Source organism: Kineococcus lubricus (assembly GCF_050871965.1).
Classification (GTDB): Bacteria; Actinomycetota; Actinomycetes; order Actinomycetales; family Kineococcaceae; genus Kineococcus.
On record NZ_JBJLSK010000019.1, the window covers coordinates 1 to 55334 of the forward strand.

At 74.9% G+C, this 55334-nt stretch carries 56 protein-coding genes and 2 tRNA genes (1 of these 58 running past the window's edge); 34 read left to right on the forward strand and 24 right to left on the reverse strand.

Translation table 11 applies throughout. From position 1 onward, the window contains the following. Positions 1–259 precede the first annotated feature (259 nt). The 4 genes from ACRYRX_RS15250 to ACRYRX_RS15265 are packed head-to-tail and all read left to right on the forward strand — an operon-like array spanning position 260 to position 3497. Positions 260–1000: an aspartate/glutamate racemase family protein gene (locus tag ACRYRX_RS15250; protein WP_432513075.1), complete on the forward strand. Its 741-nt coding sequence runs from the start codon at positions 260–262 to the stop codon at positions 998–1000. Continuing rightward, positions 1000–2379: a 3-oxo-tetronate kinase gene (gene otnK / locus ACRYRX_RS15255; protein ID WP_432513077.1), complete on the forward strand. Its 1380-nt coding sequence runs from the start codon at positions 1000–1002 to the stop codon at positions 2377–2379. Before ACRYRX_RS15250 ends, otnK begins: the two co-directional genes overlap by 1 nt. Beyond that, positions 2376–3011, forward strand: a complete 636-nt coding sequence (otnC, locus tag ACRYRX_RS15260) for a 3-oxo-tetronate 4-phosphate decarboxylase (protein ID WP_432513078.1) — start codon at positions 2376–2378, stop codon at positions 3009–3011. The genes otnK and otnC overlap by 4 nt, the downstream gene beginning before the upstream one ends. Positions 3012–3056: 45 nt before the next feature. Continuing rightward, positions 3057–3497 (forward strand): universal stress protein, encoded by a 441-nt coding sequence (locus ACRYRX_RS15265; RefSeq protein ID WP_432513079.1) that lies wholly within the window; start codon positions 3057–3059, stop codon positions 3495–3497. A 42-nt stretch (positions 3498–3539) separates the two neighbouring features. On the opposite strand, the gene ACRYRX_RS15270 is transcribed toward ACRYRX_RS15265, so the two are convergent. From ACRYRX_RS15270 to ACRYRX_RS15280, 3 genes are all read right to left on the reverse strand, one after another. After that, positions 3540–3612 (reverse strand) — tRNA-Lys (locus ACRYRX_RS15270). 115 nt (positions 3613–3727) lie between these two features. Next, complete coding sequence (locus ACRYRX_RS15275) at positions 3728–3901, reverse strand: hypothetical protein (protein WP_432513081.1); 174 nt, start codon at positions 3899–3901, stop codon at positions 3728–3730. 130 nt (positions 3902–4031) lie between these two features. After that, a complete protein-coding gene (locus ACRYRX_RS15280) occupies positions 4032–4211 on the reverse strand; it encodes a hypothetical protein (protein ID WP_432513082.1) in 180 nt (59 codons plus the stop codon). 125 nt (positions 4212–4336) lie between these two features. Between ACRYRX_RS15280 and ACRYRX_RS15285 the strand changes: the two genes are divergently transcribed. Then, positions 4337–4969 carry a hypothetical protein gene (locus tag ACRYRX_RS15285; protein WP_432513083.1) on the forward strand — a complete coding sequence of 211 codons (633 nt, stop codon included), beginning with the start codon at positions 4337–4339 and terminating at the stop codon, positions 4967–4969. A 49-nt stretch (positions 4970–5018) separates the two neighbouring features. On the opposite strand, the gene ACRYRX_RS15290 is transcribed toward ACRYRX_RS15285, so the two are convergent. Together ACRYRX_RS15290 and orn are read right to left on the reverse strand one after the other, a co-directional pair. Further along, positions 5019–5094, reverse strand: a tRNA-His gene (locus ACRYRX_RS15290). 94 nt (positions 5095–5188) lie between these two features. Continuing rightward, entirely contained in the window at positions 5189–5818 is a 630-nt protein-coding gene (gene orn, locus ACRYRX_RS15295) for an oligoribonuclease (protein ID WP_432513084.1), read from the reverse strand. Positions 5819–5884: 66 nt separating this feature from the next. Here orn and ACRYRX_RS15300 point away from each other — a divergent pair, with 66 nt between their 5' ends. From ACRYRX_RS15300 to ACRYRX_RS15310, 3 genes are all read left to right on the forward strand, one after another. Beyond that, entirely contained in the window at positions 5885–7003 is a 1119-nt protein-coding gene (locus ACRYRX_RS15300; RefSeq protein WP_432513085.1) for a PrsW family intramembrane metalloprotease, read from the forward strand. A gap of 87 nt (positions 7004–7090) precedes the next feature. Next, positions 7091–9082, forward strand: a complete 1992-nt coding sequence (locus tag ACRYRX_RS15305; RefSeq protein WP_432513087.1) for an ArnT family glycosyltransferase — start codon at positions 7091–7093, stop codon at positions 9080–9082. A 115-nt stretch (positions 9083–9197) separates the two neighbouring features. After that, entirely contained in the window at positions 9198–10661 is a 1464-nt protein-coding gene (locus ACRYRX_RS15310) for a malate:quinone oxidoreductase (protein WP_432513088.1), read from the forward strand. 39 nt (positions 10662–10700) lie between these two features. Here the strand turns inward: ACRYRX_RS15310 and ACRYRX_RS15315 are convergent, their stop codons facing one another. After that, complete coding sequence (locus ACRYRX_RS15315) at positions 10701–11105, reverse strand: TIGR03618 family F420-dependent PPOX class oxidoreductase (RefSeq protein ID WP_432513089.1); 405 nt, start codon at positions 11103–11105, stop codon at positions 10701–10703. 51 nt (positions 11106–11156) lie between these two features. Between ACRYRX_RS15315 and ACRYRX_RS15320 the strand changes: the two genes are divergently transcribed. Next, positions 11157–11648: a methylated-DNA--[protein]-cysteine S-methyltransferase gene (locus tag ACRYRX_RS15320; RefSeq protein WP_432513090.1), complete on the forward strand. Its 492-nt coding sequence runs from the start codon at positions 11157–11159 to the stop codon at positions 11646–11648. A 20-nt stretch (positions 11649–11668) separates the two neighbouring features. Then, a complete protein-coding gene (locus ACRYRX_RS15325) occupies positions 11669–12664 on the forward strand; it encodes a GNAT family N-acetyltransferase (RefSeq protein ID WP_432513091.1) in 996 nt (331 codons plus the stop codon). 16 nt (positions 12665–12680) lie between these two features. On the opposite strand, the gene ACRYRX_RS15330 is transcribed toward ACRYRX_RS15325, so the two are convergent. Beyond that, a complete protein-coding gene (locus ACRYRX_RS15330) occupies positions 12681–13172 on the reverse strand; it encodes a low molecular weight protein-tyrosine-phosphatase (protein WP_432513191.1) in 492 nt (163 codons plus the stop codon). A gap of 128 nt (positions 13173–13300) precedes the next feature. On the opposite strand from ACRYRX_RS15330, the gene ACRYRX_RS15335 reads away from it, so the two are divergent. Then, positions 13301–15508, forward strand: a complete 2208-nt coding sequence (locus ACRYRX_RS15335) for a peptidase M6 (protein ID WP_432513092.1) — start codon at positions 13301–13303, stop codon at positions 15506–15508. A 78-nt stretch (positions 15509–15586) separates the two neighbouring features. Here ACRYRX_RS15335 and ACRYRX_RS15340 read toward each other — a convergent pair whose 3' ends face one another. Together ACRYRX_RS15340 and ACRYRX_RS15345 are read right to left on the reverse strand one after the other, a co-directional pair. Then, positions 15587–17116, reverse strand: a complete 1530-nt coding sequence (locus ACRYRX_RS15340; RefSeq protein ID WP_432513094.1) for a glucoamylase family protein — start codon at positions 17114–17116, stop codon at positions 15587–15589. 110 nt (positions 17117–17226) lie between these two features. Beyond that, positions 17227–19509 (reverse strand): hypothetical protein, encoded by a 2283-nt coding sequence (locus tag ACRYRX_RS15345; protein WP_432513096.1) that lies wholly within the window; start codon positions 19507–19509, stop codon positions 17227–17229. Positions 19510–19639: 130 nt separating this feature from the next. On the opposite strand from ACRYRX_RS15345, the gene ACRYRX_RS15350 reads away from it, so the two are divergent. From ACRYRX_RS15350 to ACRYRX_RS15360, 3 genes are all read left to right on the forward strand, one after another. Then, positions 19640–20137, forward strand: a complete 498-nt coding sequence (locus ACRYRX_RS15350; protein ID WP_432513098.1) for a DnaJ family domain-containing protein — start codon at positions 19640–19642, stop codon at positions 20135–20137. A 140-nt stretch (positions 20138–20277) separates the two neighbouring features. Continuing rightward, complete coding sequence (locus tag ACRYRX_RS15355; RefSeq protein ID WP_432513100.1) at positions 20278–20640, forward strand: hypothetical protein; 363 nt, start codon at positions 20278–20280, stop codon at positions 20638–20640. 10 nt (positions 20641–20650) lie between these two features. Further along, the gene (locus ACRYRX_RS15360; RefSeq protein ID WP_432513101.1) at positions 20651–21496 is read left to right on the forward strand and encodes an LLM class flavin-dependent oxidoreductase; all 846 of its coding nucleotides are present in this window, start codon (positions 20651–20653) and stop codon (positions 21494–21496) included. A gap of 3 nt (positions 21497–21499) precedes the next feature. Here ACRYRX_RS15360 and ACRYRX_RS15365 read toward each other — a convergent pair whose 3' ends face one another. The 4 genes from ACRYRX_RS15365 to ACRYRX_RS15380 are packed head-to-tail and all read right to left on the reverse strand — an operon-like array spanning position 21500 to position 26296. After that, the gene (locus tag ACRYRX_RS15365; RefSeq protein WP_432513103.1) at positions 21500–23035 is read right to left on the reverse strand and encodes an alpha-N-arabinofuranosidase; all 1536 of its coding nucleotides are present in this window, start codon (positions 23033–23035) and stop codon (positions 21500–21502) included. A gap of 7 nt (positions 23036–23042) precedes the next feature. Next, positions 23043–23948, reverse strand: coding sequence for a carbohydrate ABC transporter permease (locus ACRYRX_RS15370; protein ID WP_432513105.1), 906 nt, complete (start codon positions 23946–23948; stop codon positions 23043–23045). A 1-nt stretch (position 23949) separates the two neighbouring features. Then, positions 23950–24891 (reverse strand): carbohydrate ABC transporter permease, encoded by a 942-nt coding sequence (locus ACRYRX_RS15375; protein WP_432513107.1) that lies wholly within the window; start codon positions 24889–24891, stop codon positions 23950–23952. 37 nt (positions 24892–24928) lie between these two features. Further along, positions 24929–26296, reverse strand: a complete 1368-nt coding sequence (locus tag ACRYRX_RS15380; protein ID WP_432513109.1) for an extracellular solute-binding protein — start codon at positions 26294–26296, stop codon at positions 24929–24931. A gap of 245 nt (positions 26297–26541) precedes the next feature. Here ACRYRX_RS15380 and ACRYRX_RS15385 point away from each other — a divergent pair, with 245 nt between their 5' ends. From ACRYRX_RS15385 to ACRYRX_RS15395, 3 genes are all read left to right on the forward strand, one after another. After that, complete coding sequence (locus ACRYRX_RS15385) at positions 26542–28338, forward strand: glycoside hydrolase family 2 protein (RefSeq protein ID WP_432513192.1); 1797 nt, start codon at positions 26542–26544, stop codon at positions 28336–28338. A 437-nt stretch (positions 28339–28775) separates the two neighbouring features. Next, positions 28776–30191 (forward strand): CAP domain-containing protein, encoded by a 1416-nt coding sequence (locus ACRYRX_RS15390; RefSeq protein WP_432513110.1) that lies wholly within the window; start codon positions 28776–28778, stop codon positions 30189–30191. A gap of 84 nt (positions 30192–30275) precedes the next feature. Beyond that, positions 30276–31892: a methyl-accepting chemotaxis protein gene (locus ACRYRX_RS15395; protein WP_432513112.1), complete on the forward strand. Its 1617-nt coding sequence runs from the start codon at positions 30276–30278 to the stop codon at positions 31890–31892. A gap of 58 nt (positions 31893–31950) precedes the next feature. Here the strand turns inward: ACRYRX_RS15395 and ACRYRX_RS15400 are convergent, their stop codons facing one another. Continuing rightward, positions 31951–32619 carry a Type 1 glutamine amidotransferase-like domain-containing protein gene (locus ACRYRX_RS15400; protein WP_432513114.1) on the reverse strand — a complete coding sequence of 223 codons (669 nt, stop codon included), beginning with the start codon at positions 32617–32619 and terminating at the stop codon, positions 31951–31953. A 128-nt stretch (positions 32620–32747) separates the two neighbouring features. On the opposite strand from ACRYRX_RS15400, the gene ACRYRX_RS15405 reads away from it, so the two are divergent. Together ACRYRX_RS15405 and ACRYRX_RS15410 are read left to right on the forward strand one after the other, a co-directional pair. Further along, positions 32748–33803, forward strand: a complete 1056-nt coding sequence (locus ACRYRX_RS15405) for an aldo/keto reductase (RefSeq protein WP_432513116.1) — start codon at positions 32748–32750, stop codon at positions 33801–33803. 93 nt (positions 33804–33896) lie between these two features. Further along, on the forward strand, positions 33897–34226 hold the full coding sequence (locus tag ACRYRX_RS15410; protein ID WP_432513117.1) for an ANTAR domain-containing protein: 330 nt from the start codon (positions 33897–33899) through the stop codon (positions 34224–34226). Between the two features lie 36 nt (positions 34227–34262). Here the strand turns inward: ACRYRX_RS15410 and ACRYRX_RS15415 are convergent, their stop codons facing one another. Next, a complete protein-coding gene (locus tag ACRYRX_RS15415; protein ID WP_432513118.1) occupies positions 34263–34526 on the reverse strand; it encodes a hypothetical protein in 264 nt (87 codons plus the stop codon). A 181-nt stretch (positions 34527–34707) separates the two neighbouring features. Between ACRYRX_RS15415 and ACRYRX_RS15420 the strand changes: the two genes are divergently transcribed. The 4 genes from ACRYRX_RS15420 to ACRYRX_RS15435 are packed head-to-tail and all read left to right on the forward strand — an operon-like array spanning position 34708 to position 39039. Continuing rightward, on the forward strand, positions 34708–35361 hold the full coding sequence (locus ACRYRX_RS15420; protein WP_432513120.1) for a biliverdin-producing heme oxygenase: 654 nt from the start codon (positions 34708–34710) through the stop codon (positions 35359–35361). Continuing rightward, positions 35358–37610, forward strand: coding sequence for a SpoIIE family protein phosphatase (locus tag ACRYRX_RS15425; protein WP_432513121.1), 2253 nt, complete (start codon positions 35358–35360; stop codon positions 37608–37610). The genes ACRYRX_RS15420 and ACRYRX_RS15425 overlap by 4 nt, the downstream gene beginning before the upstream one ends. Then, positions 37607–38668, forward strand: coding sequence for a DUF4037 domain-containing protein (locus ACRYRX_RS15430; RefSeq protein ID WP_432513122.1), 1062 nt, complete (start codon positions 37607–37609; stop codon positions 38666–38668). Before ACRYRX_RS15425 ends, ACRYRX_RS15430 begins: the two co-directional genes overlap by 4 nt. Beyond that, positions 38665–39039, forward strand: coding sequence for a hypothetical protein (locus tag ACRYRX_RS15435; protein ID WP_432513124.1), 375 nt, complete (start codon positions 38665–38667; stop codon positions 39037–39039). Before ACRYRX_RS15430 ends, ACRYRX_RS15435 begins: the two co-directional genes overlap by 4 nt. Here ACRYRX_RS15435 and ACRYRX_RS15440 read toward each other — a convergent pair. After that, positions 39021–39584, reverse strand: a complete 564-nt coding sequence (locus ACRYRX_RS15440) for a dihydrofolate reductase family protein (RefSeq protein ID WP_432513193.1) — start codon at positions 39582–39584, stop codon at positions 39021–39023. The two genes, ACRYRX_RS15435 and ACRYRX_RS15440, sit on opposite strands and share 19 nt — an antisense overlap. A 69-nt stretch (positions 39585–39653) precedes the next feature. Next, positions 39654–40700 (reverse strand): LacI family DNA-binding transcriptional regulator, encoded by a 1047-nt coding sequence (locus tag ACRYRX_RS15445; protein WP_432513194.1) that lies wholly within the window; start codon positions 40698–40700, stop codon positions 39654–39656. A gap of 294 nt (positions 40701–40994) precedes the next feature. On the opposite strand from ACRYRX_RS15445, the gene ACRYRX_RS15450 reads away from it, so the two are divergent. The 5 genes from ACRYRX_RS15450 (at position 40995) to ACRYRX_RS15470 (ending at position 46018) form a co-directional block, all read left to right on the forward strand. Next, complete coding sequence (locus ACRYRX_RS15450) at positions 40995–42323, forward strand: extracellular solute-binding protein (RefSeq protein WP_432513125.1); 1329 nt, start codon at positions 40995–40997, stop codon at positions 42321–42323. Next, positions 42320–43261, forward strand: coding sequence for a carbohydrate ABC transporter permease (locus ACRYRX_RS15455; RefSeq protein WP_432513127.1), 942 nt, complete (start codon positions 42320–42322; stop codon positions 43259–43261). The genes ACRYRX_RS15450 and ACRYRX_RS15455 overlap by 4 nt, the downstream gene beginning before the upstream one ends. Positions 43262–43405: 144 nt before the next feature. Further along, positions 43406–44164 (forward strand): carbohydrate ABC transporter permease, encoded by a 759-nt coding sequence (locus ACRYRX_RS15460; RefSeq protein WP_432513195.1) that lies wholly within the window; start codon positions 43406–43408, stop codon positions 44162–44164. A 16-nt stretch (positions 44165–44180) separates the two neighbouring features. Beyond that, positions 44181–44906, forward strand: coding sequence for a ThuA domain-containing protein (locus ACRYRX_RS15465; protein ID WP_432513129.1), 726 nt, complete (start codon positions 44181–44183; stop codon positions 44904–44906). Then, positions 44891–46018 (forward strand): Gfo/Idh/MocA family protein, encoded by a 1128-nt coding sequence (locus ACRYRX_RS15470; protein WP_432513131.1) that lies wholly within the window; start codon positions 44891–44893, stop codon positions 46016–46018. The genes ACRYRX_RS15465 and ACRYRX_RS15470 overlap by 16 nt, the downstream gene beginning before the upstream one ends. Here ACRYRX_RS15470 and ACRYRX_RS15475 read toward each other — a convergent pair. Together ACRYRX_RS15475 and ACRYRX_RS15480 are read right to left on the reverse strand one after the other, a co-directional pair. Then, positions 46008–46937 carry an aminoglycoside phosphotransferase family protein gene (locus tag ACRYRX_RS15475; protein WP_432513132.1) on the reverse strand — a complete coding sequence of 310 codons (930 nt, stop codon included), beginning with the start codon at positions 46935–46937 and terminating at the stop codon, positions 46008–46010. The genes ACRYRX_RS15470 and ACRYRX_RS15475 overlap by 11 nt on opposite strands. Beyond that, a complete protein-coding gene (locus ACRYRX_RS15480; RefSeq protein ID WP_432513134.1) occupies positions 46919–47305 on the reverse strand; it encodes a VOC family protein in 387 nt (128 codons plus the stop codon). The genes ACRYRX_RS15475 and ACRYRX_RS15480 overlap by 19 nt, the downstream gene beginning before the upstream one ends. Positions 47306–47403: 98 nt before the next feature. Here ACRYRX_RS15480 and ACRYRX_RS15485 point away from each other — a divergent pair, with 98 nt between their 5' ends. The 5 genes from ACRYRX_RS15485 to ACRYRX_RS15505 are packed head-to-tail and all read left to right on the forward strand — an operon-like array spanning position 47404 to position 50026. Next, a complete protein-coding gene (locus ACRYRX_RS15485) occupies positions 47404–47871 on the forward strand; it encodes an RNA polymerase sigma factor (protein WP_432513136.1) in 468 nt (155 codons plus the stop codon). Positions 47872–47930: 59 nt separating this feature from the next. Beyond that, complete coding sequence (locus tag ACRYRX_RS15490) at positions 47931–48530, forward strand: methylated-DNA--[protein]-cysteine S-methyltransferase (RefSeq protein WP_432513196.1); 600 nt, start codon at positions 47931–47933, stop codon at positions 48528–48530. After that, on the forward strand, positions 48527–48964 hold the full coding sequence (locus tag ACRYRX_RS15495) for a VOC family protein (RefSeq protein ID WP_432513137.1): 438 nt from the start codon (positions 48527–48529) through the stop codon (positions 48962–48964). The genes ACRYRX_RS15490 and ACRYRX_RS15495 overlap by 4 nt, the downstream gene beginning before the upstream one ends. Continuing rightward, positions 48961–49497 carry a DUF1697 domain-containing protein gene (locus ACRYRX_RS15500; RefSeq protein WP_432513139.1) on the forward strand — a complete coding sequence of 179 codons (537 nt, stop codon included), beginning with the start codon at positions 48961–48963 and terminating at the stop codon, positions 49495–49497. Before ACRYRX_RS15495 ends, ACRYRX_RS15500 begins: the two co-directional genes overlap by 4 nt. Position 49498: 1 nt before the next feature. Further along, positions 49499–50026 carry a DUF6328 family protein gene (locus ACRYRX_RS15505; RefSeq protein WP_432513140.1) on the forward strand — a complete coding sequence of 176 codons (528 nt, stop codon included), beginning with the start codon at positions 49499–49501 and terminating at the stop codon, positions 50024–50026. 7 nt (positions 50027–50033) lie between these two features. On the opposite strand, the gene ACRYRX_RS15510 is transcribed toward ACRYRX_RS15505, so the two are convergent. The 5 genes from ACRYRX_RS15510 to ACRYRX_RS15530 all read right to left on the reverse strand — a co-directional run bounded on the left by ACRYRX_RS15510 (position 50034) and on the right by ACRYRX_RS15530 (position 54897). Continuing rightward, a complete protein-coding gene (locus ACRYRX_RS15510) occupies positions 50034–51182 on the reverse strand; it encodes a DUF418 domain-containing protein (protein ID WP_432513142.1) in 1149 nt (382 codons plus the stop codon). Between the two features lie 58 nt (positions 51183–51240). Beyond that, on the reverse strand, positions 51241–53067 hold the full coding sequence (locus ACRYRX_RS15515; RefSeq protein ID WP_432513144.1) for a thiamine pyrophosphate-requiring protein: 1827 nt from the start codon (positions 53065–53067) through the stop codon (positions 51241–51243). Between the two features lie 60 nt (positions 53068–53127). Further along, a complete protein-coding gene (locus ACRYRX_RS15520) occupies positions 53128–53442 on the reverse strand; it encodes a hypothetical protein (RefSeq protein WP_432513146.1) in 315 nt (104 codons plus the stop codon). Positions 53443–53510: 68 nt separating this feature from the next. Beyond that, positions 53511–54635 (reverse strand): aminotransferase class V-fold PLP-dependent enzyme, encoded by a 1125-nt coding sequence (locus tag ACRYRX_RS15525; protein ID WP_432513148.1) that lies wholly within the window; start codon positions 54633–54635, stop codon positions 53511–53513. Between the two features lie 34 nt (positions 54636–54669). Then, positions 54670–54897 (reverse strand): hypothetical protein, encoded by a 228-nt coding sequence (locus ACRYRX_RS15530; protein ID WP_432513150.1) that lies wholly within the window; start codon positions 54895–54897, stop codon positions 54670–54672. 95 nt (positions 54898–54992) lie between these two features. Between ACRYRX_RS15530 and ACRYRX_RS15535 the strand changes: the two genes are divergently transcribed. After that, positions 54993–55334, forward strand: the beginning of a protein-coding gene (locus ACRYRX_RS15535) for a metal-dependent transcriptional regulator (protein WP_432513152.1). The gene runs 354 nt beyond the window's last position; the window shows 342 of its 696 coding nt (coding positions 1–342); it begins with the start codon at positions 54993–54995; the stop codon falls past the right edge of the window.

The window sequence follows — 55334 nt, forward strand, 5'->3', positions numbered from 1 at the left end:
TGCTGCGCTGGCTGGCGGCGAAGTTCGACGACGCGAAGGTGTCCCGGGCCGCCGACGTCGTCGAGGCGGCCGTCGACCTCGTCGTCTCCGAGGGCACCACCACCCCCGACATGGGCGGCACGGCCTCCTGCAGCGGGTTCGCCGACGCCGTCGTGGCGGCGACCGCGCGCGCCTGACGACCCGCCCCCGGGGCCGGCCGCACCGGCCGGCCCCGGGGGCACCCTCGTCCCGAACCCCCTCGTCCCCGCCAGGAGCCCGCATGTCCACCACCGCACCCGAGACCGGTTCCCCCGCCGACGCGCAGGCAGCCGCGCCCCGTCCCCCGCGACCGCTCGTCGCCCTCATCAGCGCCACCCCGGCCTCCATCCCGCCGGTCACCGCGGCCTTCGCCGACGCCTTCCCCGACGCGGTGCTCTGGAACATCCTCGACGACCGCCTGCTGCCGGAGGCCGAAGCGCGCGGCGGCCTCACCGAGGACCTGCAGCGGCGGATGGGACGGCTGATCGAGCACGCCGTCGGGGAGGGCGCCGACGCGGTCCTGCTGACCTGCTCGCTCTACGGGCCGGTCACCGCCACCCTGCGCGACGGCGTGGACGTGCCGCTGCTGCCGCCGGACGGGGCCGTCTTCGACGCCGTCCTGCGCGCCGGGCACCGCCGGGTGCTGCTGGTGGCCTCCAACCCGGCCTCGCGCGACGACAGCCGCCGCCGGCTGCTGGAGCAGGCCGCCCGCGAGGGCGTGTCCCTCGACGTCGACGCGGTGGTCGTCCCCGGCGCCGTGCGCCCCGCGCTGGCGAACGACGAGGAGGGCCTGGTCGAGGCCCTGTACTCGGCGCTGCTGCCGGCCCTGGGTGAGCACCCGGGCACCGAGGCGGTGCTGCTGGCCCAGTACTCCCTGGCCCCGGCCGCCCCGGCGCTGGCCCAGGCGCTGGGCATCCGGGTGCACAGCAGCCCGCAGGCCGCCGCGCAGGCGCTGCACGACCAGCTGACGGCGGACCGCTGATGGGCACTCCCACCACCGCCCCGCTGGTCGGTGCGATCGCCGACGACTTCACCGGGGCCACCGACGTCGCCGTCGCCTTCCGCCGCGCCGGGCTGCGCACCGCCGTCCACTTCGGCGTCCCCACCGCGACCTCGCTGGTCCCGCCGGCCGGGACGCAGGCGGTCGTGGTGGCGCTGAAGTCGCGCACCATCGACCCCGCCGAGGCCGTCGCGCAGTCCCTGCAGGCGGCCCGGTGGCTGCGGGAGCGGGGCGCGGAGCGGCTGTACTTCAAGTACTGCTCCACGTTCGACTCCACCGCGCGCGGCAACATCGGCCCCGTCGCCGACGCGCTGCTGGAGTTCACCGGGTCCGCCGGCACCGTCGTGGTCCCCGCTTCACCCGCCCACGGGCGCACCCAGTACCTGGGGAACCTGTTCGTCGGGGACGTGCCGCTCGCGGAGTCCCCCATGCGCCACCACCCGCTGACGCCGATGACCGACAGCAACGTCCAGCGCGTCCTGCAGACCCAGACGGCCCGGTCCGCCACCCTGCTGACCCGTCCCGTCGTCAGCCGCGGCGAGGCGGCGGTCCGCGAGGCCCTGCGGGCGGCCACCGACGCCGGTCACGCCTACGTCGTCGTCGACGCCCTCGACGACCACGACCTGCTGACGATCGGAGCGGCCTGCCGCGACCTGCCGCTGCTGACGGGGGCGGCGGGGCTGGCCGCCGGGCTGGGCGCGGCCCTGGCCGCCGAGCACGTCCCGGCCCGGGCCGCCGCCGACGGGGCCGACGTGCCGGGCGCGACCCGCACCGCGGTCCTGGCCGGGAGCTGCTCGGCCCGCACCCTCGAACAGCTCCGGGAACTGTGCGCGGCCCACCCCGGGCACCCCGCGCACTTCCTGGACGCGGTCGCCACCCCCGACGCCGCGGCCCTGGCCGAGCAGGCCCTGCGCTGGTACGACCGGCAGCCCGCCGACGGCCCCGCGCCCGTCGTCTACTCCTCCCAGCCCCCCGAGCAGCTGCGCGCGGCCCAGGAGGCCCTGGGGGTCGACCGGGCCTCGCGCATCCTGGAGGAGGCCACCGGGACGGTGGCCCGCGGCCTGGTCGAGCGGGGCGTGCGCCGCCTGGTCGTGGCCGGCGGGGAGACCTCCGGGGCGGTCGTCACCGCTCTGGGGGTCGACGGCGGCCTCATCGGCGCCGAGGCCGCCCCCGGGGTCCCGTGGATCCGCACCCGCGCCGACGCCGGGACCGGCCCGCAGGCCGGGGACCCGTTGTGGCTGCTGCTGAAGTCCGGGAACTTCGGCGACGCCGGGCTGCTCGTGCGGGCCGCCGGCGACGACAACCCGCACGACGCCCCGCACGACGCCCCGCACGCCCCGGCGGACCCGGTGCCGGCGTGAACGGCACCGGGGGAGCCGACGACGCGCTGCGCCGGCAGGTCGTCGAGTGCGCCCGGTCGCTGTTCAGCCGGGGCCTGACCCACGGCAGCACCGGGAACATCAGCGCGCGGACCCCCGAGGGGTTCCTCATCACCCCCACGGGGTCGAGCCTGGGCACCGTGACGCCCGCGGAGCTGTCCCTCGTCGCGCTGGACGGGACGCACCGGGCCGGGCCGAAGCCGTCCAAGGAGGCGTTCCTGCACGCCGCGGTGCTGCGGGCGCGGCCGGACGCGAACGCCGTGGTGCACACCCACTCCACGCACGCGGCCGCCGTGTCCTGCCTGGCCGGGCTCGACCCGGCCGGCGCGCTGCCGCCGCTGACCGCCTACTTCGCGATGCGCGTCGGCTCGCTGCCGCTGCTGCCGTACCACGCGCCGGGCGACACGGCGCTGGAGGAGGTGGCCGAGCGCACCGCCCGCACCCACCGGGCGATGCTCCTGAGCAACCACGGGCCGGTCGTGGCCGGCGTGGACCTGAGCGCCGCCACGGACGCCCTGGAGGAGCTGGAGGAGACCGCCAAGCTGCACCTGCTGCTGAACGGGCACCCCACCCGCCCGCTCACGGCCGACGAGGCGGCCCGCCTCGCCCCCTGACGGCCCCGACCCGCCCCCCGCGAACCACCCGAACAGGAGCAGACCGTGAACCCGTCCGGACCCGCCACCGAGCCCGCCTCGCCCCTGGCGCACGTCGTCGTCCACGCCAGCGAACGCCCCGAGGGGGCGGCGGCGCTGCGCTGGGCCGTGCAGCACGTGCTCGAGCGCCCCCAGGCGCAGCCCGGCGCCACGACCGTCCACGTGGTCCTCAGCCACAGCGACCGCGAGGGCGGGCCGACGTTCACCTCCCCGGCCGCGCTGGAGGAGCTGCAGGCGCAGCTGGACGCCTCCGGGTTGCCCCACCGCGTCCACCAGCCCACCGACGACCCCGCCGGGCAGGTCATCGACCTGGCCGAGGAGGTGGGGGCCGGGCTCGTGGTGACCGGGGTGGCCCGCAGGTCGGCCACGATGAAGCTCATCCTCGGCAGCCACACCCAGCGGATCCTGCTCGGGGCCGACTGCCCCGTCGTCGCCGTGAAGCACTGAACCCCGCCCCCGGGGGACCGGGGACGGGGTTCGGCGGTGCGGTGCGCCACCATGGACTCGAACCATGAACCCGCTGATTAAGAGTCAGCTGCTCTGCCAATTGAGCTAGTAGCGCGAACGGCCGGAACCGTAGCAGACGTGCACACGTCCCGGGAAATCGGTCCCCGCCGGGAGCGAGAGGGGGCGCGCCCCGCGGGGACCGGTCCCGGCCCTGCCGGTGGTGCGGCAGGTCAGCCCTGCGCCCACCACTCCTCGTCGGGCAGGCCCTCGGCCGCGAGCAGCTCCGCGGAGTGCGGGCCGTCCGGCGAGGCCATGTCCATGATCAGCGACAGCGGGATGTGCTCGGAGAGCATCTCCCTCACCGGTTCCACGGCGCTGTCCGACGGCGTGCTCTGGTGCGTCATGCGTCCTCCCGAGGGTCCGACCGTCCCCCCGCGGCCCGGGGGGACGCACACTTCGTCGTCCCCGGAGGTGCGGTCCTTGAGGGTGGGCGGGGGCGGTGGACCCGTCCGGCCCACCCGGCCCGCGGCCGGTTCACCGTGCGTGGTCGAAGGCCCCCGCGCGGACGGCCGCGTCGGTGCTCAGCGGCCGCCGGGCGCGGCCGGAGCGCTCGGACTGCTCCCGGCGCACCTCGACGACCACCGCGATCCGTCGTCGCCGCCGGCGCGCGGCGGAGGCGTCGAGCGGGTAGCGGGTCAGCACCGGAGCGGTCATGCCCCCGACCCTAGGCAGCCGCCGGGGGACCGCGCATCGGCCGCGGGCACGACCAGCGGATCACCCCTGGGGATGATCCGGCCGGTCCGGTGGACGCAGCGCGCGCAGCCGAGCACAGTGGTCGGGTGCGCGACGTCGGGCGGTGGGGGATCGACCTCACCATGCCCCAGTCCCTGCTGCTGGCCCTGCACCTGCGCGACGCCGCCGGGCTGGAACCGCCGACCTCGCCCCTGCTGCCGGACCTGCCGCCGCTGGACCCGCCGGTGCGGCCGCTGCGCGCCCCCGGGCACGACATCGCCGGCCTCGACGCCGCCGGGCAGCAGTGGGCGGCCTGGTGGGTCCGGCACTTCCCCGGCGGCCCGGACGCGCTGACCTCGATCCTGCCGCCGCGCTACCCCGGCCTCGACGGCCGCCCCGAGCTGCGCGGGCTGGCCGAGCTCGGCCTGGACGACGCGCTGGCCTGGTGCGCGCGGGCCCGGGAGGTCGAGAAGCGCGTCATCGCCCGCTCGCCCAGCGCCCTGTTCGAGACGAACCTCGTCACCGCCGTCGAGCGCGAGCTGGGGCGGCGCATCCGGCCCTTCTCGCTGCGGGTCGTCGTGCTGCCCGTCGCGGGGGTCCACCACTGGGACGTGCTGGGGCAGGCCGTCGTCTCCCTCGCGCTGCGCGCCGACCGGGACGCCTACCTGGCCTGGCTGCGCGAGCAGCTCGTCGCCCTCGGCCGGGACCACCTGGCCCGCGACGGGGAGCAGAGCACGTGAGGGGGACGAGGAAGGGGCGGCCCCGCGAACGGGACCGCCCCTGCTTCCGTGGGGTGAGTGACGGGACTTGAACCCGCGACTTCCTGGACCACAACCAGGTGCTCTACCAGCTGAGCTACACCCACCACGAACCCACCGCGACCGCCCGGGGCGAGCGCAGGTGACGGGTCGAGGATACACGCGCCCCGCAGTGCTGCGGGACACCCACCACCCGTCCGCTCAGGCCTGCGGCGCGTCGGGCTTCAGCTCGAACTTCGCCCCCGCGGCCTTCGCCGTCTCCGAGTCCGGGCCCGGGTCGGGGACGAACAGCACCTCCCGGTAGTACTTCAGCTCCTGGATGCTCTCGCGGATGTCGGCCAGCGCCCGGTGCCCGCCGTGCTTGCGGGGGGTGTGGAAGTACACCCGCGGGAACCAGCGGCGGGCCAGCTCCTTCAGCGACGACACGTCGATGAGCCGGTAGTGCAGGTGGTCGGTCAGCTGCGGCATGTCCCGCGCCAGGAACGCCCGGTCGGTGTGCACCGAGCTGCCGGCCAGCGGGGCCTTGCGGGGCTCGGGCACCCACGTGCGCACGTAGTCCAGGACGACCTGCTCGGCCTCGGCCAGCGTCCGCCCGGCCGGGAGCTCGGCCAGCAGGCCGGAGGTGGTGTGCATGTCGACCACGACCGGGTCCATGTCCACCAGCGACTCCGCCGGGGGTTTGATCACGACGTCGACGCCGTCGCCGAGGACGTTGAGGTCGGCGTCGGTGACCAGGACCGCCACCTCGACGAGCGCGTCGTCGGTCAGGCTCAGCCCGGTCATCTCGCAGTCGATCCAGACGATGCGCTCGCTGACCTTGTCGTTGCTCACCGGGTCAGCGTAGAGGTGGGCGACCGGCCGACGGGCGGGCGAGGGGGCAGCCCGTACCCTCGGACCATGCCGGCGCCGCCAGTCCGCGCCACCGCGCCGGCCCCCCTCCCGGTGGTCGTGCTCGTCGTCTGCGGCCTGCTGAGCCTGGGCGCGGTGACGGCCGAGATCGGCTGGGGCGGCCTGCTGCCCGGGCTGGCGCTGGCGGCGGTGCCCGTCGGCCCGGTCCTGGCGACCGTCCTGTGGCTGGACCGGCACGAGGCCGAACCCCCGCACCTGCTGGCGTTCGCGTTCGGCTGGGGCGCCTGCGTGGCCAGCCTCGGCGCGCTCGTCCTGAACACCGGCGCGTCCCGGCTCCTGGACCGCGTGTTCCACCACGACTTCGGCGGCGCCGTCGGCGACGTGACGAACACCTCCGTCCTCGTCGCCCCCGTCGTGGAGGAGGCCCTCAAGGGGCTGGGGGTCCTGCTGCTGCTCCTGAAGCAGCGCCGCCAGTTCGACGGGGTCGTCGACGGCATCGTCTACGCGGCGTTCGTCGGGGTCGGGTTCGCCTTCCTGGAGAACGTCCTCTACCTCGGCCGCGCCCTGGGCGACGACCAGCCCGCCTCGCTGGTGGCGGTGTTCGTGCTGCGCTGCCTGGTGTCCCCGTTCGCCCACCCGCTGTTCTCGATGGCCGTGGGCGTGGGGCTGGGCCTGGCCGCGCGGCGGCGGTCGGCGCTGCACCGCGTGGGCGCGCCCGTGCTCGGGTTCGCCGTCGCGGTCGTCCTGCACGCCCTGTGGAACGCCTCCGCCGGGGCGGGGGTCGCGACGTTCTTCGAGCTGTTCCTGCTGCTGCAGGTGCCCGTGTTCGCCGCGGCCGTCGCGGTGGCGCTGGCCGCCCGCGTCCGCGAGGCGCGGCTCATCGCCCGGCACCTGCAGGTCTACGTCCGCACCGGCTGGCTGGGGGAGTCCGAGGTGGAGATGCTCGCCTCGGCCCGCGGCCGCCGCCGGGCCCGCTCGCTGGCCTCAGCCCGCGGCGGCGCACCGGCCGCGCGGGCCGTCCGGGAGTTCCAGGAGGCCGCCACCGAGCTCGCCTTCCGCCGCGACCGGCTGCGCCGCGGCACGGTGCAGTCCTCGCCGCAGGAGGAGGTGGAGCTGCTCGAGCAGCTCGCCGCGCACCGGCGCGAGGTCCTGGCCCACCTGCCCTGACCCCTCCGGTCCCGTGGCGGACCGGCTCACGGCTGCTCCACAGCCGGTCCTGGGTCGGCAGCCGGGGTCGGGGCCGACGGTGGGAGCATGACCACGACCACGACCGCGCCCGCCGCGGACACCGGACCGGCGGCCCCGGGCGGGCGGGTCCGGCCGCGCTGGGTGCGCTGGGCGACCCTCGCGCTGCTGGTGGCGACCGGCGTCCTGCACGTCGTCGACCTGTCCGCCTCCGGCTACGCGAACAGCTTCTACGCCGCGGCCGTCCAGGCCGGGTCGCAGAGCTGGAAGGCGTGGTTCTTCGGGTCCCTGGACGCCCAGAGCTTCATCACCGTCGACAAGCCGCCCGCCTCGCTGTGGGTCAGCGGCCTCGCCGCGCGCGCCTTCGGCTTCAGCTCCTGGACGCTGCTGGTCCCGCAGGCCCTCGAGGGCGTCGGCGCGGTGTGGCTGCTCACCGCCGCCGTCCGCCGCTGGCACGGGCCCGTCGCCGGGCTCGTCGCCGGGGCCGCGCTCGCCCTCACCCCGGCCGCGGCGCTGATCTTCCGGTTCGACAACCCCGACGCGCTGCTCGTGCTGCTGATGACCCTGGCCGCCTACTGCACCGTCCGCGCGACCGAGCGGGCGTCCTGGAGGTGGCTGGCCTGGGCCGGGGTGGCGATCGGGTTCGCCTTCCTCACCAAGATGCTCCAGGGCTTCCTCGTCCTGCCGGGCCTGGCGCTGGTGCACCTGTGGGCCGCGCCCACCGGCCTCGGCAAGCGGGTCCTGCACCTGCTCGGCGCCGCCGCCGCGGTGGTCGTCTCGGCCGGCTGGTGGGTCCTGGCGGTCACCCTGTGGCCCGGGGAGGAGCCCTACATCGGCGGCTCCACCGACGGAACCGTCATGGACCTCGTCCTGGGCTACAACGGCCTGGGCCGCATCCTCGGCTCCGACGGCGGCGGGGGTGGCGGGACGTCCGGGGGCACCCCGGGGTCCAGCTTCGGCGGCACCGCCACCTGGCAGCGGCTGTTCTCCTCCGAGATGGGCAACGAGATCTCCTGGCTGCTGCCCGCCGCGCTGCTGGCCCTCGTGCTGGGCCTGGTCGCCCGCGGCCGCGCGCCGCGCACCGACCTCGGCCGCGCCTCGCTGGTCCTGTGGGGCGGCTGGCTGCTGGTGTCCGGTGCGACGTTCGCCTACATGGAGGGCACCGTCCACCCGTACTACACCGTGGCCCTCGCCCCGGCCGTCGCCGCGCTCGCCGCCGGGGGCGGGCAGCTGCTGTGGGCCCGGCGCGCGCAGGTCCTGGCGCGGGTGGGGCTGGCCCTGGTGCTGGCCGCCGCCGGGGTGTGGGCCTTCGTGCTGCTGCACCGCAACGGGACGTGGGTCTGGGCCGGCTGGGTGCTCCTGCTCGTCTCGGTGGCCCTGGCGACCGGGTTCGTCGTGACGCCGGTGCGGCTGCGCCGGCTCGCGATCGTCCTGGTGCTCTCCGGCACGGTCGTCGGGCTCGGCGGGACGGCCTCGTACGCCGTCGCGACGGCCGCGACCGCGCACACCGGCTCCATCCCCACCGTCGGTCCGGCCGGCGCCTCGGCCGGCAGCGGGACGGGCGGCAGCGGGACGGGCGGCGGGTTCGGGGGGATGCCCGGCACCCCCGACGGCACGGACGGGACCCGGCAGGCCCCGCCGGGCGCGACCGGCGGTGCCGCAGCCACCGCGCAGGTGCCCACCGGCGGCGCGGGTGGCCCCGGCGGCGGGGAGAGTCCCAGCACCGAGCTGACCGAGCTGCTGCAGGCCGCGGGCACGCGCTGGTCCGCCGCCGTCTCCGGCTCCCAGGCGGCCGCGCGGTACGAGCTGGCCTCCGGCACCGCGGTCATGGCGATGGGCGGCTGGAGCGGCGACCCGACCCCGACGCTGGAGCAGTTCCAGCGGTACGTCGCCGACGGCGAGGTCCACTACCTCGTCGGCGGCGGGGGCGGCGACAGGGGCGGGGAGGACTCGGAGGTCGGCCGGGTCCAGGAGTGGGTGGCGGCGAACTACACCGCGCTCACCGTGGGCGGGACGACCGTCTACGACCTCACGCAGCCGCTCGGCACCGGCGGCGCCTGAGACGCACCTCACGTGTGAGGTGGGGCACCGGCCCCCGTCCCGGGCGGCGCCGCACCTCGCGCAGGTCGTAACCTTCGGGGGTCCACCGATCGACGACGAACGAGGGTGAGCTCACGTGCCCGCATCGAACCGCTACGACGCCGTGCTGATCGGCGGCGGGGTCATGAGCGCCACGCTCGCGACCATGCTGGCCGAGCTGGAACCGGACTGGTCCATCCTGGTCCTGGAGAAGCTCGACACCGTGGGTGCCGAGAGCTCGGACATGTGGAACAACGCCGGCACGGGCCACTCGGCCCTGTGCGAGCTGAACTACACCCCCGCCAAGGCCGACGGCACCGTCGACATCGCCAAGGCCGTGGCCATCAACGAGCAGTTCCAGGCCAGCCGCCAGTTCTGGGCGCACCAGGTCGAGCAGGGCGTCCTGTCTTCCCCGGGGGACTTCATCAACGCCGTCCCGCACATGAGCTTCGTCCGTGGCGGGGACGTGGCGTTCCTGCGGGCCCGGTTCGAGGCGCTGTCGGCGCACCCGCTGTTCGCCGAGATGGAGTGGGCCGACGACCACGAGCGGATCGCCGCGTGGGCCCCGCTGCTGGAGGCCGGCCGCGACCGCGGCGAGCAGGTCGCCGCGACCCGCTCCACCAACGGCACCGACGTCGACTTCGGGACCCTCACCCAGCAGCTGTTCACCGGGGCCGCGGCCCGGGGCGTCGAACTGCTCACCGGGCACACCGTGAAGGACCTGCGCCGCCGCGGGTCGGGGTGGACGGTGCTGGGTTCCAGCTCCGAGGGGAGTTTCGCCGTCGCCACCCCGTTCGTGTTCGTGGGTTCCGGCGGCGGCGCCCTGCACCTGCTGCAGCGCAGCGGGATCCCCGAGGGGCAGGGGTTCGGGGGTTTCCCCGTCAGCGGCCAGTGGCTGCGCTGCACCAACCCCGAGGTGGTCGCGCGGCACGCCGCCAAGGTGTACGGCCAGGCCGAGGTCGGCGCCCCGCCGATGTCGGTGCCGCACCTGGACACCCGCTTCTCGCACGGTGAGCGGGCCCTGATGTTCGGCCCCTACGCCGGGTTCAGCCCGAAGTTCCTCAAGCAGGGGTCGTTGCTGGACCTGCCGCTGTCGGTCCGCCCGCACAACCTGCTGCCGATGCTCGCGGTCGCGCGCGACAACGTCTCGCTCATGACCTACCTGGGCAAGCAGATCGTGCAGTCGATGGAGCAGCGGCTGGAGGCGCTGCGGGTGTTCTACCCCGACGCCCGCGAGCAGGACTGGGAGCTGCTGACCGCCGGTCAGCGCGTGCAGGTCATCAAGAAGGGCCCGCGCGGCGGGGTGCTGCAGTTCGGCACCGAGCTCGTGCACGCCGCCGACGGCTCCGTCGCGGCGCTGCTGGGCGCCTCTCCGGGTGCCTCGACCGCCGTCGACGTCATGCTGCGGCTGCTGGCGCAGTGCTTCCCCGCACACCAGGAGCAGTGGCGCGACCGCCTCACGGCGATGGTCCCGTCCTACGGCACGAAGCTGTCCGACGACCGCGAGCTGCTGACCCGCACGATGGCCCGCACCGCCGAGGTCCTCGGCCTGGCGGCCTGACCGGCCGGGGCCGGGGGTGCGGACCCCCGGCCCGCGGCGCTACTTCGCGACGGCGCCCCAGCCGTGCCAGTGCTCGATCTCCACGACGACGGTGACGCGCGGGGAGTCGCGGGTCGGGTACGGCCCGCCGGTGTAGTGCGCCGAGACGCGGTCGATGTCGACCAGCCCCTCGTCGTCGCGGATCTCCACGACCCGTCCCTGCACCGACACGTGCGTGTACCAGTCGCCCTCGGCCAGCGCCGTGAGGGAGACGGCCGGGTTCTCCCGCAGGTGGCGCAGCCGGGCGCGGCGGCCGTCGAGGTTCAGCAGCAGCTTCCCGTCCTCGTACAGGTACCAGGTCGCGACGGTGACGGGGTGTCCCTTCGGGTGGATCGTCGCCATCACCGCCGGGTTCGGCTTGGCGAACAGCTCGGCGGCTTCGGCGGTCAACGGGGCCTGGGGCACGGTTCCTCCTCGTGGGTGCGATCCTGGGCACCGTACCGAGAGGGGGCGGCCGTGCTGTGGACGGTCCTGCCGTCGCCGTTGGGGGACCTGACGGTGGCGCGCACCGACGCCGGGCTGAGCGGCGTCTGGTTCGCCGACCACCGCGGCGGCCCCGGTGCGGGGCTCACCGACCGCGACGACGGCGCCTTCGACGACGTCGCCGGGCAGCTCGCGGAGTACTTCGCCGGCCGGCGCCGCACCTTCGACCTGCCGCTGGCCCCGCGCGGCGACGTCTTCGCCCGCCGGGTCTGGGACGAGCTGACGCGCATCCCCCACGGGACGACCACGACGTACGGCGACCTGGCCCGCACCCTCGGCGGCACCGGGTACGCCCAGGCCGTCGGCGTCGCCAACGGCCGGAACCCGCTGTCGATCCTCGTGCCCTGCCACCGCGTCGTCGGCCACGACGGCGCCCTCGTGGGCTACGCCGGGGGCCTGTGGCGCAAGCGGTTCCTGCTGGACCTGGAGGAACCCGCGGCGGACGACGCCGGCCGGCTGTTCTGAGGCTCTGGCAGGGTGGGCGGGTGCTGCCCGGACTGACGTGCCACCCCCTGAGCCCCGCCGACGTCCCGGACTGGTGGGCCCTGCTGGATCGCGCCGCCGCCGTCGACGCCCCGCACGTGCGGGACTCGCCGGAGTGGTTGCGGCGCAGCCTGACCGGTGAGGGCTTCGACCCGGCGGTGCAGACCGTCGCCGGGCGCGACGAGACGGGCGTCCTGCGCGCCGCCGGCCTCGTCGAGCTGCGGATGGGGGACCGGGCGCACCTGCGGCTGCCGTTCGACGGCGTCGTCGACCCCGCCTGGCGCGGCCGCGGCGTCGGCCGGGCGCTGCTGGCCTGGGGGCAGCGGGCCGCCGCGGTCCGGGCCGCCGCCCGCCGCCGGGAACTGGGCACCGGGCCGGGCGAGGAGGTGGGCGCCGACGTGCAGGTGTGGGCCGAGGAGCACCGCGACGACGTCGCCCGGCTCTGCGCGCGCGCCGGGTTCGAGGTCCGGCGCTGGTTCAGCACCATGCGGCGGACGCTGCCCGCCGGGGCCGGGATCGAGGCGCCGCCCCCGCCCGCGGGCCACCGGGTCGTGCGGTTCGACGAGCACGACGGCCGCGGGCTGCGGGAGCTGCACAACGCGGTCTTCGCCGACCACTGGGGCTCGCAGCCGCTGACGGCCGCCGACTGGTCCCGGTACGTCGTGGACAACCCCGAGTTCCGGCCCGGCTGGAGCCGGCTGGTGCTCGCCGGGGACGAACCGGTCGCGTACGCCACCGTCTTCGCCCACGAGTCCGACTGGCCCGCCCTCGGCTTCGCGCAGGCCGACCTGGGCAACCTCGGCGTGCGCCGCGACCACCGCGGCCGGGGGCTGGCCGGGATCCTGCTCGGCGCGGTCGCCCGGGCGGCCCGCGAGGCGGGGATGGCCGCCGTCAGCCTGGACGTCGACAGCGAGAACCCCTCCGGGGCCGTCGGGCTGTACGAGCGCGCCGGCTACGTGCGCGTCCACGGCACGGTGCTGCGGGCGCGGCCCGTCTGAGGGTCGGCGTCCGGGGTCAGCGCAGCAGGCCGCGGACGTGCTCGACGATCGCGTCCGCGGCGGCCTCCACCTGCTCCAGCGTCCGCTCGAAGTCGTGCCGGTCGCCGTACCAGGGGTCCTCGATGTCCAGGTCGGACTCGTCGGCCACCGCGTCCAGGTCCGGGGCGGCCGGGTCGAAGGACCGGTACATCCGCACCCGCCCCGCGGCCTCCTCGTCCGGGGCCTGCGTCCGCAGCCAGCGGGCGTGCCGGGACGTCATCGCCAGCAGCAGGTCCCGCTGCCCGAGCTCGTCGGGGGTGATCCGGTGCGCGCGGTGCCGCGGGACCTCGTACCCGTGCTCGCGCAGCACCGACGCCGCCCGCCGGTCGACGGGGTTGCCGTCCTCCTCGTCGGAGATCCCCGAGGAGTCGACCACGACCCGGTCGGCCAGTCCCGCGCGCTCCAGCCGGTCCCGCAGGACCACCTCGGCCATCGGGGACCGGCAGATGTTGCCGGTGCAGACGGTCATGACGCGCAGCGGTCCGGTGCTCACCGGCCCATCCTCACCGATCCCCCGGGCGCGGTCCCTTGTGGGGTCGCTGTGCGTAGGGGAAGCTCACGCTCAGAACATCACTGTGCGTTGAGGAAGGACTACCCATGGGGCTGAACCCACGGCGCGGGGGCCTGGCGGCCCTGGCCGCGCTCTCGGCGACGGCGCTCGCCGTCCCCGCCACGGCCGCGGCGGCTCCCGCCCCGGCCGGCCAGGGGCTGCCGGCCGACGTGCGCCTCCTCGACGGGGACTACAAGGGGGGTGCCGCGCTGCCGTTGACCGCGCAGGCCCGGGCCCGGACCACGCTGGCCGCCCCGCAGGGCGGCGAACCGGGCGTCGGTGACCGCCGGGACTGGCCCTCCCTCATCGACGGGGGCGTCACCCCGGACGGGGAGGAGGTGTCCGCCGCGACCAGCGTGCGCGGCTACACGCTGCGCGGGCTGGGGGACCACATCGAGGTGTGGGTCGCCGACGACCTGTCCTTCCCCCAGGGCGACTGCCGCAACGCGCTCGGCGACGGCGCGCTGACCACCGTCACCGACGCGCAGGCCCAGACCTTCGCCGACGAGTTCGACGACAACGTCCTGCCGAAGGAGTCCGAGGCGTTCTCGGTGGCCCCCGACCGCGACGGCAGCGAGAGCGTCCTGGACGACCTGCTCCCCGACGCCGGGTACCCCGACGACTACTGGTCCGGGAAGGGCGACCGCACCGTCGCGCTCATCGACAACGTGCGGGACCAGAACTACTTCGACCCCACGAACGAGAACGGGCGCACCTACATCGCCGGGTTCTTCTCCTCGGCGTTCAACGAGCTGGTCGACCGCAACGTGATGACGATCGACGGGTTCGACTGGCTGCACCGCACGGGCACGAACCCGCCGGACGACTCCGCCGACCCCGACTACCTGGCCTGCGCCGAGCACCTCCAGCGCCCCGGTCTGGGGGAGCCGGCGCCCCGCACCTACGAGGGCACCTTCGCGCACGAGTACCAGCACCTGCTGGAGCACTACGCCGACCCGGACGAGGTGAACTGGGTCAACGAGGGCCTGTCGGACTGGGCGCAGACCCTCGTCGGGTACGTCGACCCGACGATCCCGCTGGACGACCCCGCGGCCGACAACCACCTCGCCACGTTCTTCGGCTGGAACCCGCAGGAGAGCTACGGCGGGCCGGAGCAGTCGGTCACCCAGTGGGGTGACCAGGGGGCGCCGGAGACGCTCGCGGACTACGGCGCGACGTACGCGTTCATGTTCTACCTGCACGACCACTTCGGTGGGCAGGACTTCATGACGGCTCTGCACAACGAACCGCAGAACGGTCTGGCGGGCCTGCAGTCGGTGCTCGACGCGTTCGGGTACCCCGACCGTGCGCAGGACGTCCTGCACGACTTCCTGGCCACGGCGGCCGTCGACGCGGCCCTGGACTCCGGCGCCCGGCTCAAGCACGGCGACCCCGCCCGGTTCACGACCGAGTCCCTGTCGGCGAAGGTGAACTGGGACACCCCGCAGGCCTACGACTCGCCCGGTGCCCCGGTGAACGGCGCCGACTTCGTCCGGCTGCGCAACCTCGACGGCTACCTGCAGAACGGTTTCGTCGACTTCGTGGGGGCGAGGAACTACCCGGTGACGCCGGTGGAGTGGACCGTCGTCGACGGCCGGCTCGTCTCCGGCAGCGGCGACGACCTCGACCGCGCCGTGGTCCGCAGGTTCGACATCCCCGCGCAGGACCCGACCATCACCCTCGACCTCGACCTGGACACCGAGGCCGGCTACGACTACTTCTACGTCCAGGTCTACGACGACGCGACCGGCACCTGGGTGAACCTGCCCACCGAGGGGGCCGACCCGGGCACCGGTGGCCTGTCCGGGGAGGTGTCCGGCGAGCAGGAGTTCGACGCGTCGCAGTTCGCGGGCCGCACCGTGGACGTCGCCCTGCGGTACGTCACCGACGGCGGCGTGTCCGAGCCGGGCGTCACGGTGAACTCGGTGAGCGTCGGGGGCCAGGAGGTCGCCGACGCCGGTGACCTGTCCACCTGGAAGTCGCTGACCCAGGCCCACCCCACCCCGGTGGCGGGGTGGACCGTGCAGCTCGTCGGGTACGACGACGAACGGGTCGCGGTCGTGGACCTGCCCGTGCTGAACACGCCGTGGGGCTGGAAGACGGTCGCGCCGGTGAAGCTGGCGCTCGGGTTCACCCCGGACGTCGCGGCCGTGCTGGTGACCGCCGACGACCCGACCGAGACGGCGCCCGCGTACGCGCCGTACCAGCTGTTCGCCGACGGGGTGCTGCAGCCCGGCGGGGGTTCGGGCGCCTGACCCCCCGCTGAACCCTCGGTGACGACGAGGCCCCCGGGACCGGTGCCGGTCCCGGGGGCCTCGTCGTGCCGGGGCGGTTCACCCCCGCGTCGCGAACACCTCCCGGCGCATCAGCGGTTCCAGCGCCGGGGCGAGCTCGGCGCCGACGTGGCGGCGCAGCACGTCCCCGCCCAGCGCGTTGCCGAGGGCGGCCATCACCATGCCCTGGTCGAGGGCGAGGAACCGTTGCGACACGGTGCCGCTGCGCACGGCGATCGCGTCGAGGAACCCGCCGTCGGTCGTGCAGTCGAAGTCGGTGGCGAGGTTGCGCAGGTTCCGCACCGCGGCGTCGGGGGCGTAGCGCAGGGCCAGGAACGAGGCGTGCGGGGTGACGACGCCGTCGCCGTACTCCGCCGGGGCCGCCGACCCCGGGCGGCACCCGGCGTACGCCTGCTCCACCGAGGTCCGCTCCTGGTCGGAGGTGTACCCGGGCCCGTCGAGGCCGAGCTGGTCGACGCCGTACTCGCGGTACCCGCCGGCGGGGTCGTTGCTGGGGGAGAACCCCCAGTACCCGTAGCCCGCCTCCAGCGTGCCGTGCTCGATCTGGCACCGGACGTACAGCGGGTGGTTGCGGGCCCAGGACCGCGTGCCCCACTCGTCCTCGGGGACGAGCAGCGGCACCATGAGCGCCTCGAACATCGACCCGCCCCAGGTGGGGACGACCAGCTTGCCGCGGTACGGCAGGGCGCCCTCGAACACCCGGACCCCGTCGTAGGTGCGCCAGGAACCCTCCGGGCGGGTCTCGGTCCAGTCCCAGTCGCAGGTGCCGTCCGGGAAGGTCCGGTAGGTGCCCCAGTAGTGCTCGGGAGGGATCTGCCCGGCGGCGATGCCGAGGTAGGAGGCGATGCGGGGTTCGGTGTTGAACGTGCCGTAGTGGTGGCCGGTGTACCAGACGGGGTCCCCGCCGCGGTGGTTGCCCACGACGGCGGCGTCCTCGCCGGGGTCGGCGTCCCAGAACCCGCCGCGCAGCTGCCCGCCGGGGGCGTTCTCGTCCGCGTTCCAGTAGAACCCGAAGTCCATCGAGCGGCGCAGGCGCCGGGCCTGCTGCCGCAGCGCGGGTTCGGCGCGCTCGACGACGATCAGGGCCGCGGCGAGCCAGCCGTTGTCGACCGAGGACAGGAAGGGTTTCACGACCTCCCCGGAACCGGGGAACTCGGTGAGCTTGCGCCCGTCGGCCGGGTCGTACCAGTTGTAGTACTGCCCGCTCTGCTCGTGGCGTTCCAGGGTGGTGAGGGTGCCGAGGGTGCGGGCCAGCCGGCGGCGGGCTTCGGCCCGGCCGAGCAGGCCGAGCTCGCGGGCGGCGACGGTCGACCACAGGCCGCAGCCGATGTTCGTGGGGGAGGTCTGCCGGCCGCGGGAGGCGGCGGACAGGTCGGCGCCGATGTCGTCGGCGGCCAGGCCCGAGGCGGGGACGGTCAGGGCGTCCAGGCAGCGCCACGTCTGCTCGGCCCAGGTCCGCAGCTGCGCGCGGTGCGGGGAGCGGGCGGAGGCGGCGGGCGCGGCGGCCAGGCTCCCGGCGGTCAGGGTCCCGGCGGCGAGGGTTCCGGTCAGGAAGGTGCGGCGGTGCATCGAGATCTCCCGGGGCGTCGGCGGTGACGGGTGGGGCATCGTGATGTATGCGCTTACTGTCGGGGTCAGCCTGCCCCTGCCGCCACCGCCCGTCAATCCGGGCGGTCCTCTCAGGGAACCTTGACCCCGGCCCCACGCATCTTCTTCTTGCTGCGCTGCAACGACTCCTTGAACGCCCGCAGCACCTTCGCGCCCCGGCGCCGGTACGTCAGCAGCTCCATCGCGGCGTCCAGCACCGCCGCGTCCGCGGCCTGCACGCCCAGGTCGGCGTAGGCCAGCGCGACCGCCGCGTCCACCGTCGCCGCCGGCGTCTGGTCGATGTTCGGGTTGCCCCCCGCGAGCGCCGTGACGAAGTCCGCGACGGTGCGGTGGGCGTCCTCGGCCGACCCCAGCCCCTTCGGGAACGACTCCGCCGGCACCGGCGCCGGGACCGGCACCGGGACCGCCTCGGGCGCGGCGGGCCGGACCGAGCCCAGCTCCTCCACGAGCCGGCGCGTGGTGCCCCGCGGATCGGTGAACCAGTCCGCGACCCGCAGCAGCCGGTACGCCTCGCCCGCCGCGCGGTGCCGCGCGGGCAGGGCGACCTCCCGGTCCTGCACCCGCAGCAGCGCCAGGGAGTCCTCCACGTCGACCAGCAGCACCGCCCCGTCGGCCCGCAGCACCAGGTCCGTCCCGGAGCCGGCCTCCGCCGACGGCCCGGCCGCGGCGACGGCGGCCGCGACGGCGTCCCGCACGCCCGACGCCCGGCGCGGCAGCTCCAGCGACAGGGCGCTCAGCGCCGCCCGCGCCCACGCCGACCCCGGGTCGGGGACGGGGTCGTGCGACCCGGTGCCCAGCAGCACGACCTGCCGGGCGTGCGCGGCGAACCCCGCGACCCGGTCGGCGTCGAGCCGGTGCGCGTCGTCGACGACGAGGACGTCCAGGTCGGGCCCGGTGGGTTCGTCGGTCACCGCCACCGCGGTGGCCCGGGCCCCGGACAGGGCGAGCTGGAGCTCGCGGGCGGCGCGGGCGCGGCGCTGCTCGTCCAGGCGGCGGAACTCCTCGGCCAGCCGCTCGACCGGGACCCCGCCGGGGTCGGGGGCCTCCACCAGGGCCCGCCACGTCGTGCCCTCCACCAGCCGCGCGACCTCGGCGGGGCCCGACCCCGCCGGGACGGCGGCCACCAGGTCCTCCAGCCCCTCGGCGGACACGGCGGCGCGGTCCCGGCGGGCGCGGGCGGCGGCCGCGGCCCGCCGGACCCGGTCGGCCAGCTCGGGCAGGGCCGCGACGTCGGGGTCGGCCGGGACGTCGGGCAGCACCGCGGCGACCACGGGCAGGTCCCGGCGCACCGCGTCCAGCACGGCCACCAGCTCCTCCCGACCCGGGAACGACGCCGGGGTGCCGTCGGCCCGCTCGGCCCACGCGCGGTGCAGCTCCGTCAGCGCCTGGACGTCCCCGGACCCGAAACCGGCGCCGTCGTGCCGCAGCGAGGACAGCCGCTTCAGCTCGCGGCGGCGCTCGCGCTCCTCGGCCGACAGCAGCGAGCGCGGCTGGCGGGCCAGGATCGCGGCGGCGTGGTCGAGGTCGGTGTGCAGCGCGCTGGGGACGTAGGTCCGCAGCGCCTGCTCGACCCGGGCCAGCAGCGCGGGGGCCGCCTCGACGTCGGCGAGGGTGCGAGGGGTGCGCCAGCGCACCTCCGAGCCCAGCCGGGCCATCAGGCCCGCCAGCCGGTCCAGCGTCGCGGGCAGTGCGTCGAGGGCGTCCGCGGCGGCGGCGACCCGCTCGTCGTCGACGCCGCGCAGCGCGTCGTCCCCGGCCGGGGCACCGCGGCCGAGCAGCTCCACGACGCGGGCCCGGTCCTGCGCCGTCCACGCCGCCGCCGCGGGCAGCAGCGGGGGGTGCAGGTGCTCGGAGCGCAGGGCCGCCAGGCCGGCCAGGGCGTCGGAGCGGCTGGGGGCCCCGCCCTCGCCGTCACCGCTGAACCAGGCGCGGTGGCGGGTGTCCAGGTCGCGCAGCACGGCCAGCCACCGGTTCGGGTCCGCCGGGGGCAGGTCCGCACCGCGCCGGCTGGGGTCCTCGGGGGTGTCGGCCAGCAGGTGGCCCAGGCCGAGCCGGGCCAGCTCCTCGCGGGCGGCCGCGGTGGCGGTGCCCGGGACGAGGGTGACCCGGCGCCCGGCGGCGGCCAGGGCGGCGAGCAGCCCGGTGAGCAGGACGGCGCCCTCGGATCCGGTGTCGACGACCAGCGGCCCGCCGGCCAGCGCGGTGTCCACGGCGAGCTGGTGGCGCGAGGTCGCCGCGGCGGGCAGGAGCGTGACGGCCGCCGGGGCCGGCGGGGTGGGGGCCGGGGTGGCGGCCGCTCCTCCGCGCAGCACGGTGAGCAGGTCGTGGTGCTGGGCGCCGGGGTCTGTGCTCACGTCCAGAAAGTACCGGCTCGGCCCCGGCGCCAGGTGACCCGGCGGTCCGTTGACCGCGACCGGGGCGGTGGGTACTTTCGGTACTGGTAGCCGGCTGGCCGGGGACTGCGCGGGACGAGCGGGTGGGACGGTGAGCGGACGCGAACCGGTCGGGCGGCGCTTCGAGGACCGCGTCGAGCGGCTGGTCCGCGAGGCCCTCGACCGCGGCGACTTCGATGACCTGCCCGGGGCCGGTGCCCCGCTGCGCGGCCTGGACCGCGAGTTCTCCGCGGAGCAGTGGGCGGCCGACAAGGCGCGCCGCGAGGGGTTCGACGTCACCGGGATGCTGCCGCCGGCGCTGGCCCTGCGCCGCGAGCGCGAGGTCCTGGCCCGCGACGTGCACGAGCTGACCTCCGAGGGGGTCGTCCGCGAGGTCGTCGCCGGGTTCAACGACCGGGTCCGCGAGCTGTACCGCCGTCCCGCCGAGGGTCCGTTCGTCGCGGTCGCGCTGCTCGACGCCGACGCCCTGGTGGGGGAGTGGACGCAGCGGCGCCGCGCCGAGGCCGCCGCCCGCGCGCCCGCACCGGAACCGGCCCCGCCGGCGCGGGGCCGGTTCGCGCGGTGGCGCCGGCGCGGGCACGCACGGTGAGCGGCGACCAGCGCAGCGGCGTGGATCTTCGTCCTGACCAGCGAAACCCCGCCGGGAACGGGCCCGAACGGTCCTGCGGGCCCCGGGCAGGGCACATCCTGGCTGACGTCGCACCGCGCGACGTCGGCTGAGGGGAACGCATGGACGACCGCACGTCACCGCCGCGCAGCTCGTGGCCCGTGCCGCTGGACGCGGTGCTGGACGCGCTGCGCGGGCAGGACGTCGTCGTGCTGGACCTGGGCCCGCGGGGGCGGCTCGCCGTGACCCGCCACCCCGCCGGGCCGCCCCCCGCACCGCGGGACCTGCCGCCGCTGGAGCCGAGGGCCGCGCGGGCGCTGCACCTGGTCGCGGCGGGGGAACCGGCCGCGGTCGTCGCCGACGACCTCGCCGTCCCGATCGTCGAGGTGGCCGGTCTGCTGCGGTCGCTGCGCGAGCGCTACGGCGTGGACAGCACCACCGCGGCCGTCGAGGCGGCGCGGCGGGCCGGCGACCTGGACGGCTAGCCTCCCGGGCGTGGAGCTGTCCTGCGTCGTCCTCAACGACCTGCACCCGTCCGCCTTCGTCGAGACCGCCCGCACGGCCGAGCAGGCCGGGGTCCGGACCGTCTTCAGCTACGACCACCTGTCCTGGCGGGACCTGCGCGACGGGCCCTGGTACGCCGCCGTCCCGCTGCTGACCGCCGCCGCGGCCGCGACCGGGCGGGTCCGGCTCGGCACCCTGGTCGCCTCGCCGAACTACCGCCACCCCGTCCCGTTCGCGGCCGACGTCGTGACGCTCGACCAGGTCAGCGGCGGCCGGTTCGAGCTGGGGGTCGGGGCCGGGACCTCCGCCCACGACGCCGCGGTGCTCGGCCTGCCCGCGCTGACGCCGCGGCAGCGGCAGGACCGCTTCGAGGAGTGGACCCTGCTGCTGCGGACCCTGCTGTCGCAGCGGCGCACCGACGCCCGCGGTGAGCACTACGCGGCCGTGGACGCCCGCTCGATCCCCGGGCCGGTCACCGGCCGGGTCCCGCTGACGGTGGCCGCGGCCGGGCCGCGGGGGATGCGGTTCGCCGCCCGCACCGGCGACGCCTGGGTCACCTACGGGGCGGGCGAACCCGGCCCGGACGACACCGTCGAGGACGCGATCGCCCGCTTCACCGCCCCCGCCGCCCGGTTCGCCGCCGTGGAGGGCTCGGCGGGGGTGCGCCGGCTGGCCCTGCTGGGCCTGGACGAGCGCGGCGCCTACACCGACTACCCGCGGTTCGCGGCGGCGCTGGCCGGGGCCGGTTTCGACGAGGTCGTCGTGCACTGGCCGCGCCCGGACGGCAGGGGCCTGCCGTCCGGGGCGTTGGAGCAGGTGCTCGGCACCCACCGGTGAGGCTCAGCCGAGGCTGAGCTCCACCGTCGCGAACGAGTGCGCCGGCAGGTCGACCACGAGCGTGGTGCCCTCGCGGCGCGCGCCGTCGAAGGCGACCGGGGCCACGGCCGCGGGGTCCTCGACGGTGTTGTGGGCCTGCAGGGTCGGCGCGGCCAGGAGCCGGGCGGTGCCGACCGCCCAGTCGCGCCCGCGCAGGTCGAGGCGGACCTGCGCCCCGGACTCGACGTCGAGGTTGGTCAGCGACACCAGCGCCGTCCCCTCGCGCGAGCTCACCGACGTCGTCAGGGTCGGGTAGGAGCCCTGCTCACCGGTGTGCGTGGCGTCGCTGGAGGTCACCTGGACGGGGTGGTGCGTGGCGTCCTGGTGACCGGCGTTCATCGCGAACACGTGGTACGTCGGGGTCAGCACCATGCGGGCCCCGTCGGTGAGCACCATCGCCTGCAGCACGTTGACGGTCTGGGCGATGTTCGCCATGACCAGCCGGCGCGCGTTGGCGTGGAACACGTCGAAGTGCAGCCCGGCGACGAGGGCGTCGCGCAGGGTGTTCTGCTGGAACAGGAACCCGGGGTTCGTCCCGGGCTCGACGTCCCACCAGGTGCCCCACTCGTCGCAGACCAGGCCGATCGTCGCGTCCGGGTCGTAGGCGTCCATGACCCGGGAGTGGCCGCGGACGATCTCGTCGATGCGCCACGCGTTGACCATGGTCGCGTGGTAGGCGTCGACGTCGAACTCCGTCGCCGAGCCCTTGTGCTGCCAGTCGTCGCTGGCGTGCGTGTAGTAGTGGAACGACAGCGCCTGCCAGCGCTGGTGGTGCCGTTCCTCGACCGGGCCGCCGAGGGTGCTGATCGACTTCATCAGCGTCTCGGTCCAGTGGTAGTCGTCGCGGTTGGGGCCGGCCGCGATCCGGTACAGCTCGTTGCCGTCGTGGTTGCGGGCGTAGGTCGCGAACTGCGCGGCGAGCTGGGCGTACTGCTCGGCGGTCATGTTCCCGCCGCACCCCCACGCCTCGTTGCCGATGCCCCAGAAGGGGACCTTCCACGGTTCGCTGCGCCCGTGCTCGCGGCGCAGCCGGGACATGGGTGCGTCCCCGGACCGGGTGAGGTACTCCACCCAGTCGCTCATCTCGCGGACGGTCCCGCTGCCGACGTTGCCCGACACGTAGGGCTCGGCGCCCAGGAGGTCGCACAGCTGCATGAACTCGTGGGTGCCGAAGGAGTTGTCCTCGACGACGTCGCCCCAGTGGGTGTTGACCATCGAGGGGCGTTCCTCGCGCGGCCCGACGCCGTTCTCCCAGTGGTACTCGTCGGCGAAGCAGCCCCCCGGCCAGCGCAGGTTGGGGATGCTGATGTCCTTCAGGGCCTGCACGACGTCGTCGCGCACGCCGGCGGTGTTCTGGATGTCGGAGTCCTCCCCGACCCAGAACCCCTCGTAGATGCAGCGGCCGAGGTGCTCGGCGAAGTGGCCGTAGAGGTGCCGGCTGATGGTGGCGCCCGCCACGTCGAGGTCCACGACGCCGGACAGGTGCGGTGCGGTGCTCACAGGTGGATCAGCCCTTCAGACCGGTGCCGGCGACGCCCTCGACGATGCGGCGCTGGAAGACGAGGAACAGGACGACCAGCGGCAGGGCGCCGAGGATCGTGGAGGCTTGGATGTCGGAGAAGCGCTGGCCGAACGAGCCCTGGACGGTGGCCAGACCGACCGGGATCGTCATGAGGTCGGGGTTGGACAGCACGTACAGGGGCAGGATCAGGTTGTTCCAGACGCCCACGAAGGTGACGATCGCCATGGCCGACAGGACCGGGCGCGACAGCGGCATGATGACCGAGCGGTAGATCCGCCAGTTCGAGGCCCCGTCGAGGCGGGCGGCCTCCTCCAGCTCCTTGGGCAGGCCGTCGAAGAACTGCTTGAAGACGAACAGCGCGATGACGCTGGACACCTGGGGGAAGATCACCGCCCAGTAGGTGTTGAGCAGCCCGACGGAGTTCAGCAGCTGGAAGATCGGGATGATCAGCACGTCGGCGGGGACCATGATCCCGGCCAGCAGCAGGACGAAGACGACGTTGCGGCCGCGGAAGCGCATGCGGGAGATCGCGAACGCCGCCATCGAGGCGAAGACCACGACGAGCGCCGCGGACAGCGTCGAGGTGATGAAGCTCGCCAGGTACCAGTTCCACAGGTCGCCCCCGCCCAGCAGCGACGCGTACGACGCCAGCGTCGGGTTGACGTCCTTCAGGATCGCCTGGGTGCCGAGCGCGGAGACGGCGTTGTCGGTGAAGGACGTCTTGATCGCCCACAGGCTCGGGATGAGCCAGATGACGGCGAAGACGGCGAGGACCACCGCGGTGATGCGGTTGAAGTTCTTGCCCCCGTTGGCGCTGACCTTGGCGGTGCGGGCCGGGGCGGCGGCGGAGATCCCGGAGCGGCGGCTGCCGGGGGCGTCGGTGGTCGCCATGTCAGGCTCCCTTCTGCTGGGCGCGCTCGACGAGCTGCCGGATCACGGCGATGGTCACGATGACCACGAAGAGCAGGAACGACGCGGCGGCGGCCGCCCCGATGCGGTAGTCGGTGAAACCGGTCTTGGTGATGAAGACGAGGGCGGTCTCGGTGCTGGTGCCCGGGCCGCCGCCGGTCATGAGGTAGACCTGGTCGAAGATCTTGAGGCTGGCGATGATCTGCAGCAGCAGGACCAGGGTGGTGGTGCGGCTGAGCAGCGGGATCGTCAGGTGGCGGATCTGCTGCCAGGGCGTCGCGCCGTCGATGGCGGCCGCCTCGTACAGCTCGCGGGGGATGTCCTGCAGGCCGGCCAGGTACAGGATGAAGTTGAAGCCGATCGTCCACCAGATCGTGGCGACCGCGATGCCGACCATGGCCAGGCTCGGGGTGCCCAGCACCGGGGTGGGGGCGTCGGCGCCGAACCACTTCTGCACGGTGGCCCACAGGCCGGTGTCGGCGGTGAAGATGAACACCCAGATCAGCGAGATGGCCGCCGAGGGCAGGATGTAGGGGGTGAAGAAGGCCAGCCGCCAGAACGTCGAGCCGCGCGGCATCCGGTTGGCCAGCACCGCGAAGACGAAGGACAGGATCACCAGCGGCGGCACGGTGTAGATCGTGAACTGCAGCGTGTGCCACATCGAGGACCAGAAGTCCTTCGACTGGACCAGCGCCGAGTAGTTCTCCAGGCCGATGAAGTCGCCCAGGCCGGTCTTGACGATGGACGTGTCGAAGAAGCTCGCCACGAACATGTAGATCGACGGGCCGAGCAGGAAGCAGAGGTAGAAGAACCCGAAGGGGGCGATGAACAGCCAGGCGGACCGTTGCGGGCCCCCGACCTGGCCCTGGTCACCGCTCGGGACGGTCGTGACGGCGGGCTGCGCGCCGACGGTGTGTGCGCTCATCGGTCGTTGTCTCCAGGAGCCGGGGAGGTCGGGGCGGTCACAGCGGGTTCGCCGTCTTGGCGTAGTTCTCCAGCGCCGCCCGGATGGAGGCGACGGCGTCCGCGGGCTTCGTGAGGCCCTGCTGGACGAGACCGATGGTCGCTCCCGTGACGGTCTCGAAGTTGGAACCGGACCCCGAGTACCAGGCGGGCGGGTCGTAGGAGGCGTAGGAGGCCGCGTCGGCGTAGTTCGACATCGGCTCCAGCTGCTGGTACTCGCTGCTCTCGAAGATCGGCAGGTAGGTCGGGATGTGCCCGCCCTCGGCCCAGGTCATGCCCTGGTCCAGCAGCGACTTCACGAAGCCCATGGCCCGCTCCAGCTGCGCGTCGTCGCGCTCCATCCTCGGCAGGATGAAGGCGTGCGAGTCGGCGTGCGCGGCAGGCTGGTCGAACAGGGTGGGGAAGGCGGTCATGCCGAAGTTGAGGCCCTCGATGCTCTGGGCGGTGGTGACCTCCCACTCGCCGTTCATGAAGAACGCCGACTTGCCGGTGAACATGAGGGTCTCCGCGCCGGGGGTGTCGACGGTGGCGGGCATGAGGCCCTTCTCGACCCAGCTGCGCATCGTCGCGAGCGTGTCGACCGCCAGCTCGTCGTTCATCGTCACCGACAGGCCCTCGTCGTCGATGAGCGGCGTGTTGCCCTCGCGCTGGCTGTAGACGGTGTTGAAGAAGCGCCAGTTGTTGGAGTCGTCGGCGACCGTCGCCGTCGTGGCCCCGAACCCGCCGGAGGCCTCCTTGCCCGCGGTGAGCGCGGCCTCCCAGGCCTCCAGGCCCTCGATGGGGGCCAGCTCGCCGTCGGGGCCCAGCAGCCCGGCGGCCTGGCAGACGTCGGCGTTGTAGAAGAGCACCCAGGGGTGGGTGTCCATGGGGATCGCGTAGACCTGCCCCTCGAACTTCGAGGCCTCCCAGGCGCGCTCGTTGAAGTCGCTGCTGGAGAGCCCGGCGAGGGCGAGGACGTCGTCGGTGATCGGCTCGAGCAGCCCGGCCGCGGCGAGGTTGGACGCGCGGGTGAGGTGCGCGACGGCGACGTCCGGCGGCTTGTTGCCCAGGGTCGCCAGCGACACCTTCGTGTAGTACGGGTTGCCCCAGGCGAAGGTGGCCGCCTGGAGGGAGCCCGTGCTGCCCTGCTGCTTGCGGTACTCGTCCAGCATGAGCTGCAGGCGGGCGCCGTCGCCGCCGCCGAAGAGGTTCCAGAACGTGACGGTCCCCGGGTTGAGCTGGGTGCCGGCCAGGCCCGCGGCGAGCGGCGAACCGCACCCGGCGGTGCCGGCGACCAGGCCCAGACCACCGGCGGCGAGGCTGCCGCGCAGCAGGGTGCGCCGGCTGAGCGCACTGCGGGTGGGGGGTGTCGGGGGATGACTGTTCACGCGTGTCCGTCCCTGCCGTCGTTGGCGGTCGGTAGCCGCCGGGTCGGCGGCACCGGCTGGCCGAGAACCGCTCTGTCCCGGTCAGTGGGGTGGAACGTAGCACGCGTTTGCAACGCTGCATAGCGGTTCCCGGTCTCGCGCTTGCAACGATGTACGTGCGACGGCAGACTGTCCCGGCACGCACGTCCGTCGACGAGGAGGAGCACGTGCCCGCAACCCCCCGCCCCGAGCACCCCCGCCCCTCGATGGTCCGGGCCGACTGGCTCAACCTCAACGGGACCTGGGAGTTCGAGGTCGACGCCGGCGACTCCGGGCTGGAGCGCGGACTGCGCGACCGCCCCCTGACCGGCACCATCACCGTCCCCTTCGCCCCCGAGTCCACGCTCTCGGGCGTCGGGAACACCGACTTCATGCCCGCGGTCTGGTACCGGCGGCAGCTGAGCGTCCCCGCGGACTGGGCCGGGCGCCGGACCCTGCTGCACTTCGGCGCCGTCGACCACGACGCGACCGTCTGGGTCGACGGGGAGGAGGTCGTCCGCCACCGCGGCGGCTTCACCCCCTTCACCGCCGACCTCGGCCACCGCACCGGCACCGTCACCGTCGTCGTGCGCGCCCGCGACGACCGCCACGGGCCGCAGGCCCGCGGCAAGCAGTCCACCCGGTACGACAACTACGAGTGCCTCTACACCCGCACCACCGGCATCTGGCAGACCGTCTGGGCCGAGCCCGTGCCCGACGTCAGCCTCGGCCGGCCGCGGATCACCCCCGACGTCGCCGGCTCGACGTTCCACCTCGAGCAGCCGCTGCGCCGCAGCCACACCGGCGCCGTCGGCGACCGCGCCGGCTGGACGCTGACCGCGCAGGTGCGCGACGGCGCGGGGGAGGTCGTGAGCGCGACCGTCCGCGCCGACCTCGACCTCTCGCCGCGCCTCGTGCTGCCCGTCCCCGCCGACCGGGTCCGGCTGTGGGGCCCGGAGGACCCCCACCTCTACGACGTCACCGTCACCCTCGCCGACGCCGCCGGCGCCGTCGTGGACACCGTGGAGACCTACGCGGGCCTGCGCTCGGTGAGCATCGACGGCAAGGCCGTCCTGCTCAACGGCCGCCCCGTCTTCCAGCGCCTCGTGCTGGACCAGGGCTACTACCCCGACGGGCTGATGACCGCGCCCACCGACGAGGCGCTGGTGAAGGACATCGAGCTGTCCCTGGAGGCGGGCTTCAACGGGGCCCGCCTGCACCAGAAGGTCTTCGAGGAGCGCTTCCTCTTCCACGCCGACCGCCTCGGCTACCTGTGCTGGGGCGAGTTCGGCGACTGGGGCGCGGCCGAGGAGGGCAGCAGCCACCGCGGGGAGTACCAGCAGCCCACCCCGAACTTCGTCAGCCAGTGGCTCGAGGCGCTGGAGCGCGACTACTCCCACCCCTCGATCGTGGGCTGGTGCGGGCTCAACGAGACCCACCAGCCGCTCACCGACCGCGGCCAGGTGCTCGACGACGCGACCCGGGCGATGTTCCTGGCCGCCAAGGCGATGGACACCTCCCGCCCCGTGCTCGACGCCTCCGGGTACTCCCACCGCGTGCTGGAGACCGACGTGTGGGACTCGCACAACTACACCCAGGACCCGGCGCAGTTCGCCCGCGAGATGGCGGGGCTGGCCGACGGCCGCCCCGACACCAACTTCGCGCACGGGACCACCACCGTGATCTCCCTGCCCTACCAGGGGCAGCCGTGGTTCTGCAGCGAGTTCGGCGGCATCTGGTGGCGCCCCGACGTGGCCGCCAGCGACCCCGACGTCGACCGCGGCGCCGAGTCCTCCTGGGGCTACGGCGAACCCCCGCGCAGCGAGGAGGAGTTCCACCACCGCTTCGAGGGGCTCACGGGCGTCCTGCTCGACGACCCCCTCATGTTCGGCTACTGCTACACCCAGCTCACCGACGTGTTCCAGGAGCAGAACGGCGTCTACTCCTTCGACCGCAGCACCAAGCTCGACGTCGCCCGGGTGCGCGCGGCCCAGCAGCGGCCCGCCGCGATCGAGCAGCGGTAGCCGCGCCCGGCCGGGGGTGCGGCTCGTGGTCCGGCGCCCCGCGCCGGACCGCGAGCGGACCCCCGGCGAGCGCGCACGAGCACGACGGGCCCCGACTCGTCCACGGGTGGCGCCCGGGGGACCCGTGAGGCGGGGGCCACGCCCGCACCCCCCGGCGCCCCGCTGGGAGCAGGACGACCGCGACGCCGCCGACGTCGTGCCCGGGGCCGGGGGTGGTGCCGGGGGTGCTGCCGGGGGTGGTGACCCCGTGGGTCTGACGCCGTCCTCGCGGGTGACGAACCCGACCCCGCAGTGGCACCGCAGCGGCCCGGATCACCGTCCCAGGTCCTCCGACCGGCTCCGTTCGTCACCGTCCGTCACCCAGGCACGGCTGGACGGGTGTCCCCGGGCGGAGGCTGTCGTCACCCCGGCGCCGCGACGATCCCTACTGCGTGACCGTGAAGCGCTCCCGACTCCTGGCCCCCCTGCTGGCGGCCCTCGTCGTGCTGCCCTGCACCGGCGCCGCCGCCCTCGTGAACGCCGCCCCCGCCGCGGCCGCCGCGCAGGTCCTGCAGCCGGTCGTCCCGGCCGCGACCCAGCAGCAGCAGATCCTCGACGGGCTCAACCGCGAGCGCGCGAAGGTCGGCGCCCCGGCCGTCACCCTCGACCCCACCCTGGAGGTCGTCGCCCAGGACTGGGCCGACGTCCTCGGCCAGGGCGACGGGATGAAGCACAACCCGAACCTGGGCACGCTGCTGTCGGACTTCCCGCAGTGGGGCGAGATCGTCGCCACCGCCGACATGGGCAACCCCGACACCAAGGGCCTGGAGAACGGCGACCTCGCCGTCGACACCTGGATGAAGTCGACCCCGCACCGGGCCGTCCTGCAGGACCCCAAGTACACCTCCGTGGGCGTCGGGCTCGTCTACACGACCCTGTGGTCGGGCAACCGCACCGTGTGGCGCTCCTACTGGGTCGCCGACTTCGGGTCCGCGCGGCGCACCCCGCTCGTCGCGCAGAACCCCGACGGCTCGCGCAGCTACGTCGGGATCCCCGTCAAGGGCGCCATCCTGCAGGGCTACACGGCCACCGGCGCCAACGCCGGGTACCTGGGGCTGCCGATGGGCCGCGAGTTCGGCCCGCTGCGCGCCGGCGGGTACGGGCAGCACTTCGGCGGCGGCTCCATCTACTGGAGCGGGACGACGGGGTCGGCCGTCGTGCGCGGCGCGATCCGCGACCGCTGGGCCGCCGCCGGCTGGGAGAACGGCTGGCTGGGGTACCCCACCGGCCAGGAGTTCACCGTCCGCGACGGCGTCGCGCAGCGCTTCCAGGGCGGGATCGTCTACTGGTCGCCCGCCACCGGCGCCCAGGCCCTCGGCGGCGCCGTGCTCGACGCCTACCGCGCGGCCGGGTACGAGAACGGCTCCCTCGGGTTCCCGACCACGACGGCGACCGCGCTGCCGGCCGGTTCCTACGCCCACTTCCAGAACGGCTCGATCTACTCCGGGCCGGGCGGCACGCACGTCGTCGCCGGCGCCGTCCGGTCGGCCTGGGCCGCGCAGGGCTGGGAGGGCGGCGCCCTGGGCTACCCGGCCTCGGACGCGTTCGGCGGGCTCGCCGGCGGCGGGACCGGCCAGCACTTCACCGGCGGCTCGGTGTACTCCTCGCCCGGGGCCGGCACGCACGCCGTGCCCACCGCGGTGCGCCAGGCCTGGTCCGCGCGCGGCTGGGAGACCGGGCCGCTGGGGTACCCCGTCTCGGCCGCCCGCACCTCCGGGGGCGCGCTGGTGCAGGACTTCCAGGGCGGGTCGATCACCGTCCGCGGCGGCACGGCCGAGGTCCGCACGCTGGTGGTGCAGCGCGCCCTGCGCTGACCGCGGCGGCAGACCCAGCCCCGCGAGCTCAAGACCGTGGCCCCCGGCGTCGATGCCGGGAGCCGACCCCTCAGGAGGAACACCGTGTCCGCTGCCCCCGCCCAGACCCGCCCCCGTCGCCCGCTGGCCGACCGGTCCGTGACGTCCAAGATCACCGCCGCGGTACTGGCGGCCTCGGCCGTCGCGGTCGCCGTCGGCGCCGTCGGCGTCGGCGGCATGCAGCGCGCCAGCGCCGAGGTCACCGCGATCGGTGAGCAGCACGTCGCGGGCATGCTCGACATCGCCAGCGCGCGCGGCGCCATCGCCGACCAGTACCGGGCCGAGTTCCTCGCCGGCATCCCCGGCGCCGACGTCCCCGCCTCCGTCGAGCTGGCGCACGAGGCCGACGCCGCCCTCGCCGACGCCCTGGACAGCTACACCGGGCGCGGCCCGGGGGCCGCCGCGGTCGCCGCCGCGGACGACCTGCGCACCGCCTACGCCGACTACGCCGCGCTGCGCGACGTCATCGTCCTGCGGCAGGCGCCGCCGAGCGGGTTCCAGATGCCCGCGGGTGACCAGATCGGCGCACGCTTCGGCGCCGCCGAGGACGGCTTCAACGCCGCCATCGTCACCTTGCAGGAGACCGAGACCGCCCAGGCCACGGCCCGTCAGGCCGCCGCCGAGAGCGCCGTCGCCCGCGCCCGCGCCGTCGTCGTCGCCGTGCTCGTCGGCGGCCTGCTGCTGGCCGGGGTGATCGCCGCCGCCGTGCTGCGGCTGATCCGCCGCCAGCTGACCTCGGTCGCCACCGCCCTGGACGCCGTCGCCGCCGGGGACCTGACCGTCGCCGCCGACGTCCACGCCGCCGACGAGCTCGGCGCCATGGCCGGGGCGGTCAACCGCGCCCGCGACGGCATCGGCTCCGTCGTCACCCGCATGTCGGCGTCGGCGGCGACCCTGGCCGCCTCCTCCCAGCAGCTGACGGCGGTCGCGGGGGAACTGTCGGCCGGGGCGCAGGACTCCTCCGCCCAGGCGCAGGTCGTGTCCGCCGCGACCGAGGAGATCAGCGCGAACATCGGCACCGTGGCCGCGGCCGGGGAGCAGATGACCTCGGCCATCCGCGAGATCGCCACCGCCACCGCCGAGGCGTCCTCCACCGCCAGCACCGCCGTCGCCTCCGCCGACGAGGCCAGCGCCACGATCCAGCGCCTGGGCACGTCCTCGCGCGAGATCGGCGACGTCGTCAAGCTCATCACCTCCATCGCCGAGCAGACGAACCTGCTGGCGCTGAACGCGACCATCGAGGCCGCCCGGGCCGGGGAGATGGGCAAGGGCTTCGCCGTCGTGGCCGGTGAGGTGAAGGAACTGGCGCAGCAGACCGCGCGCGCCACCGAGGAGATCGTCTCGCGGGTGGGGGCCACCCAGACCGACGCCGAGGCCGCCACGGTGGTCATCGGGCAGATCGCCGAGGTCATCGCCCGCATCGACGGTCTGCAGGCCACCATCGCCGCCGCCGTGGAGGAGCAGTCCGCGACGACGTCGGAGATGGTCCGCAACGTCACCGAGGTCTCCACCGGCAGCCAGGAGATCTCGGCGAACATCTCCGGGATCGCCGCGGCCGCCGCGCGCACCACCGACAGCGCCGGCGCCACCGCCGCCGCGGCCGGCGAGGTCTCGCAGGCCGCCGCCGACCTCAACGCCCTCGTCGCGACCTTCCGGGTCTGAGACCGGCCCCGTCCCGGGACGGGCGGGCGGTCCGGCCGGTGGCCCCGGGAACGGCTCGTCACCCGTCGTGGACGGGCCGTCCCGCGCCACCCGGCACGACGACGTGACGCCCCTCGCCGACCACCCGCACGGCGCCGTCGTCCACCGAGACGGCCCGCCCGTCGGCGAGGGCGAACGTGTCCTCCGCGAAGTGCGCGGCCGCCTCCCGCACCGCTCGCTCGCTCGCGGAGGGGAAGTGCGGGGAGTCCAGGTGCGGCTGCACGAGGAAGTCCACCAGGCCCAGGCCCTCGGTGTCCTCGGGGACGCGCTGCACCGAGCGGCTCAGCCGCAGGTGCGGGCCGGTGACCATGCTGCCCGCGCTGATGCCCACGTAGACCCGCTCCAGCAGCAGCTCACCCAGCGCCCGGTCCAGCCCGCTGCGCCGCACCCACCGCAACAGGTGGGTGGTGTCCCCGCCGGTCACCGCCAGCACGTGGGCCTCGTGCAGGCGCGCGGCCCACACCTCCCGGTCCAGCGCGGAGACGTCGACGATGTCGACCTGCGCGAAACCGGCGCGCTGGAAGTTCACGAGGTCGGCGATGAGCCATCCCTTGTCACCCCCGATCACGTTGGCCGCCGTCGGCACGACGGCGACGGTCAGCGAGGACAGGGGGCGGCGCGCCAGGGCCTCCACGGCAGCGCACGACCCGGCGTTCACCAGCCCGGCGGACGTCAGGAGCAACCTCACCCGTCGAGGGTAGTGATCACCGGGGTGCGGCCGGGGACGCCCGTCGGGCAGGCCACCCCCGCAGGTGCCGACCGCGGCCCGGACCTCCCCGTGAGCGGCTCCGCGGGGCGGGGGTTAGCGTCGCGCCCATGGAGCACCGACGCCTCGGACGGTCGGGACTGCGCGTCTCGACGATCACCATGGGAACGATGACGTTCGGCGGGAAGGGGGGTTTCGCCGCCGTCGGGAACACCGACGTCGCCACGGCCCGCCGCCAGGTCGACCTGGCGCTGGACGCCGGCGTGAACCTCTTCGACACCGCCGACATGTACAGCGACGGGCTGAGCGAGGAGATCACCGGCGAGGTCCTGCAGGGCCGCCGCGACGACGTGCTCATCGCGACGAAGGCGCGGATGGTCGTCGGGCCCGGCCCCAACGACGGCGGCGCCTCCCGCTACCACCTCGTGCGCTCGGCCGAGCGCAGCCTGCGCCGGCTGCGCACCGACCACATCGACCTCTACCAGATCCACGAGTGGGACGGGCAGACGCCGCTGGAGGAGACGCTCGAAGCGCTCGACACCCTCGTCCGCTCCGGCAAGGTCCGCTACGTCGGCGTCTCCAACCACACCGGCTGGCAGCTCATGAAGGCGCTCGCCACCTCCGACGCCCACGGCTACCAGCGCTACGTCAGCCAGCAGATCCACTACACGCTGCAGGCCCGCGACGCCGAGTCCGAGCTGATCCCCCTGAGCATCGACCAGGACCTCGGCGTCCTCGTCTGGAGCCCGCTGGCCGGTGGCCTGCTGTCCGGCAAGTACCGCCGCGACGGCAGCGCCCCCGAGGGCTCGCGGCACCTGGGGGACTGGAGCGAACCGCCCGTCCACGACGAGGGGCAGCTGTACGACATCGTCGACGTGCTCGTCGAGGTCGGTGCGGCGCACGGCGTCTCGGCCGCGCAGGTCGCGCTGGCCTGGCTGCTGGGACGGCCCGCGGTGACGTCGCTGGTCATCGGGGCCCGCACCGAGGAGCAGCTGGCCGACAACCTCGCCGCGGCCGACCTCGTGCTGGCCCCGGACGAGCGGGCCCGGCTGGACGCCGTCAGCGCCGTCCCGCTGCGCTACCCGCACTGGCACCAGCTGGCGACCGCCCGCGAGCGCCTGTCGGAGGCGGACCTGAGTCTGCTCGCCCCGCACCTGCCGTCGTAGGATCCTCGACGGTTTCGCACCGCCCAGACCTCGCTGCGCGAACCGCCTCCCGCCGACCGGTGGGGGGTCGGCTGCACGGAGGACGCGACGAGGATGCAGGACGGACCACGCCCGGTGGAGGGCGTGCAGGGGGACGACCCCGAGAGCATGCGGGCCGAGCTGGCGCAGCTGCGCACGGCGCTGACCCGCCGCCCGGTGATCGACATGGCCAAGGGCGCCCTCATGGCGTTGACCCGGTGCGACGAGGACTCGGCCTTCCGGCAGCTGTCGGAGGTGTCGCAGACGCACAACGTCAAGCTGTTCGACCTGGCCACCGCCCTGCTGGCCGACCTGCGGCGCGGCCCCGCCGACGGTGAGGCCGTCGGTGAGGCCGACGCGGAGGTCGACCGCCTGGTGCAGAAGACCTGGACCCGGCTCGGCTGAGCGGGGCCCCCGCCGGTCGGCCCGGCCGGCGGGGGTTCAGCCCAGGAACGTCGAGGGGTCCGGTCCGGTGCGGCGGGGCAGGACGCGCCCGGCGGGCCGGCACCGGCGTTCCAGGTCGGCGATCCGCGCGGCGTTGCGGGCCAGCGCCTGCGACGTGGGGTGGTCGGCCCGGTCGTCGGCCACGAGCCGCCACCGCTCCTCGTAGGCCAGGCGCAGGTCCTCCAGCGGGCGGTCGCGGACGTCGACCGCGACCTCGTCGGTCAGCGGCTGAGCGGGGGACATCACGTGCGTCGTGGCCACGGGGACCTCACCGTCTCGGGGTCCGCGGCTCCGCCCGGACCACGCTGGTTTTCGGGACAGTCCACCACCGCCCGTGGTCGACGGCAACACGGCCGTGTCCGGTCGGTGCGCCGGACGCAGTAGTTTCGGAGCAGCGTCCACGTCCGCCGGCCGTCGGTGGGGGAGCGCAGGAGGAGGAACGGTGTCCCACGCCCCGACCGCGACGAGGCGGCGCGACGGCGAGGGACCGCTCGCCCGGTTGCGCGCCGCGACGGCCCGGGCCCACCACGACCTCGACACCTCCCTGGCCGTCCTGGACCGCCCGTGGGACGCCGGCGGCCACCGCCGCTGGCTGGAGCTGACGTGGGGGCTGCTGGCGCCGCTGGAACGGTCGCTGGCCGCGTGGGCCCGCACCGACCCCGGGGTGCTCGACGTCGCCTCCCGGGCCCGGGCGGACCTGGCCCTGGCCGACCTGCGCGCCCTCGGCGTGCCCGAGGGGGACCTGGCGGCGCTGCCGGAGTGCCCGGGCACCCCGGCCGTCCCGGACCGGGCCGCGGCCGTCGGGGTCTGCTACGTCCTCGACGGCTCCACGCTCGGCGGGCGGCTCATCGCCCGGGCCGTCGTCGCCGCCGGGGTCCCCGCCGAGGCGACGACGTCGCTGACGGGGCGGCCCGGCGCGGGGCGCCGCTGGCGCGACACGGTGGCCGCCGTGGAGGCCGTCGGGGGCCGCGGCGACGGCGAGGACCTGCCGGCGGTGGTGGCCGCCGCGTCGGCGACCTTCGCGGCCTACCGGGACTGGCTGGCCCCGCTGGCGGTGCCGGCGACGGCGGGACCGGCGCGGGGGGTGGGCCGGTGAGCGAGGTCAGCCCGTACGTCCCGGCCTACGGCGAGGTCGACCTGACGAACTGCGACCGCGAACCCATCCACGTGCCCGGTGCCGTCCAGCCGCACGGGTTCCTGCTGGCCGTCGACCGGGCCACCCGCGCCGTCGTCGTCGCCTCGCAGAGCACCGCCACCCACCTCGGCCGCGCCCCCGGGGAGCTGCTGGGCCGCCCGCTGGCCGACGTGCTCGGCGACGGGCTGGCCGCCGACGTCCTCGCCGTCGAGGCCTCCGACGTCCTGTCCGAACCGCTGCGGGCCCGGCTGGACCTCGTCCCCGGCGCCGGCACCGACGTCGACGTCGTCCTGCACCTGTCCGGGGACCGGCTGGTCGTGGAGGTCGAGCCCGTCGGGTCCTCCACCGGGGTCTCGCCCGTGTCGTACCGGTCGGCGCGCGCCGCGGTGTCCCGGTTGTCGGAGACCACGACGCTGGACGAGCTGTGCGGCCGGCTGGCGCAGGAGACCCGCCGCCTGACCGGGTTCGACCGCGTCATGGTCTACCGGTTCGACGCGCAGTGGAACGGCGAGGTCGTCGCCGAGGACCGGCGCGAGGACCTCAACGCGTTCCTCGGGCTGCACTACCCGGCCGGCGACATCCCGGCCCAGGCCCGCCGCCTCTACACGGTGAACTGGACCCGGCTCATCGCCGACGTCTCCTACGCCCCGTCCCCGTTGCACCCGGTGCTGGACCCGGCGACGGGCGCCCCGCTGGACCTGTCGTTCTCGGTGCTGCGCAGCGTGTCCCCGATCCACGTCGAGTACCTGCGGAACATGGGCGTCACGGCCTCCATGTCGGTGTCGCTGGTGCAGGACGGGCAGCTGTGGGGGCTCATCGCGTGCCACCACTACTCCGGTCCGCACCGGCCGTCCCACGACGCCCGCTCGGCCGCGGAGTTCCTCGGGCAGACCGCCTCCCAGCTCATCGCCGGCCGTCAGCGCGCCGACGACCGCGAGGACGCGCTGCGGGCCCAGGACCTGCTGGCCTCGATCGTCGCGGACGTCTCCGGCTCCGGGCGCGACCCGCTGAGCAGCCTGGCCGCCGACGACCGCCTCCTGGACCTGGTGGGGGCCGGCGGCGCGGCCCTGTGGGACGGGTCGCGGCTGCTGACGCTGGGCCGCGTCCCGGGGCGGGCCGCGCTGCAGCAGATCGCGGGGATGCTCGCCCGGCGCGACGGGGCGCCCACGTTCACCGACCACCTGGCCTCGCTGTCGCCGGCCCTGGCCCGTTACGAGCGGGAGGCCGCCGGGGCGCTGCGCGTGGGCCTGGGCGTGGACCGCTGGTTGCTGTGGGTGCGCCCCGAGCAGGAGGAGGTCGTCGACTGGGGCGGCGACCCGCGCAACAAGGAGATCGCCGCCGCCGAGGGACCCGACGTGCGGCTCAGCCCGCGCAAGAGCTTCGAGAAGTGGCGCGAGGTGGTCCGCGGCCGCAGCCTGCCCTGGCAGCGCTGGCACCCCGAGACCGCCGAGCGGCTGCGCAACCAGCTCACGTCGATCGTGCTGGGCCGGGCCCGGGACCAGATCGCGATCGCCGAGTCGCTGCAGCGGGCCGTCGTGCTCGACGAGGCGCCGGAGTTCGACGGGCTGCAGGTGCTGGCCCGGTACCGCCCGGCCGAGGGTTCCCAGCTCGGCGGGGACTGGTGGGACGCCGTGGAGCTGCCCGACGGGCGGGTCGCCGCCGTCGTCGGGGACGTCGCCGGGCACGGGGTGCACGCGGCGGCCGCCATGGCGCAGCTGCGCACGGCGCTGCGCGCCTACCTGCTGGAGGGGCACGGTCCCGCCGCCAGCCTCGACCGGCTCGACCGGCTCGTCGGGACGCTGTTCAGCGGCCACGTGGCGACCGCCGTCATCGTCGTCTTCGACGCCGACCGGCGCACCGCCCGGCTGGCCAGCGCCGGGCACCCGCCGCCGCTGCTGCTCACCGCCGGCGGGTGCGAGCCGCTGGCGGTCGCACCGCGCCCACTGCTGGGCATCGGGGTGGGCCAGGCCACCGACGTCACCGTCGAGGTCCCCGCGGACGGGCTCCTGCTGCTGTACAGCGACGGCCTCGTCGAACGGCGCGGCACCGCGCTGGACGAGACGATCGAGCAGTTGCGGGCCGCCGCGGCGCCCGGGCCCACCGGGTCCGGCCCCGAGGCGCTGGGCGTCTTCGCCGACCACCTCATGACGGTCGTCCCCGGCGCCGAGGGGGACGACACGACGCTGGTGCTGCTGGGGCGCCGGCCGTGAGGGGCGCCCCGCTGGCCGCGGCGTTCCACCGGGAGGTCGTCGCACCGCTGCTGCGCCGCACCTGGGGCGACGTGCCGTTCGTCGCGGGCCGCTTCGGCGCCGGGTCCGACGTCCTGGAGTACGACGACGACGTCTCGACCGACCACGACTGGGGACTGCGCTGCACCCTGCTGGTGGACCGCGACGCCGACCGCGACGCCGACCGCGACGCCGACCGCGACGGCCCGGCCCCCGAGGAGGTCCGCGACCTCCTCGAGCGCGAGCTGCCGCCGGTGTTCACCACCGCCGCCGGGTCCCACCCCGTCCGGTTCGCCACGACGTGGGACCCGCGGGTGCGGCACCGCGTCGAGGTCGCCGACCTCGACGGGTTCGTCCGGTCGCGGCTGGGCGTCGGCCCCCGGGACGGGTTCACCGTCGCCGACTGGCTGTCCTTCACCGGGCAGGCCGTCCTCGAGCTCACCGCCGGGCCGGTGTTCGCCGACCCCGCCGGCCGGTGGGACCGGTTGCGCCGCGCGCTGGCCTGGTACCCCGACGACGTCTGGCGGCACGTCGTGGCCTGCGCCTGGAAGCAGCTGGAGCAGGAGCTGCCGTTCGTCGGGCGCACCGGCGCCCGCGGCGACGACCTCGGCTCCCGGCTGGTGGCCGCCCGGCTGGCCCGGACCGCCACCCACCTCGGGCTGCTCCTGGACCGCGTCTGGGCGCCGTACGCGAAGTGGACCGGCACCGCCTTCGCCGCGTCCCCCGCGGGCCGGGCCGGGCCGCACCTGCACCGCGCGCTGGCCGCCGACCGCTGGCCCGAGCGCGAGGCCGCGCTGTGCGCGGCGCTGGAGGACCTGCTGCTGCGCCAGCGCGAGGTGGGGCTGCCCGCGCCCGGGCCGGCCACCGGTCCCTTCCACGGCCGGCCGTTCCGCGGCGTCACCGAGGGGCTGGCCGAGGCGGTCGCGGCCGGGCTGCGGGGGTTCCCGCCGCTGGGCGTGGGGGCGGCCGACCAGTGGACCGGCGCCGTCGACGTCCTCGTGCGGCCCGGTCTGCGCCGCAGCCTGGTGGGGGCGTCGTGACCGCGCCCGGTGCGCCCACCGCGGCGCAGGCCCTGCTGCTGGGCCGGATGAGCGCCGAGGGCGAGCCCCTGCTGGCGTCGCTGCCCGTCGGCGGCGGCTGGATCGGCGGCGCGGGCGCGCTGGCGGTCGGGCCTGTGCGGCTCTGGCTCGCCCAGCCGCAGCTGGTCGGCGGGCCCTCGACGGCGTCGGTGCCCGTAGGCGACGTCGGGGCCACCTCGCTGCGCCGCCGGCGGTTCGGCGGCCTCGCGGTCGGCCTGCGCCTGGGCGGCCGGGACGTCCTGCTGCCCACCCGCGCCGACGCCGCCGACGTCGAGGCGTTCCTGCGCGCCCTCGACGCCGCCCGCGGGGACGGTCAGCGCACCACGTCGTAGACGAGCTTGACGATGCCGTTGCCGTACGTCTGCGACTCCACCACGGCCAGGCGCTGGGTGTCCTTGTCCGCCCGGCTCCACAGCGTCTTGCCCGCCCCGAGCAGCAGCGGGAACACCAGCAGGTGGTACCGGTCGACCAGGCCCGCGTCGGCCAGGGACCGGGCCAGCGTCGCGCTGCCGTGCACGGCGATCGGCCCGCCCTCGGTCTCCTTCAGCGCGGCGACCTCGTCCAGGGACCGCAGGACCGTCGCGGGCCACCGGTCGTCCTGCCGGGCCAGCGTCGTGGAGACCACGTACCGGGGCATCGCGTTGTACTCCGCGAACTCGTCCATGGTGGGCCACACCGGCGCGAACGCCTCGTAGCTGGTGCGGCCCAGCAGCAGCGCGGTCGTCTCCTCCTGCTCGCGCTGCTTGAGCTCGTAGGCGGCGGGGTCGAACGCGACCTCCCGGAACGTCCAGCCGGAGTTCCGGTACCCCGGTTCCCCGCCCGGCGCCTCCACCACGCCGTCGAGGGAGGTGAAGGCGGTGACGATCAACTGGCGCACGGTGTCCCTTTCCACGTGACGGATCTGCTGCCCGGAGGACCGGGGCCGGCGGGAGAACTGAGCGGTCGGTCAGCGGGGGGCGGTGGAGCCCCGGACGACGAGCTCGGTGGCCAGCTCCACGTGGTGGGAGTCCAGCTGCTCGCCGCCGGCCATCCGCAGCACCGTCCGCAGCGCGACCCGGCCCATCTCCCGCAGCGGCTGGCGCACGGTCGTCAGCGGGGGAGCGGCCATCGCGGCCAGCTCGGTGTCGTCGAAACCCGTCACCGACAGGTCGTCGGGCACCCGCAGCCCGAGGGCGCGGGCCGCCTCCATGACGCCCAGGGCGATGGAGTCGCAGCCGCCGACGACCGCCGTCGGCCGGTCCGGGCCCGACAGCAGCCGCATCCCGAGCCGGCGGCCCGCGTCGTACTGGAAGTTGTCGTTCAGGACGTGCTCGGCGACCGGGGTGAGCCCCGCCGACTCCATGGCCGCGCGGTAGCCGTGCAGGCGGGCCTGGTTGCACTGCGACCCGGGCGGGCCGCCCACCCAGGCGATGTCGCGGTGCCCCTGGGCGAGCAGGTGGTTGGTCGCGCTCATCCCGCCGGTGAAGTTCGTCGACCCCACGCTCGTGACCTCCCGGCGCGGCAGGTTCAGCGGGTCGATGACCACCAGGGGCAGGTTGACCGAGGCCAGCGCGTCGATGTGGGCGCCGGTGAGCTCACCGGTGACGACGATGACCCCCGTGCGCCCGGCCGCGGCCAGGCCCCGCGCCCACGACCGCGGGGGAGTGGTCAGGCGCTGCGAGCGCGGGTCCCGCAGCAGGCCCACCACGACGGAGGCGTCCGCGTCGCCGGCGGCCTCCACGACGCCGTCCACGACCGCCGTCGCGTAGGAGGAGAAGTCGCCGTCGATGAGGAACTCGACCGTGCAGGTCGCCGCGGCGACCCGCCGCGCCGACGGCGGGGAGTAGTCGTGCTGGACCAGCAGCTCCTCGACCAGCGCGCGGGTCTCGGGGGAGACGTCCTCGCGGCCGTTGACCACCTTCGAGACGGTGGCCACCGACACGCCGGCGCTCGCGGCGATGGTGGCCAGGGTGGTCCGGTCCCTGGTCCGGGGTCGAGCGGGGGCGTTCTCCAGCACGGGTCCTCCTCGACTCGTCGTGCGACGACTCTACGGCTCCGCGGCCGGTCGCGCCAGCACCTATCGAAACTTTTCGATGAGCGATCGGCGGGGCAGGTCACTGCGCTGCAACGATTCCTGCGGCCGAACGGAGGAAAGTGGTGGAAGACTTGACCTCGTCGCGAACGTCCTCCTATGGTCCTGGGCAGACGACGCGGTCGAAAGCTTTTCGGCCCCGTTCGCTGCGGCCCCAGCCGGGACCGCGGACGTGGATCAGCCGCAGGGACGCGGCTCGGCACAACGGAGATCACTGTGGATCACAACCGCGCTTCGCGTCGGTCCTTCCTCGCCCTGGCGACCGCGACCCCGCTGGTCGCGACCGTCCTGGCCTCCTGCGGTGACTCGGGTCCCGCGGGGTCGGGCTCGTCCGACGAGGCCACCGACTGGATCCTCACCGGCCAGCCCAAGGAGGGGATCCGCCAGGCCGCCCGCGACGACTGGAACAAGGCGCACGAGGACCAGCAGATCCGGGTCAGCGCGTTCCAGAACGACGCGTACAAGGCCAAGATCAAGACCGCCATCGGCGCCGGCCAGGCCCCCACCATCATCTTCGGCTGGGGCGGCGGCACGCTGCGCAACTACGCCGAGTCCGGCCTGGTCGACGACCTGACCCCGTGGCTGACGGAGAACCCCGAGGTCAAGAACCGCCTCTTCGACGCCGCCTTCGCCGCCGGCACGGTCGAGGACAAGGTCTACGGCCTGCCCACCGAGACCGTGCAGCCGCTCGTCTTCTTCTACAACAAGAAGCTCTTCCAGCAGGTCGGCGCCGAGCCGCCCACCACCTGGGACGAGCTCATGGCCCTGGTGCCCAAGTTCAACGCCGCCGGCATCGCCCCGATCTCCCTGGGCGGGCAGTCGCGCTGGACGAACATGATGTGGCTGGAGATGCTGTTCGACCGCATCGGCGGCCCGGAGCTGTTCGAGTCCATCTACAACGGCACCCCGGCCTGGACCGACCCGGCCGCCATCGACGCCCTCACCAAGGTGCAGGACCTCGTCAAGGCCGACGGCTTCGTCAAGGGGTTCGCCTCGATCACCGCCGACTCCAACGCCGACCAGGCCCTGCTGTACACCGACAAGGCCGCCATGATGCTGCACGGCACCTGGACCTACGGCGGCATGAAGACCGACGGCGGCGACTTCGTCTCCAGCGGAAACCTCGGGTACATGAACTTCCCCGCCGTCACCGGCGGCAAGGGCGACCCGATGAACACCTTCGGCAACCCGGCGCAGTACGTGTCGATCTCCTCCAAGGCCACCCAGGCCCAGAAGGACATCGCGCTGGCCTTCTTCAAGGACGGGCTGCTGCAGGACAAGGAGGCCGAGGCCTACATCACCGAGGCCGGCGAGGTCCCCATCGTCAAGGGCATCGACTCCAAGTTCGCCGGCATGGAGGACGAGGAGTGGCTGAAGTTCACCTACGACCTCGCCACGAACGCGCCGTCCTTCGCGCAGTCCTGGGACCAGGCGCTGTCCCCGACCGAGGCCGAGACCCTGCTGGACAACATCGAGAAGCTCTTCGGGCTCGCGATCACCCCGCAGGAGTTCGCCGCCAACATGAACGCGGCGATCGGCTCGTGAGCACGTCCGTGAGCGCGGCCCCCAGCGCCGCCGGTCGCGGGACCTCGGCGAAGGTCCCGTCGGCGGCGCACACCTCGACGGGCCGTCTGGGCTGGCTGGTGCTGCCGGCACTGCTGATCTTCGTCGCGTTCGCCGTCGTCCCGCTGATCGGGGTGTTCGTCCTCAGCTTCACCTCGTGGGACGGCATCGGGGCCATCTCCTTCACCGGCCTCACCAGCTGGAAGGCCGTGCTCACGGACCCCGGGCTCCCGCACGCGCTGTGGGTCACGTTCCTGGTGATCGTGCTGTCCTGGATCGCCCAGACGCCGCTGTCGATCCTGCTGGGCGTCTTCATCTCCGGGCACCAGAAGTACCGCGCGTTCCTGGCGGTCCTGTTCTTCCTGCCGCTGCTGCTGTCGGCCGCGGCGGTCTCCATCGCCTACAAGGCGCTGCTCGACCCGAACTTCGGCCTGGGCCCGGGCCTGAACCTGGCGATCCTGACCCAGGACTGGCTGGGCCGTGAGGCGCTGGCGATGGGCGTCGTGATCTTCATCATCGCCTGGCAGTGGATCCCGTTCCACTCCCTCATCTACCAGGGTGCGATCCGCCAGATCCCGACCTCGATGTACGAGGCCGCCCAGATCGACGGGGCCGGGCGGGTGCGGCAGTTCTTCTCCATCACGCTGCCGCAGCTGAAGAACACCCTGATCACGTCGTCCACCCTCATGATCGTCGGGTCGCTGACCACGTTCGACCTCATCTTCGTCCTCACCGGCGGCGGTCCGAACGACGCGACCCGCGCCCTGGCCCTGGACATGTACCTGACCGGTTTCCGCGCCAACCAGATGGGCCTGGCCTCGGCCATCGCGGTGATCCTCGTCGTGGTCGGCCTCGTCCTGGCGCAGGTGCTGCAGCGTCTGGGCGGCAAGGAACGCAACTCCCAGCTGGAAGGGGCCTGACCCATGGCCACGCAAGCCGCCGCCCCCCAGCCCGTCAACGGGGTCCGCCCCGGCCGGTCCGACTCCACCGGCTCCCGCCGGGGCTCCACCGAGCGCAAGAACTGGCTCGGCGGTGCCTTCGGCTGGCTCTGGCTCCTCATCGTGATGATCCCGATCTACTGGATCGTCATCACGAGCTTCAAGAGCTCCGCCGGCTACTTCGGCACCAACCCGCTCGTCCCGTCGTCCACCCCGACGCTGGACAACTACAAGCTGGTGCTCGAGAACGACTTCGCGCGCTACTTCATGAACTCCGTGATCGTGACGGTCGGGGCCACGATCCCCGCGGTCCTCGTGTCGTTCATGGCCGCCTTCGCGATCGTCCGCGGCACGGGCCGGTGGCTGCGGACCGTGAACGCCGTGTTCCTCATGGGCCTGGCGATCCCGCTGCAGGCGACGATCATCCCGATCTACCTGATCATCATCCGGACCGGGATGTACAACTCCCTCGGCGCGCTCATCCTGCCCTCGATCGCCTTCGCGATCCCGCTGACGGTCCTCATCCTGTCCAACTTCGTCCGCGACGTGCCCAACGAGCTGTTCGAGGCGATGCGGATGGACGGGTCCAGCGAGTGGGGCACCATGTGGCGCCTGGCGTTCCCGCTGACCCGCCCCGCGCTGGTCACCGTGACCATCTACCAGGGGCTGCAGATCTGGAACGGCTTCCTGCTCCCGCTGATCCTCACCGACCGGGCCGACCTGCGGGTCCTGCCGCTGGCGCTGTGGACCTTCCAGGGGCAGTACAGCGTGAACATCCCGGCGGTGCTGGCCTCGGTCGTCCTGACCACGCTGCCGATCCTCGTGCTCTACGTCGTCGGCCGCCGGCAGCTGCTGTCCGGCCTCACCGCCGGTTTCTCCAAGTGATCGAAAGGGTTCCGCTGTGACTCGCCAGGCGCTCGTCGTCCGCGGTGGTTGGGACGGGCACTCGCCCGTCGAGGCCACCGAGCTGTTCATCCCGCACCTGGAGGCCAACGGCTTCACCGTGCGCGTCGAGGACCTCGGGACCGACTTCGGTCCCTCCTCGACCGCCACGCCGAAGGTCTACACCGACGCCGAGTACCTGGCCACGGTCGACCTCATCGTGCAGTGCAACACCATGAACACCATCGAGAAGGAGGAGTTCGAGGGGCTGCGCACGGCCGTCGAGAACGGCACCGGCTTCGCCGGGTGGCACGGCGGCATCGCCGACTCCTACCGCGCGAACTCCGACTACCTGACCCTGGTCGGCGGGCAGTTCGGCTGCCACCCGGGCAAGCACCCCGACGAGCGCGAGGGCGGCCCGGCCGACAACTACGTGCCGTACCGGGTGAACATGCTCCCGGCGGCGGCCTCGCACCCGATCACCGAGGGCATCGAGGACTTCGACCTGGTCACCGAGCAGTACTGGGTGCTGTCCGACGACTACATCGACGTCCTCGCGACGACGACGCAGGCCGTGCGCGAGTGGGACCCGTGGAACCGCCCGGTGACCTCCCCGGCGATCTGGACGCGGCAGTGGGGCAAGGGGCGCATCTTCGTGGCCACCCCCGGCCACGACCCGGCCACCCTGAAGGACGAGAACGTCAAGACGATCGTGGAGAGGGGTCTGCTGTGGGCAGCCCGATGAAGGTCGGCGTCGTCGGCGCCGGGGTCATCTCGAAGCAGTACTCGGCGTCGCTGCAGCGGCTGCCGCAGCTGCAGATCACCGCGGTCAGCGACTTCGTGCCCGAACGGGCGCAGGCGCTGGCCGACGAGCACGGCGCGCAGGTCCTGCCCCTGGAGCAGCTGCTCGCGTCCCCGGACGTGGACGTGGTGCTGAACCTCACGCTGCCGCGCACGCACGCCGAGGTCGCCCTGGCCGCGCTGGCCGCCGGCAAGCACGTGTACGGCGAGAAGCCGCTGGCCATGACCGTCGCGGAGGGTCGCGACGTGGTGAAGGCCGCGGCCGCGGCGGGCCTGCGGGTCGGCTGCGCACCGGACACCGTGCTCGGCACCGGCATCCAGACCGCCCGCTCCCTGGTGGACGCCGGGCGGATCGGCACGCCGCACTCGGCGACGGCGTTCATGACCACCCCCGGTCACGAGCGCTGGCACCCCCAGCCGGACTTCTACTACCAGCCCGGCGGCGGCCCGCTGCTGGACATGGGGCCGTACTACCTGACCTCCCTGGTGCACCTGCTCGGCCCGGTCACCCGGGTCGTCGGGGCGTCCTCGCGGCCCTCGCAGACCCGGACCATCGGCTCCGGCCCGCGGGCGGGGGAGAGCTTCGGGGTGGACATCGACACCCACATCACCGGGATCCTCGAGCACGCCTCCGGCGCGCTGTCGACGCTCATCATGAGCTTCGACACCTGGGCCGCGCGGCTGCCGCGCATCGAGGTGCACGGCACCGGCGGGTCGATCTCGGTGCCGGACCCGAACACGTTCTCCGGTGCGGTGGAGCTGTTCTCCGCCGCCACGGCCCCGGCCCCGGGCCCGGACGTCGACCCCGCCGCGAACTGGGTCGACGCCGGCGCCACCGCCGGGTTCGTCGAGGCCGGGCGCGGGTACGGGCTGGCGGACCTGGCCCTGGCGGTCGAGGGCGGGCGCGCGCACCGCGCCAACGACGAGGTCGCGCTGCACGTGCTGGACATCATGGAGTCGGTGCAGCGCGCCGCCGACGAGCGCGCGTCGGTGACCCTGACCACCACCTGCGAGCGTCCCGAGGCCATCACGACGGCGGTCGACCTCACCGCCTGAGCCCGGCGCTACGCGTCCGGCAGCAACCGCCGGGCCGACCCCGCGAAGCCGGCCGCGGCGTCCCCGCCCCCAGGGACGCCGCGTACCGGCCGGTGGTGACCCGTTCGAGGAACGCGAACTCCCACACGGCCTGCGGGTCCTGCCCGGTCGCACGGGCGCTGCCGCGGCACCAGCGGCGCAGCACGTCGGCGGGCCGGGCCACGGCGAGCAGGTCCGTCGAGAAGTCCCGCAGGGTGACGCCGACGTCGTACGCCGGGTCCCCGCCGACCCCCTCCGGGTCGATGAACGCCGCCCCCGCCGGGCGTCCCGGCGCGAGCAGGGCGTTCGAGGGTGCGGCGTCGCCGTGCAGCCACCGGGCCCGGCCCGGGGTGAACGCCCGCGAGCGGCGGGCGGCGAACTCCAGGGCCCGGGCCGCCACCGCGTCGGTCGGCCCGTCGAGCAGGCCGGTGAGGAACTCCGCCAGCCCGGCGGCCCGGTCCACCGGGGCCTGCAGCGGCTCGGTCCAGACCAGCGGCAGCAGCCCGGCCAGCAGCCGCGCCTGCCGTGCGGGGGACAGCCCCGCCCGGTCCAGGGACGGGCCGAGCCGTTCGAGGAGCAGGTCGTCCCCGTCGTGGGCCAGGACCCGCACGTACCCGCGCCCGCCCGCCTCCAGCAGCGTGCGGGTGCCGCCGGCGACCTGCGGGCCCGGGACCGGCAGCCGCAGCACCGCGGCGGTGCCGTCGGCCCGCTCGGCGCGCAGCACGCAGGCGGCCGTCCCGCCGCCGAGCGGGCCGCCGACCCGCACCCCCCACCGCGCGGCGAGCCCGGCGACCCGGTCGTCCAGACGCCCCAGCCGGTCCCGGCCGCCGTCGGCGCGCAGGGCCTTCGCGACGACGACGGCGGGCAGGTCCGCGCGGGGGGTCAGGCGCCGTCCAGGCACAGGCAGAACAGGTGCCCCGCCGGGTCGGCGTACACCCGCCACGAGGGGTGCTCCGCCTCGTCCTCGACGAGCCGGCCCCCGAGCTCGAGCACCCGGGGCTGCGTGCTCTCCCAGTCGGCGACGTGGAAGTCGAGGTGCACCTGCTGCGGCACGTCCCCGGACGGCCACGTCGGCGCGACGTGGCCGGGGGCGAGCTGGAAGGCCAGGTGCAGCTCCGAGGAACCGTCGCGCACGTTCACCCACTCGTCGTCGGAGGTGGCCGCGTCGACCTCCCAGCCCAGCAGGGCGGCGTAGAAGGCGGCGAGGCCGCGGGGGTCGGGGGTGTCCAGGGCGACCGTCGTGAACCGGACTCCGGTGTGCTCAGCCATGGTCCGAGCCTGCTCCCGGCGTGCCACGCTGTCCACGGTTCCCGGCCGGGACCTCACACCCGGTGCCCCCGGGACGTTGGCAGGGTGTGGGAGAGACGGTGGAACCCTTCGAGCGGGTCGTCCAGGAGCACGGGCGGGTCGTCCTGCGGGTCTGTCGCGCCGTCGTCGGCGCCGACGCCGCGCAGGACGCGTGGTCGGAGACGTTCCTGGCGGCGCTGATCGCCTACCCGCGGCTGCGGCCGGGCAGCGACGTGCGCGCCTGGCTCGTCACCATCGCCCACCGCAAGGCCGTCGACCTGCTGCGGGCGCAGGCCCGCCGCCCCGTCCCGGTGGCCGAACCGCCGCCGGTGACGACCGGCGAGCACCCCGGCGACGGGCGCGACCACGTGTGGGCGGCGGTCGCCGCGCTGCCCGAGAAGCAACGCCTGTGCGTGGCCTACCACCACGTCGCCGGACTGCCCCACGCCGAGGTCGCCGCCCTCGTGGGGGGCACCGCGGCCGCCGCCCGCCCGGCGGCGGCCGACGGCATCGCGACCCTGCGACGCACCTGGAAGGACGCATCGTGAACGACGCCCCCCGTCCCCCCGCCCCCGCCCCCGACGTCGTCGACCTGCACGACCTCGGGATCGAGCCCGCCGACAGCCCCCTGGAGGAGCACCTGCGCGGCCACCTGCACGCCGTCCTGGAGCGGCGGGCCGCGCAGGCCGGTGTCCTGGACGTCGCCTACCGCACCGTCGACTCCCCGCTGGGCTCCCTCCTGCTCGCCGCGACCGAGGTCGGCGTGGTCCGCATCGCCTTCGAGCGGCAGGACCACGACGCGGCCCTGGACGAGCTGGCGCGGGTGGTCAGCCCACGGGTGCTGCGGGCCCCGGCCCGGCTCGACGGGACGGCCCGCGAGCTGGAGGAGTACTTCGAGGGCCACCGCACCGGTTTCGACGTCCCGGTGGACCTCACCCTCGCCGGGGGGTTCCGGCTCGCCGTGCTGGACGTGCTGCGCCGCATCGGGTTCGGCGCCACCCTCAGCTACGCCGGGGTCGCCGAGCGGGCGGGCAGCCCGCGGGCCGTGCGGGCCGTGGGCACCGCCTGCGCCCGCAACCCGGTGCCGCTGGTCGTGCCCTGCCACCGCGTCGTGCGCAGCGACGGCAGCGTCGGGGAGTACGCCGGGGGCCCGCAGGCCAAGCGGTTGTTGCTCGCCCTGGAACGAGGCGCCAAGGTGGGGGGGTGAACCGCCTGGACGTCCTCACCCTCGCCGTCCCCGACGTCGACGTCGCCCGCCGGTTCTACCTCGACGGCCTCGGGCTCGAACCGCTGCTGGACCTGCCCGGAGAGATCGTGTTCCTCCAGCTCAACCACGGGCTGACCGTGGCGCTGTGGTCCGCCGACCGGCTCGCGCAGGACGTGGGCGTCGACCCGGCGTCCGTCGTGCCCGGCCAGGGCTTCACCCTGGCCCGCAACACGGCGTCCGAGGGCGAGGTCGACGCGTTGACCGCTCGGGCCGAGGCCGCGGGGGCGCAGGTGCTGCGGCCTCCCCGGCGCGCCGCGTTCGGCGGCTACCACTCCTACGTGCAGGACCCCTCGGGGGTGCGGTGGGAGATCGCCCACAACCCGGGCCTGGTGGTCGGCGCCGACGGGACCGTCCACCTGCAGGAGATCGCGTGAGGTGGGTCGTCCTGCTGCGCGGGGTGAACGTCAACGGCGTCAGCATCCGCTCCGCCCCGTTGTCGGCGTGCCTGCAGCGGGCGGGCTTCACCGGGGTCCGGTCGGTCCTGGCCAGCGGCAACGTCACGGTCGAGGCCCCGGACGACCTGACGGCGCAGGACGTGCGGGCGCGCGCTGAGGCCGCGCTGCGCGAGGGTTTCGGGTACGACGCGTGGGTCGTCGTGCTCACCCCCGCCCGGCTGGCCGAGATCGCCGCGGCGTACCCGTTCGCGCGCGACGACGAGCACTGGCAGCCGTACTGCGTGTTCACCTCCGACCCCGGCCGGCTGGCGGAGCTGGCCGGGAGCCACGTCCCGAACGCGGTGGAGACGGTGCAGCCGGGCGGGGACGTCCTGTACTGGCGCTGCCCGAAGGGGGCGAGCACCGACACCCCGTTCGCGAAGCTGTCCGCCGCCGCGCGCTGGAAACCGTTCACGACCACCCGCAACCTGCGCACGGTGGACCGGCTCCTCGCCGTCGCGGGCGAGGGCTGACGTGGTCACCGTCGACCCCGACGACCCGTACGCCGGGTTGCGCAACGAGACCCCCACCGAGCGGCTGGACCGGAACTGGGTGGAACTCCTGCAGGAACTGCGCGTCATGCAGACCGGGGTGCAGCTGCTCGCCGGTTTCCTGATGACCCTGCCGTTCCAGTCGCGGTTCGAGTCCCTCGACCGCTACCAGGAGAACGTGTACGTCGTCGTCCTGCTGCTCGCGGTGAGCGCCGTGGTCCTGTTCATCACCCCCGTGGGGTACCACCGGGCCCTGTTCCAGCAGCGGTCCAAGGCGCGGCTGGTGGTGGCCGGGTCGCGGTTCGCGAAGGCGGGCCTGGCGACGGTGGGGTTCGTCGTCTCCGGCGGGGTCCTGCTCGTCGTCGACGTCGTCGGCGGCCGCGTCGCGGGCTGGGTCGCGGGCGGTGCGGTCGCCACCCTCATGGCCGTCTGCTGGTACGGGCTGCCCCGCCGGGCGCTGCGGCAGGTCCGGGCCGGGCGCCGGGACGCCGAACGGCGCGAGGACCGCTGAGGGGCGGTCAGGACCGGACGTCCTGCCGGGCGGCCGTCGCCGCGGGGGCCGGCAGCAGGCGGCGCTGCACGCGCGCGCTCAGCGCCTCCAGCGGCCCGGCCCGGCCGGCGCGGGCCACCGCGTGCGCGAACGCCACCACGCACCCGGCGACGAGGACGAACACGACGGCCGTGACCGCGGCCCGGTGCTCCACACCGGAACGGGTCGCCAGCCCCAGGCCCCAGCCGTAGCACAGCGCCCCGGCCAGCAGGTTCTGCAACACGTAGCAGGACAGGGCGGTGCGGCCGACCTCGGCCAGCCGTCGGCCCAGCCACCGCGGCCGGGAACCGGTGTGGGCCTGCACGACGAGGGCCAGGACCCCCAGGGCCACGAGCACCGCCGACCCGTACCGCGTCAGGAGCACCCCGAACCCCCCGCCCAGGGCGAGGAACACCGCCTCCAGGACGAGGCCCAGCACGCCCAGGCCCATCAGCCCGCGGCGCAACCGGACCCGGTCGGGGTCCAGCAGCCCGCACCGGACGAGTTCGGCGCCCAGCACGAACGAGGCCGTCGACAGCAGCAGCAGGCCCACGGGTTCGGCGCGGAACACCGCGAGGTTGTCCAGGCGGAACAGCACCAGGTCCGTGAACGACCCGTCGGCGTACGGGGTCCGCAGGTCCGCACCCGTCCCGGCGCCCAGCGGCGCCCGGTTCAGCACCAGGACCAGGGCGGTCAGCGCGACGGCGTGGACGGTGAGGAGCACCACGAGCGTCCGCCGGCGGCCGCGGTCGGACCAGGTCAGGACCGGAGCCGCGAGCAGCGCGGCGACGGCGTACCCCATCAGGACGTCGAACTCGGCGATGAGCAGGAAGTGCACGCCGGCCTCGGCGAACAGCACGCCCGCCCGCACCCGGTGCGTCCGGTTCCAGGACACCCCGCGCCGGGCCGCCGAGCGGCGCTGCAGTTCCAGCCCCACCCCGAACAGCAGGCTGAGCAGCGCCAGCGACTTGCCCAGCGGGAGCGCCTGCGCCAGCGCCGACCCGATCCCGCCGGCCAGCGGGCTCAGCACGGTGCCGAGCAGACCGTCGGGGTGCGTGAACACCCACACGTTCGTCGCGAAGGTCCCCAGGATCGCCAGGCCCCGGGCGATGTCGAGCGATGCGTCACGTCCTGTCACCCGGCCAGCGTGCCGCCGGGCGGTCACCTCCCGCGTCGGCCGGAGGAGGACGACCGGCCTACTCCGGAGGGAGTACGCGCCGGCGCACGGCGCGAGCCGCGGCGCCCACCGTCTCCCGCACCCCCTCCACGACGATCCCGCGCGCCGCGGGGTCCCCGCGCAGCTGCGACTTCGCGGTCGCGACGAGCTGGTCGAGGGTGACGTGCGGCGGGATCATCGGGACGTCGGGGTCGACGACGGCGTCCAGCACGAAGGGGCGGCGCGCCGCGAACGCCTCGTCGAGGACGTCGTCGAGGTCCTCCGGGCCGGCGACCCGACGCCCGGCCAGGCCCAGCAGCCCGGCCCACCCGGCGTACGGCACGTCGGGGACGTCCATCGCCGCGTCGAACGGCACCTCGCCCTGCATCGCGCGGGCCTCCCACGCCACGAACGACAGCTGGCGGTTGTTCAGGACCACCACGACGAACCGGGGGTCGGCCCACGTCCGCCACCGCTGGGCGACCGTCACCAGTTCGGACAGCCCGTTCATCTGCATCGCCCCGTCACCGATCAGCGCCAGGACGGGCCGGTCGGGGTGGGCCTGCTTGGCGGCCAGCGCGTACGGCAGGCCGCCGCCCATCGACAGCAGGGTCCCCGACAGCGAGGCCGTCATCCCGGGCCGCAGGTCCAGGTCGCGGGCGAACCAGCTCGTCGCGGTGCCGCAGTCGACGGCGACCTGGTGGTCGTCGGCGAGGCGGCCGGACAGCCCGCGGACCACGAGCTCGGGGTTCAGCGGGTCCGCCTCCGCCTGGACCCGCTCGGCGCTCCAGGCGTCCCACGCGGAGTTCCAGCGGGCGATGTCGCGCCGCCAGCCGGGGTCGGGTTCGGCGCCCTCGAGCAGCGGCAGCAGCGCCTGCAGGGTCAGCCGCGCGTCCCCCACGAGGTTCACCTCCGTGGGGTACCGCAGACCGCAGCGGGTGCCGTCGACGTCGATCTGCACGGCGCGGGCCGCACCGGGCGGCGGGTAGTACTCCGAGTACGGCATCGTCGTCCCGACCAGCAGCAGGGTGTCGCACTGCTGCATGAGGTCGTAGCTGGGGCGGGTGCCGAGCAGGCCGATGGCCCCGGTCACCCAGTCGAGCCGGTCGTCCAGGACCGCCTTGCCCAGCAGCGCCTTCGCGACGCCCGCGCCGAGGGCGTCGGCGACGGCGGTCAGTTCCGCGGTGGCGCCCAGGGCCCCGGCCCCGGCCAGGACCGCGACCTTGCGCCCCGAGCGCAGGACCTCGGCGGCCTGGGCCAGCGCCTCCGGGCGCGGGACCCCGGGCAGGGACCCGGGCACGGCGGAGGTGTGGGTGAAACCGTGCCCGTGCGGGACCTGCGTCACGGCGTCGGCGTCCTGCACGTCGCTGGGCAGCACCACGGCCGTCACGGTGCGCCGCTCGGTCGCCGTCCGCGCCGCGCGGTCCACCGCGTGCTGGACCTGGGTGGGGTCGGTGACCTGGAACACGAACTCCCCGGCGACGTCGCCGTACAGCCGGACGAGGTCGAGTTCCTGGTAGTAGCCCGTCCCCAGCGCGTTCGTCGCGGTCTGACCCAGCAGCGCCACCACCGGGACGTGGTCGAGCTTGGCGTCGTACAGGCCGTTCAGGACGTGGACGGCCCCGGGGCCGGAGGTCACCACGGCCACGCCCAGCGGGGACCCGCCGAACTTCACGTCGGCGGTGGCGGCGAACCCCGCGGTCTCCTCGTGCCGGACCTGGACGAACTCCGCCTCACCGGCCTCGACGGCCCGCCCGATCGCGGAGATCACCCCGCCGATGCCGTCACCGGGGTAGCCGTAGAAGCGCCGGGCGCCCCACTGCGCCAGACGCGCGACGACGTGGTCACCGACCGTGGGGGAACTCATGCCCCCAGCGTCGGTGCCACGTCGTCGTCGTGCACCCGGGAACGTCCCGGGTCCTGCGGGTCAGTCGGTGGGCATCCGGGTGTGGTGCTGCTCACCCAGCGGCTGGTCGCCGCTGCCGCTGCCGTTGAACTTGTCCTTCACCGAACCGGCCACCGAACCGGCGGCGGCGCCGACCTTCTCCTGCGCCACCGACCCGGCCTGCCTGGCCACGTCCCCGGCCTTGTCCTGCAGGTCGACGACCTTCTCCTGCACCTTCGGGTTGCCCCACAGGCGGCCCACCGAGCTGCTGATCTGGTCGTAGCGCTCGCGCCCGGCGCGCGCGCCCAGCACGTAACCCGCCCCGGCCGCGGCCAGCAGCAGAACCTTGCCCATCATGGACTTCCTCCTCCGCTTCGGGTTCTCGCTCTGCGTCAACTGTGGCAGCGCGGGCCCGCGGGCGCTCGTCAGGGACGGCGCCGCAGGGCGCCCACCAGCGCCTCGACGTCCTCGCCGGTGGTGTCGAGGTGGCCGCTGACGCGCAGCGCCGGGACGGTCATCTCACCGGGCGCGCGCTCGACGCCCGCGCAGGTGGTGACGATGCCGTCGGCGGCGATGAGGTCGGCGCGCAGCGCGGCGACGTCCACGGGTCCGCGGGGGCGCAGGGTGACGATCGCGCTGGGTTCGTCCAGCGGTTCGACGACGTCCCAGGACCCGGCGAGCGCGGCGGCCAGCCGGTGGCGGGTCGCGGACCCGACGGTGGCGAGCCCGGCGCGCACGGCCGCCGGACCGAGCTCGACGTGCTGGGCCAGGGCGGCCGCGAACCCCAGGCGCCCGGCGATCGTCGCCTCGGCCTGCTCCAGGCCGGTGACCCGCCCGGCGAGCTCCCCGCGGACGGCGACGAACCCGACGCCGCGGGGCCCGGCCAGCCACTTGCGGGAGGTCCCGTAGACGACGTCGGCGTCGCGGGCCGTGGTCGTGTCGAGGTGGCCGAACGCCTGCGCGGCGTCGACGACGACGGGCACCTGCGCCGCGCGGCAGACGGCGACGACCTCGGCCAGCGGCTGCACGGTGCCCACGTGCGAGCCCAGGGCGGTCAGGTGCACCAGGTCGGGCCGCTGCCGGGCCAGGGAGTCGGCGAACGCCTGCGGGTCCCAGCGGTGCGGGCCGTCGACGGCGGTGGTGCCGATGCCGAGCTGCCGCACGACCGCCAGGTTGGGCCCGTACTCGCCCCGGGGGTGGGTCAGCGCGACCGGCAGGTCGCCGGGCCAGCGCAGCAGGACCTGGCGCAGGGCGTCCTCGGCGCTGTGGACGAAGGCGACGAGGCCCTCCCCGGCGCTCCAGCCCAGCAGGGCGCGGACCCGCTCGCGGGCTGCGGCCAGCACCTCCTGCGCCGCGGCGGCGGCCAGGTACCCGCCCTGCTCGGCCTCGGCCCGCAGGTGGGCGGCGACGGCGTCCAGCACGGCCCAGCTGCTGCGGCCGGCGGCGGCGGAGTCCAGGTGCACCAGGGCGCGCGGGGGACGGGTGCGGCGCCAGGTGGCGCCGAGGTCACCGGCGAGGGGACCGGCGGGGACGGTGGTGGGGTCGCTCACGCCCCGATCCTCGCCGACCGGCCGGCGGGAGCGGTCAGTGCCCGGCGGGGGCGGTGGCCGTGGCGGGCAGGGCGACCCGGCGGGCGCGGTGGCGCAGGCGGGCCACGACGCCGGCCGACCACGCGGCGGCGAGCGCCACCGCGAGCGCCGCGCGCCCGTACCGGGACTCGGTCACCGCCACGACGGCGACCACGAGCAGGGCCAGGCTGACGACGACGTCGGCCACGGCCACCCAGCTGCGTCTCCTCGACCCGCTGTCCATCGCCCCACTGTAACCCTGTTTTCGGTGGACCGAACTTCGAACCGCGCAGGGGCGGCGACATCGGTCGCACCGGGCGGGGGTGGCAAGCTGAGGGCGTGCCCCGCGCCTCGACGACCGCAGCGGCCACCCCGGCCGCGGAGGACTGCCTGAAGACCGTGTACGCGGCGGGGGAGTGGTCCGACGCGAAGATCACCCTCTCGATGCTCGCCTCGAGCATGGGGGTGTCCGCGTCCACCGCCTCCGAGGCCGTCCGCAAGCTCACCGACGCCGGGCTGCTGCGGCACGAGCGCTACGGCGGGGTGGAGCTGACCGACGACGGCCGCACCCGCGCGCTGGCCGTGGTGCGCCGGCACCGGCTGCTGGAGACGTTCCTCGTCGAGGAGCTCGGGTACTCCTGGGACGAGGTCCACGAGGAGGCCGAGGTGCTCGAGCACGTC

Excerpts from the sequence above, each read along its gene's own strand:
- ACRYRX_RS15250 (WP_432513075.1), top strand. The coding sequence starts at position 260 with ATGTCCACCACCGCACCCGAGACCGGTTCCCCCGCCGACGCGCAGGCA.
- otnK (WP_432513077.1), top strand. The coding sequence starts at position 1,000 with ATGGGCACTCCCACCACCGCCCCGCTGGTCGGTGCGATCGCCGACGAC.
- ACRYRX_RS15275 (WP_432513081.1), bottom strand. The coding sequence starts at position 3,901 with ATGACGCACCAGAGCACGCCGTCGGACAGCGCCGTGGAACCGGTGAGG.
- ACRYRX_RS15280 (WP_432513082.1), bottom strand. The coding sequence starts at position 4,211 with ATGACCGCTCCGGTGCTGACCCGCTACCCGCTCGACGCCTCCGCCGCG.
- ACRYRX_RS15300 (WP_432513085.1), top strand. The coding sequence starts at position 5,885 with ATGCCGGCGCCGCCAGTCCGCGCCACCGCGCCGGCCCCCCTCCCGGTG.
- ACRYRX_RS15305 (WP_432513087.1), top strand. The coding sequence starts at position 7,091 with ATGACCACGACCACGACCGCGCCCGCCGCGGACACCGGACCGGCGGCC.
- ACRYRX_RS15330 (WP_432513191.1), bottom strand. The coding sequence starts at position 13,172 with ATGACCGTCTGCACCGGCAACATCTGCCGGTCCCCGATGGCCGAGGTG.
- ACRYRX_RS15335 (WP_432513092.1), top strand. The coding sequence starts at position 13,301 with ATGGGGCTGAACCCACGGCGCGGGGGCCTGGCGGCCCTGGCCGCGCTC.
- ACRYRX_RS15340 (WP_432513094.1), bottom strand. The coding sequence starts at position 17,116 with ATGCACCGCCGCACCTTCCTGACCGGAACCCTCGCCGCCGGGACCCTG.
- ACRYRX_RS15355 (WP_432513100.1), top strand. The coding sequence starts at position 20,278 with ATGGACGACCGCACGTCACCGCCGCGCAGCTCGTGGCCCGTGCCGCTG.
- ACRYRX_RS15370 (WP_432513105.1), bottom strand. The coding sequence starts at position 23,948 with ATGGCGACCACCGACGCCCCCGGCAGCCGCCGCTCCGGGATCTCCGCC.
- ACRYRX_RS15375 (WP_432513107.1), bottom strand. The coding sequence starts at position 24,891 with ATGAGCGCACACACCGTCGGCGCGCAGCCCGCCGTCACGACCGTCCCG.
- ACRYRX_RS15385 (WP_432513192.1), top strand. The coding sequence starts at position 26,542 with ATGGTCCGGGCCGACTGGCTCAACCTCAACGGGACCTGGGAGTTCGAG.
- ACRYRX_RS15405 (WP_432513116.1), top strand. The coding sequence starts at position 32,748 with ATGGAGCACCGACGCCTCGGACGGTCGGGACTGCGCGTCTCGACGATC.
- ACRYRX_RS15410 (WP_432513117.1), top strand. The coding sequence starts at position 33,897 with ATGCAGGACGGACCACGCCCGGTGGAGGGCGTGCAGGGGGACGACCCC.
- ACRYRX_RS15460 (WP_432513195.1), top strand. The coding sequence starts at position 43,406 with ATGATCCCGATCTACTGGATCGTCATCACGAGCTTCAAGAGCTCCGCC.
- ACRYRX_RS15480 (WP_432513134.1), bottom strand. The coding sequence starts at position 47,305 with ATGGCTGAGCACACCGGAGTCCGGTTCACGACGGTCGCCCTGGACACC.
- ACRYRX_RS15515 (WP_432513144.1), bottom strand. The coding sequence starts at position 53,067 with ATGAGTTCCCCCACGGTCGGTGACCACGTCGTCGCGCGTCTGGCGCAG.
- ACRYRX_RS15520 (WP_432513146.1), bottom strand. The coding sequence starts at position 53,442 with ATGATGGGCAAGGTTCTGCTGCTGGCCGCGGCCGGGGCGGGTTACGTG.
- ACRYRX_RS15530 (WP_432513150.1), bottom strand. The coding sequence starts at position 54,897 with ATGGACAGCGGGTCGAGGAGACGCAGCTGGGTGGCCGTGGCCGACGTC.